The sequence below is a fragment of the Robertmurraya dakarensis genome (assembly GCF_900156875.1).
In the GTDB taxonomy this organism is placed as follows: Bacteria; Bacillota; Bacilli; order Bacillales; family Cytobacillaceae; genus Robertmurraya; species Robertmurraya dakarensis.
This window is the reverse complement of the sequence record NZ_LT707408.1, coordinates 132,939-180,267: the sequence shown is the minus strand read 5'-3', so window position 1 is coordinate 180,267 and position 47,329 is coordinate 132,939. Positions and strand designations below refer to the sequence as shown.

General features: G+C 39.9%; 45 protein-coding genes, 11 tRNA genes, 1 rRNA gene and 1 riboswitch (2 of these 58 only partly in view). Of the genes, 8 read left to right on the top strand and 49 right to left on the bottom strand.

Translation table 11 applies throughout. From position 1 onward, the window contains the following. The 13 genes from CZ487_RS01915 to CZ487_RS01855 form a co-directional block, all read right to left on the bottom strand. Positions 1 to 712, bottom strand: a 16S ribosomal RNA gene (locus tag CZ487_RS01915) (it extends 838 nt beyond the left edge of the window). A gap of 84 nt (positions 713 to 796) precedes the next feature. Then, positions 797 to 870: transfer RNA gene (locus CZ487_RS01910), tRNA-Gly, on the bottom strand. Positions 871 to 890: 20 nt separating this feature from the next. Next, positions 891 to 967, bottom strand: a tRNA-Pro gene (locus tag CZ487_RS01905). 11 nt (positions 968 to 978) lie between these two features. Further along, positions 979 to 1,055: transfer RNA gene (locus CZ487_RS01900), tRNA-Arg, on the bottom strand. Positions 1,056 to 1,089: 34 nt separating this feature from the next. Then, positions 1,090 to 1,175, bottom strand: a tRNA-Leu gene (locus CZ487_RS01895). Positions 1,176 to 1,232: 57 nt separating this feature from the next. Beyond that, positions 1,233 to 1,317, bottom strand: a tRNA-Leu gene (locus CZ487_RS01890). Between the two features lie 25 nt (positions 1,318 to 1,342). Next, a tRNA-Lys gene (locus CZ487_RS01885) sits at positions 1,343 to 1,418 on the bottom strand. Between the two features lie 22 nt (positions 1,419 to 1,440). Next, a tRNA-Gln gene (locus tag CZ487_RS01880) sits at positions 1,441 to 1,515 on the bottom strand. Between the two features lie 51 nt (positions 1,516 to 1,566). Continuing rightward, positions 1,567 to 1,643, bottom strand: a tRNA-Asp gene (locus tag CZ487_RS01875). Between the two features lie 31 nt (positions 1,644 to 1,674). Next, a tRNA-Glu gene (locus tag CZ487_RS01870) sits at positions 1,675 to 1,746 on the bottom strand. A gap of 10 nt (positions 1,747 to 1,756) precedes the next feature. Further along, positions 1,757 to 1,847, bottom strand: a tRNA-Ser gene (locus CZ487_RS01865). Between the two features lie 4 nt (positions 1,848 to 1,851). Continuing rightward, a tRNA-Asn gene (locus tag CZ487_RS01860) sits at positions 1,852 to 1,926 on the bottom strand. Positions 1,927 to 2,230: 304 nt separating this feature from the next. Next, a complete protein-coding gene (locus CZ487_RS01855) occupies positions 2,231 to 2,692 on the bottom strand; it encodes a SprT family protein (protein ID WP_077210601.1) in 462 nt (153 codons plus the stop codon). Between the two features lie 102 nt (positions 2,693 to 2,794). Here CZ487_RS01855 and cmpA point away from each other — a divergent pair, with 102 nt between their 5' ends. Further along, complete coding sequence (gene cmpA / locus CZ487_RS26270) at positions 2,795 to 2,908, top strand: cortex morphogenetic protein CmpA (RefSeq protein WP_139339513.1); 114 nt, start codon at positions 2,795 to 2,797, stop codon at positions 2,906 to 2,908. A gap of 247 nt (positions 2,909 to 3,155) precedes the next feature. On the opposite strand, the gene CZ487_RS01850 is transcribed toward cmpA, so the two are convergent. The 14 genes from CZ487_RS01850 to acpS form a co-directional block, all read right to left on the bottom strand. Continuing rightward, a complete protein-coding gene (locus CZ487_RS01850; RefSeq protein ID WP_077210600.1) occupies positions 3,156 to 5,333 on the bottom strand; it encodes a Tex family protein in 2,178 nt (725 codons plus the stop codon). A gap of 227 nt (positions 5,334 to 5,560) precedes the next feature. After that, positions 5,561 to 6,157 carry a PP2C family serine/threonine-protein phosphatase gene (locus CZ487_RS01845; protein ID WP_077210599.1) on the bottom strand — a complete coding sequence of 199 codons (597 nt, stop codon included), beginning with the start codon at positions 6,155 to 6,157 and terminating at the stop codon, positions 5,561 to 5,563. Next, complete coding sequence (sigB, locus tag CZ487_RS01840) at positions 6,154 to 6,948, bottom strand: RNA polymerase sigma factor SigB (protein WP_077210598.1); 795 nt, start codon at positions 6,946 to 6,948, stop codon at positions 6,154 to 6,156. The genes CZ487_RS01845 and sigB overlap by 4 nt, the downstream gene beginning before the upstream one ends. After that, a complete protein-coding gene (gene rsbW / locus CZ487_RS01835) occupies positions 6,926 to 7,399 on the bottom strand; it encodes an anti-sigma B factor RsbW (protein WP_077210597.1) in 474 nt (157 codons plus the stop codon). Before rsbW ends, sigB begins: the two co-directional genes overlap by 23 nt. Next, positions 7,396 to 7,728, bottom strand: coding sequence for an anti-sigma factor antagonist (locus CZ487_RS01830; protein ID WP_077210596.1), 333 nt, complete (start codon positions 7,726 to 7,728; stop codon positions 7,396 to 7,398). The genes rsbW and CZ487_RS01830 overlap by 4 nt, the downstream gene beginning before the upstream one ends. Positions 7,729 to 7,783: 55 nt before the next feature. Beyond that, on the bottom strand, positions 7,784 to 8,794 hold the full coding sequence (locus tag CZ487_RS01825; protein ID WP_077210595.1) for a PP2C family protein-serine/threonine phosphatase: 1,011 nt from the start codon (positions 8,792 to 8,794) through the stop codon (positions 7,784 to 7,786). A gap of 12 nt (positions 8,795 to 8,806) precedes the next feature. Then, positions 8,807 to 9,208 (bottom strand): anti-sigma regulatory factor, encoded by a 402-nt coding sequence (locus tag CZ487_RS01820; RefSeq protein ID WP_077210594.1) that lies wholly within the window; start codon positions 9,206 to 9,208, stop codon positions 8,807 to 8,809. 4 nt (positions 9,209 to 9,212) lie between these two features. Continuing rightward, positions 9,213 to 9,569, bottom strand: coding sequence for an STAS domain-containing protein (locus tag CZ487_RS01815; protein WP_077210593.1), 357 nt, complete (start codon positions 9,567 to 9,569; stop codon positions 9,213 to 9,215). Next, positions 9,566 to 10,399 (bottom strand): RsbT co-antagonist protein RsbRA, encoded by an 834-nt coding sequence (locus CZ487_RS01810; protein WP_077210592.1) that lies wholly within the window; start codon positions 10,397 to 10,399, stop codon positions 9,566 to 9,568. Before CZ487_RS01810 ends, CZ487_RS01815 begins: the two co-directional genes overlap by 4 nt. Positions 10,400 to 10,837: 438 nt before the next feature. Continuing rightward, the gene (ndoA, locus tag CZ487_RS01805) at positions 10,838 to 11,188 is read right to left on the bottom strand and encodes a type II toxin-antitoxin system endoribonuclease NdoA (RefSeq protein WP_019156408.1); all 351 of its coding nucleotides are present in this window, start codon (positions 11,186 to 11,188) and stop codon (positions 10,838 to 10,840) included. 4 nt (positions 11,189 to 11,192) lie between these two features. Beyond that, the gene (locus CZ487_RS01800) at positions 11,193 to 11,474 is read right to left on the bottom strand and encodes a CopG family ribbon-helix-helix protein (protein WP_077211822.1); all 282 of its coding nucleotides are present in this window, start codon (positions 11,472 to 11,474) and stop codon (positions 11,193 to 11,195) included. A gap of 247 nt (positions 11,475 to 11,721) precedes the next feature. Further along, positions 11,722 to 12,900 carry an alanine racemase gene (alr, locus tag CZ487_RS01795; RefSeq protein ID WP_077210591.1) on the bottom strand — a complete coding sequence of 393 codons (1,179 nt, stop codon included), beginning with the start codon at positions 12,898 to 12,900 and terminating at the stop codon, positions 11,722 to 11,724. A 127-nt stretch (positions 12,901 to 13,027) separates the two neighbouring features. Then, a complete protein-coding gene (locus CZ487_RS01790) occupies positions 13,028 to 14,047 on the bottom strand; it encodes a LolA family protein (RefSeq protein ID WP_077210590.1) in 1,020 nt (339 codons plus the stop codon). A gap of 187 nt (positions 14,048 to 14,234) precedes the next feature. Continuing rightward, on the bottom strand, positions 14,235 to 14,612 hold the full coding sequence (acpS, locus tag CZ487_RS01785; protein WP_077210589.1) for a holo-ACP synthase: 378 nt from the start codon (positions 14,610 to 14,612) through the stop codon (positions 14,235 to 14,237). A 162-nt stretch (positions 14,613 to 14,774) separates the two neighbouring features. Between acpS and CZ487_RS01780 the strand changes: the two genes are divergently transcribed. After that, positions 14,775 to 15,485, top strand: coding sequence for a rhomboid family intramembrane serine protease (locus CZ487_RS01780; protein ID WP_077210588.1), 711 nt, complete (start codon positions 14,775 to 14,777; stop codon positions 15,483 to 15,485). A gap of 35 nt (positions 15,486 to 15,520) precedes the next feature. Here CZ487_RS01780 and CZ487_RS01775 read toward each other — a convergent pair whose 3' ends face one another. The 7 genes from CZ487_RS01775 to CZ487_RS01745 form a co-directional block, all read right to left on the bottom strand. After that, positions 15,521 to 16,996 carry a PH domain-containing protein gene (locus CZ487_RS01775; RefSeq protein ID WP_077210587.1) on the bottom strand — a complete coding sequence of 492 codons (1,476 nt, stop codon included), beginning with the start codon at positions 16,994 to 16,996 and terminating at the stop codon, positions 15,521 to 15,523. Further along, positions 16,989 to 17,468, bottom strand: a complete 480-nt coding sequence (locus tag CZ487_RS01770) for a PH domain-containing protein (RefSeq protein WP_077210586.1) — start codon at positions 17,466 to 17,468, stop codon at positions 16,989 to 16,991. Before CZ487_RS01770 ends, CZ487_RS01775 begins: the two co-directional genes overlap by 8 nt. Positions 17,469 to 17,567: 99 nt before the next feature. Then, positions 17,568 to 18,530: a UV DNA damage repair endonuclease UvsE gene (gene uvsE, locus CZ487_RS01765; protein WP_077210585.1), complete on the bottom strand. Its 963-nt coding sequence runs from the start codon at positions 18,528 to 18,530 to the stop codon at positions 17,568 to 17,570. Between the two features lie 134 nt (positions 18,531 to 18,664). Beyond that, positions 18,665 to 20,110: a degradosome RNA helicase CshA gene (gene cshA / locus CZ487_RS01760; RefSeq protein WP_474091043.1), complete on the bottom strand. Its 1,446-nt coding sequence runs from the start codon at positions 20,108 to 20,110 to the stop codon at positions 18,665 to 18,667. A gap of 602 nt (positions 20,111 to 20,712) precedes the next feature. Further along, positions 20,713 to 21,411, bottom strand: a complete 699-nt coding sequence (locus CZ487_RS01755; protein ID WP_202617774.1) for an alpha/beta hydrolase — start codon at positions 21,409 to 21,411, stop codon at positions 20,713 to 20,715. Positions 21,412 to 21,533: 122 nt separating this feature from the next. Continuing rightward, a complete protein-coding gene (locus CZ487_RS01750; protein WP_077210582.1) occupies positions 21,534 to 22,916 on the bottom strand; it encodes a UDP-N-acetylmuramoyl-tripeptide--D-alanyl-D-alanine ligase in 1,383 nt (460 codons plus the stop codon). A gap of 63 nt (positions 22,917 to 22,979) precedes the next feature. After that, on the bottom strand, positions 22,980 to 24,056 hold the full coding sequence (locus tag CZ487_RS01745) for a D-alanine--D-alanine ligase (RefSeq protein ID WP_077210581.1): 1,077 nt from the start codon (positions 24,054 to 24,056) through the stop codon (positions 22,980 to 22,982). A gap of 396 nt (positions 24,057 to 24,452) precedes the next feature. Between CZ487_RS01745 and CZ487_RS01740 the strand changes: the two genes are divergently transcribed. Further along, entirely contained in the window at positions 24,453 to 25,010 is a 558-nt protein-coding gene (locus CZ487_RS01740) for a tyrosine-type recombinase/integrase (RefSeq protein ID WP_077210580.1), read from the top strand. Positions 25,011 to 25,025: 15 nt separating this feature from the next. Then, a complete protein-coding gene (locus CZ487_RS01735; protein WP_077210579.1) occupies positions 25,026 to 26,516 on the top strand; it encodes a potassium/proton antiporter in 1,491 nt (496 codons plus the stop codon). A 688-nt stretch (positions 26,517 to 27,204) separates the two neighbouring features. On the opposite strand, the gene CZ487_RS01730 is transcribed toward CZ487_RS01735, so the two are convergent. Beyond that, positions 27,205 to 28,671, bottom strand: a complete 1,467-nt coding sequence (locus CZ487_RS01730) for a SulP family inorganic anion transporter (RefSeq protein WP_077210578.1) — start codon at positions 28,669 to 28,671, stop codon at positions 27,205 to 27,207. Between the two features lie 576 nt (positions 28,672 to 29,247). On the opposite strand from CZ487_RS01730, the gene CZ487_RS01725 reads away from it, so the two are divergent. Together CZ487_RS01725 and CZ487_RS01720 are read left to right on the top strand one after the other, a co-directional pair. Beyond that, a complete protein-coding gene (locus CZ487_RS01725; protein ID WP_077210577.1) occupies positions 29,248 to 30,882 on the top strand; it encodes an acetate--CoA ligase in 1,635 nt (544 codons plus the stop codon). A 58-nt stretch (positions 30,883 to 30,940) separates the two neighbouring features. Beyond that, the gene (locus CZ487_RS01720) at positions 30,941 to 32,584 is read left to right on the top strand and encodes an acetate--CoA ligase (protein WP_077210576.1); all 1,644 of its coding nucleotides are present in this window, start codon (positions 30,941 to 30,943) and stop codon (positions 32,582 to 32,584) included. Between the two features lie 101 nt (positions 32,585 to 32,685). Here the strand turns inward: CZ487_RS01720 and CZ487_RS01715 are convergent, their stop codons facing one another. The 13 genes from CZ487_RS01715 to CZ487_RS01655 all read right to left on the bottom strand — a co-directional run bounded on the left by CZ487_RS01715 (position 32,686) and on the right by CZ487_RS01655 (position 44,441). Further along, entirely contained in the window at positions 32,686 to 33,306 is a 621-nt protein-coding gene (locus CZ487_RS01715) for a histidine phosphatase family protein (RefSeq protein WP_077210575.1), read from the bottom strand. A 19-nt stretch (positions 33,307 to 33,325) separates the two neighbouring features. Continuing rightward, complete coding sequence (locus CZ487_RS01710; RefSeq protein WP_077210574.1) at positions 33,326 to 33,919, bottom strand: cob(I)yrinic acid a,c-diamide adenosyltransferase; 594 nt, start codon at positions 33,917 to 33,919, stop codon at positions 33,326 to 33,328. Next, positions 33,916 to 34,353: a bifunctional adenosylcobinamide kinase/adenosylcobinamide-phosphate guanylyltransferase gene (locus tag CZ487_RS01705; RefSeq protein ID WP_077210573.1), complete on the bottom strand. Its 438-nt coding sequence runs from the start codon at positions 34,351 to 34,353 to the stop codon at positions 33,916 to 33,918. Before CZ487_RS01705 ends, CZ487_RS01710 begins: the two co-directional genes overlap by 4 nt. Beyond that, the gene (locus CZ487_RS01700) at positions 34,305 to 34,931 is read right to left on the bottom strand and encodes a histidine phosphatase family protein (RefSeq protein WP_077210572.1); all 627 of its coding nucleotides are present in this window, start codon (positions 34,929 to 34,931) and stop codon (positions 34,305 to 34,307) included. The genes CZ487_RS01705 and CZ487_RS01700 overlap by 49 nt, the downstream gene beginning before the upstream one ends. Next, positions 34,889 to 35,680 (bottom strand): adenosylcobinamide-GDP ribazoletransferase, encoded by a 792-nt coding sequence (gene cobS / locus CZ487_RS01695; RefSeq protein WP_077211821.1) that lies wholly within the window; start codon positions 35,678 to 35,680, stop codon positions 34,889 to 34,891. Before cobS ends, CZ487_RS01700 begins: the two co-directional genes overlap by 43 nt. Further along, on the bottom strand, positions 35,677 to 37,185 hold the full coding sequence (locus tag CZ487_RS01690) for a cobyric acid synthase (protein WP_077210571.1): 1,509 nt from the start codon (positions 37,183 to 37,185) through the stop codon (positions 35,677 to 35,679). Before CZ487_RS01690 ends, cobS begins: the two co-directional genes overlap by 4 nt. After that, positions 37,182 to 37,754, bottom strand: coding sequence for a bifunctional adenosylcobinamide kinase/adenosylcobinamide-phosphate guanylyltransferase (locus CZ487_RS01685; RefSeq protein WP_077210570.1), 573 nt, complete (start codon positions 37,752 to 37,754; stop codon positions 37,182 to 37,184). The genes CZ487_RS01690 and CZ487_RS01685 overlap by 4 nt, the downstream gene beginning before the upstream one ends. After that, positions 37,736 to 38,812: a threonine-phosphate decarboxylase CobD gene (gene cobD / locus CZ487_RS01680; RefSeq protein WP_077210569.1), complete on the bottom strand. Its 1,077-nt coding sequence runs from the start codon at positions 38,810 to 38,812 to the stop codon at positions 37,736 to 37,738. Before cobD ends, CZ487_RS01685 begins: the two co-directional genes overlap by 19 nt. Then, positions 38,787 to 39,752, bottom strand: a complete 966-nt coding sequence (gene cbiB, locus CZ487_RS01675; protein ID WP_077210568.1) for an adenosylcobinamide-phosphate synthase CbiB — start codon at positions 39,750 to 39,752, stop codon at positions 38,787 to 38,789. Before cbiB ends, cobD begins: the two co-directional genes overlap by 26 nt. Continuing rightward, positions 39,749 to 41,227, bottom strand: a complete 1,479-nt coding sequence (locus CZ487_RS01670; RefSeq protein WP_077211820.1) for an adenosylcobinamide amidohydrolase — start codon at positions 41,225 to 41,227, stop codon at positions 39,749 to 39,751. The genes cbiB and CZ487_RS01670 overlap by 4 nt, the downstream gene beginning before the upstream one ends. 1 nt (position 41,228) lies before the next feature. Further along, complete coding sequence (locus CZ487_RS01665) at positions 41,229 to 42,290, bottom strand: FecCD family ABC transporter permease (protein WP_077210567.1); 1,062 nt, start codon at positions 42,288 to 42,290, stop codon at positions 41,229 to 41,231. Further along, entirely contained in the window at positions 42,256 to 43,236 is a 981-nt protein-coding gene (locus CZ487_RS01660; RefSeq protein WP_077210566.1) for an ABC transporter substrate-binding protein, read from the bottom strand. The genes CZ487_RS01665 and CZ487_RS01660 overlap by 35 nt, the downstream gene beginning before the upstream one ends. Positions 43,237 to 43,379: 143 nt before the next feature. Next, a riboswitch (cobalamin riboswitch) is annotated at positions 43,380 to 43,559 on the bottom strand. Positions 43,560 to 43,658: 99 nt separating this feature from the next. After that, entirely contained in the window at positions 43,659 to 44,441 is a 783-nt protein-coding gene (locus tag CZ487_RS01655; protein WP_337189721.1) for a hypothetical protein, read from the bottom strand. A gap of 328 nt (positions 44,442 to 44,769) precedes the next feature. Between CZ487_RS01655 and CZ487_RS01645 the strand changes: the two genes are divergently transcribed. Beyond that, complete coding sequence (locus tag CZ487_RS01645) at positions 44,770 to 45,942, top strand: FtsW/RodA/SpoVE family cell cycle protein (protein ID WP_077210563.1); 1,173 nt, start codon at positions 44,770 to 44,772, stop codon at positions 45,940 to 45,942. Positions 45,943 to 46,096: 154 nt separating this feature from the next. Further along, a complete protein-coding gene (locus tag CZ487_RS01640; protein WP_077210562.1) occupies positions 46,097 to 46,531 on the top strand; it encodes a Dps family protein in 435 nt (144 codons plus the stop codon). 46 nt (positions 46,532 to 46,577) lie between these two features. On the opposite strand, the gene CZ487_RS01635 is transcribed toward CZ487_RS01640, so the two are convergent. Further along, positions 46,578 to 47,329, bottom strand: partial view of a hypothetical protein gene (locus CZ487_RS01635; protein ID WP_077210561.1) — the 3' portion only. 97 nt of this gene lie beyond the right edge of the window; 752 of the gene's 849 nt are visible here — the last part of the coding sequence; its start codon lies beyond the right edge, outside the window; its stop codon occupies positions 46,578 to 46,580.

Below are 47,329 nucleotides of genomic sequence, written 5' to 3'. Positions count from 1 at the left end.
TCTCTACGCATTTCACCGCTACACGTGGAATTCCACTCTTCTCTTCTGCACTCAAGTCTCCCAGTTTCCAATGACCCTCCCCGGTTGAGCCGGGGGCTTTCACATCAGACTTAAGAGACCGCCTGCGCGCGCTTTACGCCCAATAATTCCGGACAACGCTTGCCACCTACGTATTACCGCGGCTGCTGGCACGTAGTTAGCCGTGGCTTTCTGGTTAGGTACCGTCAAGGTACCGGCAGTTACTCCGATACTTGTTCTTCCCTAACAACAGAGTTTTACGATCCGAAAACCTTCATCACTCACGCGGCGTTGCTCCGTCAGACTTTCGTCCATTGCGGAAGATTCCCTACTGCTGCCTCCCGTAGGAGTCTGGGCCGTGTCTCAGTCCCAGTGTGGCCGATCACCCTCTCAGGTCGGCTACGCATCGTCGCCTTGGTGAGCCGTTACCTCACCAACTAGCTAATGCGCCGCGGGCCCATCTGTAAGTGATAGCGTAAACCATCTTTCAGTTTCTCCTCATGAGAGGAGAAACATTATCCGGTATTAGCTCCGGTTTCCCGAAGTTATCCCAGTCTTACAGGCAGGTTGCCCACGTGTTACTCACCCGTCCGCCGCTAACTTTTAAAAGCAAGCTTTTAAAAGTCCGCTCGACTTGCATGTATTAGGCACGCCGCCAGCGTTCGTCCTGAGCCAGGATCAAACTCTCCAAAAAAGAGTAAGATTAGCTCTTAAATAAATCTAAAATTAAAACGTTGACGTTTCTGCTTTGTTTAGTTTTCAAAGAACTAATTGTTTATGGAGCGGGTGATGGGAATCGAACCCACGACAACAGCTTGGAAGGCTGTGGTTTTACCATTAAACTACACCCGCGAATTGTATTTTCAAATGAATGGTCGGGAAGACAGGATTCGAACCTGCGACCCCTTGGTCCCAAACCAAGTGCTCTACCAAGCTGAGCTACTTCCCGAAATACTATAATGGCGCGCCCGACAGGAGTCGAACCCATAACCTTCTGATCCGTAGTCAGACGCTCTATCCAATTGAGCTACGGGCGCATCTGTCAAGTGCATCTATTCATATATTGCATTTTGGTGCGGCCGAGAGGACTTGAACCTCCACGGGGTTGCCCCCACTAGGCCCTCAACCTAGCGCGTCTGCCATTCCGCCACGACCGCAATTTAAGCGATATAAGTAATTATAGTAGATATCAAGAAGTATTCAATGGTAAATAATGGTGCGGGTGAAGGGAGTCGAACCCCCACGCCTTGCGGCGCTAGATCCTAAGTCTAGTGCGTCTGCCAATTCCGCCACACCCGCATATAGGTTTTTGTCACCTTTAGATTGGTGAGCCATGAAGGACTCGAACCTTCGACCCTCTGATTAAAAGTCAGATGCTCTACCGACTGAGCTAATGGCTCAAACTCTTAAATAAAATAAAAATGGCTGGGCTAGCAGGATTCGAACCTACGAATGACGGAGTCAAAGTCCGTTGCCTTACCACTTGGCTATAGCCCAATAATTTAAATCATTCCCCAATTATTAAGGTTTAAAACGCATATTTTAAAATGGCGGTCCGGACGGGACTCGAACCCGCGACCTCCTGCGTGACAGGCAGGCATTCTAACCAACTGAACTACCGGACCATACTATTAAGAAATAAAATAAAAATCAAAGTGACCCGTACGGGATTCGAACCCGTGTTACCGCCGTGAAAGGGCGGTGTCTTAACCGCTTGACCAACGGGCCATAAAATATATGGCGGAGAAGGAGGGATTTGAACCCTCGCGCCGGTTGCCCGACCTACACCCTTAGCAGGGGCGCCTCTTCAGCCACTTGAGTACTTCCCCTAAATGGCTCCGCAGGTAGGATTCGAACCTACGACCGTTCGGTTAACAGCCGAATGCTCTACCACTGAGCTACTGCGGAATAGATATTATTAATCCTAAATTTTTATATCCTTGCCGAATGTCCTCATCTCAGAAAGCAAAATCAAGAAGCAGCTCGATGAGTACAACTCGCAGATAATTCATAGCAGTTATGCTCGTTGCTCTACCACTGAGCTACTGCGGAATAATTGTTATTTAAACATTTTTATTAATCTGTCTTATCGACTCTTCATATTATAATGACTTGTCCAGTTCTAGTCAAGGACCTTTTTGAATTTTTTTTGGCGGCTATTTTACTGCTCTCAGTCGCGGAATATAAAGATAACATCAACCCTAATAAGATGTCAACTGTTTTTCTTGACTAATTTACCTTGGCATTTTCCGCAAACATATTTAGTTACATTAATAGACCTTCTTCTCTTGTAGACTTGTTGGCAGCTTGAGCAAGTATAAATATGAATTTTCCCGGAAGTTTTTCTAACCGGTCGATTCGGCAGCGTATTACAGAAGCGCGGAGCATCTACTTCTTTTAAAAGTTTTTTAAATTCAGGATCACGATGCTTATAGCCTCTACCTTCTAAATGCAAATGGTAATGACAGAGTTCATGTTTAATGATGCCACGCAGTTCTTCCTCACCCAGTTGTTCTAAATATTTTTTGTTGATCTCAATATTATGTGTATCTAATAAATATCTCCCACCGGTTGTTTGCAGACGGTTATTAAAAAGTGCTTTATGACGGAATGGTTTTTTGAAGTATTGCACTGATAACGTTTCAACTAGCGCTTGTAATTGTTGATTATCCATCAAATTTACATTCCTTTCTAAATTTCAGGTAAACATGACAACCTATTATAGCATACATTGTATATACCATTTGAATATATAAGTGGAATTGGGGGTATATAAATGCCTACTTGGTTTCAAAATCAAATGCAAAAAGCATTTTTAGAGAAAAACCGCTACCAAATTAAGCTCCTTAATCAATGCTGGTTTTTTTACAGAAAGAAACACTGCTCCTAACATACACAAAAAAAGAAAATTTCCCTCAAACAAATACACGTTAGGAGGAATTCTCTTTAATAACTTTCTTTCCATTAGCTAGTAATACATTTCAATAAAACTACACATACCATTGATCGTCCTTCATAGATTTACTGAAGGACATTTTTCTTGTCCCTCAAGTAACACTTAAAGCTGCAAATACAAAAAAACGCACAAGAGATTGATCTCCAAATCTCTTGTGCATTCCAACGGGACGCTACTTTTCTTATTCCTGCGGTGATAGCATCGTTAACGCTACTCTGCCTTTTTTCACATCGACAGAGTCAACCCATACCGTCACAACATCTCCTACTGCTACTACGTCTAGTGGATGCTTAACGAAGCCTTTCTTTAGCTTGGAAATATGAACTAGCCCATCTTGTTTTACACCGATATCAACAAAGGCCCCAAAGTCTACTACATTTCGTACTGTTCCCTGAAGTTCCATCCCTGATTTCAGGTCCTCGAGCTTTAAAACGTCTTTTTTCAATAAAGGTTTTGGAAGCTCATCTCGAGGGTCCCTCTCAGGTCTCATTAACGCATCGATAATATCCTGCAGCGTCAATTCCCCAATTTCTAGTTGTTCAGCAGTCTCTTTCACATCTAGTTTTGTCAGTGCCGCTCTTAGTGGTTCTGTACCTAGATCACTTGTTGTAAACCCTAAATTACTTAGTAATTTTTTTACCTCAGAGTAATTTTCAGGGTGGATTCCAGTGCGATCAAGCGGCTCTGTCCCATCAATGACGCGTAGAAATCCGATCGCCTGTTCATAGGTTTTTGCCCCAAGACGCGGGATCTTTTTCAATTGATCTCTTTTAATAAACTTCCCTTCTTCTTCCCGCTTCTTAACGATATTGTTGGCTACAGCTTTAGAAAGACCGGCAACATATTGTAGCAAGGATGGTGAAGCAGTATTCACATTTACCCCAACCTGGTTAACGGTTGTTTCAACAACAAATGACAGAGACTCATTTAGTCTTTTTTGCGTAACATCATGCTGATATTGACCAACACCAACTGATTTAGGGTCAATTTTTACAAGCTCAGCTAGCGGATCTTGAAGCCTGCGTGCAATCGAGACAGCGCTCCTTTCTTCCACCTGAAATTCCGGGAATTCTTCTCTTGCAATGTCAGAAGCGGAATAAACACTTGCTCCTGCCTCATTGACAATTAAATAAAAGATTTCATCACTTTGTTCCTTAAGGATATCCGCTACAAATTGTTCTGTTTCCCTAGATGCCGTTCCATTCCCGATTGCTACCATCTCAACCTTGTAGTCTTTTAAAATCGCTTCAAATTTTTCCTTTGCATCTTGTGGTTTGGCTTTTGGCGGATGCGGGTAAATCACATCAATTTTCAAAACCTTCCCCGTCTCGTCTACAACAGCCAACTTACAGCCCGTCCGATAAGCAGGGTCAACACCTAGCACCACTTTTCCTTTTAACGGCGGCTGAAGCAAGAGATTTCGGAGGTTTTCTGAGAAGATATGAATCGCTTGCTCCTCCGCTTTTTCTGTTAACTCATTTCGGATTTCTCTTTCAATTGATGGTTGAATTAATCTTTTATAGCCGTCTTCTATCGCTTCAATTACAGCAGCTGCAGTGATAGAGTTCGGGTTTTTTACCCATTTTTTCTTTAAATAACGTACCATTGATTCAACATCTGGCTTAATAGCTGTTTTTAAAATATCTTCTTTTTCACCGCGATTTAAAGCGAGTATTCTGTGAGGGACAATTTTACTAACCGGTTCTGAGTATTCATAGTACATCTCATAAACATCTTTTTCGTCCTTATCTGCATCTTTTACAGCAGACTCCAATACACCCGTTCTAAACGTTTCTCTGCGGATCCACTTTCTGCCTTCAGCATCATCTGATACCCATTCTGCAATAATATCTTTTGCCCCGGCAATTGCTTCCTCTGTTGAGGCAACTTCTTTTTCCTCTGACAGGAATTCAGTAGCTTTGTCATCAAGAGATCCCGAGACAGGGAACGTCATCAGCCACTCAGCTAATGGTTCTAACCCTTTTTCCTTTGCTGCTGTTGCTTTCGTCCTTCTTTTTTGCTTGTATGGGCGATACAGATCCTCTATTTCCTGCAGTTTTAACGAAGCTTCAATCTTCTGTTTTAATTCGGGTGTTAATTTCCCCTGTTCCTCAATTAACCGAATAACCTCTAGTTTTCTATTCTCAAGCTGCTGTATGTAATTCCATCTTTCCATGATGCTGCGAATTTGAACTTCATCAAGCGCCCCCGTCTGCTCCTTGCGGTAACGGGCGATGAACGGTACTGTATTCCCATCATTTAATAAAGCAATGACGTTTTTTACTGATTTTAATGGCAATGTTTGTTCAGTAGAAATCAATTTTAGTATTTGATCTTGCTTCTCAAGTGTTTGCTCCAATAGAATATCCTCCAATAGTATGTAATGCTGCTTCCACCCTGAAACTAGCGGCCTTTACTATTTATCTTAACAAAAATCAAAACGGGTTTGCACATGAGTATCTCCTCATATTTTCTATAACCTGAAAAGAGCTGCCATATACCGACAACTCTTTCAGTCATTCTATCGTCCACTCCACACGGACAAAATATTACACTTTGTCCACGGACGGTACCTGGTACCTGTTTTTATTGGAGGTTACCGATGATGAAGGTGGCGTCGTCCGTTGTGTTTGGGTTTGTTCTTTTTATGTCTTCTGCGATTTGTTCTAATGGCCTTAAGGTACTTAGTATTGATTTAAGGCGCTGATAACGAAAGCCGTCTGAGTATACCAGAAATTTGGAATCTGTTTCGTATGAATAACGTTGAGTATGGAATTTTTGCGGTTTCCCTGACAAATATCCTGTTACAGGTAAAGGATAGGTAAGCTTTCCAGAAGAAGAATAGAGGAAAAAACGAATGTTTCCAACACAGCTGTATTCGAATTCTTGTATCCTATAAAAAACTTTAAAGATTGCCACAGCAGCGCCTCTTTTTAGCATTAAGGCGTTATTACAGCGGTTCATTAATACCTCCACGTCTTCATGATGGAATTGCTCAACAATGTTGACAACCGTAGCAGCAGAATCAAATGCATACTCTCCACTTCCAAGACCATCAGCTAATACACAAATAAAATAGTCGTCTGTTGTTGTAAAAAAATAACAGTCCCCGCACTGTAAATTTCCTTCCTTTGTTCTTTGATGGGCAATGACTTCAATCTTTTGAGCTTGGAAATGCTTCATAAATGACACTCCGTGTTAGTTTCATCAGCTTCTATTGCCTCTTTCAGTTTTTTGATTGCCCTTCGTTGTAAACGAGAGACATGCATCTGCGAGATTCCCAATTTTTCACCTGTCTCCTTTTGACTTAAATTATCTAAATAGGTGCACTGGATAATTTCTCTTTCTCGGTCTGATAATACATGGATAACCTTTTCCAAAACTAACTTTTGGTTCACTTTTTCAAAACCTTGATCGACACTCCCAACAATATCAAGGAGCGTAACCGTTCCCCCTTCCGAATCTGCATCTATCGAATGATCTACCGATAAAGCTTGGTAACTTTTCCCCATTTCCATCGCTTCAAGCACTTCTTCCTCCGTTACCTGAAGCGCTTCAGCTATTTCACATACCTTTGGGGACCGATGCAGAACCGTTGTCAATTCTTCAACTGTCTTATTGATCTTCGGACCTAACTCTTTTATTCTTCTAGGAACATGCACACTCCAAGTTTTATCCCTAAGAAATCTCTTAATCTCACCTATGATCGTTGGTACGGCAAAGGCTTCAAAGCTTTTGCCGACATTTGGATCATAACGGCGGATCGCCCCTAAGAGACCAATATGCCCCACTTGCACAATGTCTTCATGAAAGGATCTTCCCTTTGAATATTTTCTTGAAATATTCTCAACCAACATTTTATAGTGCAATACGATTTTTGCTTGAGCTTCTTCATCTTGATGCTGCTGGAAGGCTCTGATGTAGTCATGAATTTCTTGATTAGTCAGCCCATTAGGTTGAGATTGTCTCTGCATCAGTCTCCACCTTCTCTCCCTCCAGGTATTTGGTCATAAAGACCTTCACACCATCATTTTGATGAATTCTTACTTCATCCATCAATGTTTCGATTAAGTAGAGACCTAAGCCCCCCTCACGCATATATTCAACCGAGTCATTCTTGTTGTATGGTCCTATTTTTTGGCGTTCTTGCTTAAAATTAAAACTTTGTCCTTTGTCGGCTACAACAATCTCAAGCCGATCTCTATAAAGGGCAAATCCAACCACTACCTCGCCAGCCTCTTTTGCATGGTATGCATGCTGAACAGCATTTGTACAAGCTTCACTAACAGCAATTTTTAAATCTTCAATTTCATCGTAGGTAAATCCGATGCGATTGGCGATTCCTGAAAGCGTTAGTCTGATCACTCCTACAAACTCCGGCTTGGCAGGGATTTTCATTTCCACGTAATCAAATGGCTGGTTCATAGGCTCTCACCTTCCATCCGGCTATTAATATCCATAATCTCCGCTAACCCTGTGATTTCAAAAAGTCTCTTGATCCGACCAGATAAACCCACAAGCTGAAATTTTCCATTATTAGAACGTACACTCTTAAAGACACCGACAAATACTCCTAAACCAGTGCTGTCCATATATATAACGTCAGAAAGATTGACGATTATGTTCGCATTTTCCTTTTCTGCCAGCGGAAAGAGAATTTCCCGAAGCTTAGGGGCAGTATAAACATCGATCTCACCACGGACACTCACTTTAATCACACTGTTATGTTCAACGATCTCTATATCTATATTCATAACTGACCCACCTCTCCCCGTTTATCTTTTATTCCATACCCTTACTTGCAATGGATTAAACATCTCTCTTTAATATTATTAAGGTAAAATCATCACGAAGTTGAAAATTTTGTCTTCTTTCAAATTCTTTGAAGATATTTGTGACAATCTCCTGCGATGAAAGATCAGCATACTTTTTTATGTAGGTCATTAATACTTCTTTTTCAATAAAACCTTCATCTGTCCTGCATTCAGTAACACCGTCGGATAATAAAATAATCATATCTCCTTGATTTATCTGTTTCTCATACTGAATGTACTTCGTTTTTTTATCGATCCCAAGAAGCAGTCCCTTGGCATGAATCTCTTGAAACTCATCCTTTTTTCCATCATAAAAAAAACCTGGTTCGTGCCCTGCGGATGCATAGGAGAAAATATGGCGGTCGTGGTTATACATTCCGTAGAACATCGAAATAAACATGCTAGGGTCCACGTTCTGCTCAACAACCCGATTCAAGTTCTCTAATACAGAACTTGGCTCTGGACGATTCTCAAGCGGACTATCCATCGCATATTTGATCATAGACATGCAAAGGGCAGCTGGAATACCTTTGCCAATGACATCTGCTATTGCAATACTTATGCTATTATTTTCATCCTGAACAAAATGATAGTAATCCCCGTTCATATGTTTGGCAGGGACACTGATGGCCCCAATATCAAGACCATCAACAACAGGAACTTTTGTTTCTAGGAGGGTTTGTTGAACGTTGGCTGCGATCTCAATTTCCGACCTGAGCTCTCTTTTTTGATCACGAAGGCTTTGATTTTCACGATAGGCAACACCGTATGGCAAAATGACTTCTAATAAAATATCAAAGGAATGCACGACATACTTGGGCAGGTCAGGATACATATCTTCTAACAATTGCTTATGGAGGCTGATAATTTCTTCCGGGGTTACCTGGTTTTCAATGGACTTCCTGCTAAACTTTTGTCCTTGGTATAAAGCCGTTTCTGATTGGTCTTTTATATAATTCTTTAAAATCTCTTGGTACTTTAATTCCATCGTCTCACGGAAAGCCATTATATGCCCCTCCTATCTAATCCATTTCGATGCTTTAATTTCAGTCCCGCTTCCTAGGGATGAGTCAATTTCAAAATCATCCATTAACCGTTTAACTCCCGGCAGACCCGCACCAAGTCCCCCTGAGGTTGAATAGCCATCTTCCATTGCTAAACGTATATCCGGAATCCCTGGACCTTTGTCTACTGCAACAATCCGTAATCCCGCTTGACCATTTTTAATTATTTTTTCGATACAGACTTGTCCTTCACCAGCATAAATATAAATGTTCCTTGCCAATTCACTAATTGCTGTAGTAATTCTCGCTTGGTCGACAGTACCAAATCCGACCTCTTTCGCAACATTCCGGCCTAATTGCCGAGCCGCGACGATGTCCCATTCCGTTTGGATTAATACACAGGATTGGTTTTCCATTCACCTATTCCCCCAATTCCTGTTGTAATTTCTCCAAACCTTTTTCCAAATCTAATGCAGTGTAGACATCATTAAGACTGATCCCAAGTTCGATCAGTGTTATGGCTACGGCAGGTTGGATCCCAGTAATCATAACTTTTGCTCCCATTAATTTTGACATGCTGATGACATCACCGAGAACTTTAGCTATAAAAGAATCAATGAAATCAATAGAAGTAAGATCAATAACAACACCACTAGCATTTGTTTCATGTATCTTATGCAGTAAATCTTCTTGGAATTGCAGAGCTGTCTGGTCATCCAATTCCCACTGAATCGAAACTAATAAACAATTGTATAACTTTAAGATCGGTATCCTCATTCAGTCTCCTCCACGGTGATGATTTTCTTTTTCATGATTTCAAGTGCCGCTTCCATTCCTTTTTTCAGCGTGTTTTTCGTTGTGAATTGATTTAAGTTGATTCCTAGATTTACAATCGTTTGAGCTATTTCAGGACGGATCCCTACAAGCATGCACTTTGCCCCAACCAAACGCACTGCATCTGCTGCTTGTATAATATGATGCGCGACCATCGTGTCCACTACCGGTACTCCTGTAATGTCTATTAAAACTACTTCCGATCTATTCTTCACAACGCCATTCAATAAATTTTCCATAATTTGCTTCGCTCTTTCCGTATCGATCGCACCAATTAAAGGCATAACAGATACACCATCGAATACAGGAATTAGCGGTGCCGATAATTCTTGAAGAGCAATTTTTTGAAGAGAGACTGTACGTTCCCATGTTGTCGAATAAATATTCACAATCTCAGTGGTCATTGGAATAATCCAGTGATCTAGACTATAAAAAGCATCGAGATGATTCTCCTCTGTGATGATGTTATCAGCTTTCATTCCTTCAAATACAATTCTTGAAAAAACATGAATGCCTTCGGTTACAAAACTAAGCGGCCAAGCTAGTTTCACTATTTTTTCAGCAAATTCATGCAGTCTCTCATTGTATTTTTCATTAGAATCTTTCAAGTTCGAAATAATCAAATCCATAAACTCTCTACTTGTGCTAATAAAGACTTGATCCGAGACTACTTTGAGAACTCTCTCATCGGACTTGCCCTTCATCTTCTCTATCCACTTTTTTAAAATTTCTTCCCTTTGTGTTTGTATGTAGTTATCTATAGTCTTGTTCATTTCTTCCTCCCGGTCTTTCTATTATTTTTACTGTGTAAAATAAGTATAATTTTATGATAACAATTGTATGCTATTAATTAAACTAAATATTCTTAACCTGCAGATTATTCTCCCCCTATCTAACCTTAAATGACAAGAGGACGCAAGCGCCTTCAGAACTAGCAAATACGTTTTGATCATTGTATTCTTTTTCATTAAACAACCTCCCTTAATCGGGATCCCTGAAGTTTTTACTCTTTTCATTTATATATTCTGAGAACACAAAAAAAAGACAAGTTTTTCAACTCGCCCTCGCAGAACACATTTTTTGTTATGTAAGAAGGAGAAAAAAAATTCTCCTTTTTTTATCAGAACTAATATTTTAAAGATAATTGCTTACACTTATATAACAAGTTCTGATGTGATAAAAAAACGCCCTTTTTACAAGAGCGTGCTTAGTTAAAATTCAATAAGACCTAAGCTTATTTGTAAAGCTTCATCCACTTTTTCCATCATTTCGTCATCGAGATGGGTAATCTTATCGGTTAAGCGCTGTTTATCAATTGTACGAATTTGTTCCAACAAAATAACTGAATCTCTCTCGAAACCATATCGCTTCGCATCAATTTCAACATGAGTAGGCAGCTTTGCTTTTTGGATCTGTGCGGTAATTGCTGCAATAATAACTGTGGGACTAAACCGATTCCCGATGTCGTTTTGGATGACAAGAACTGGACGCACACCACCTTGTTCTGAGCCAACAACTGGGGATAGGTCTGCAAAATAAACGTCACCACGTTTGACAATCAAAGGATTATCCCCCGCTAACTAAACGTTCGACTGTGTGTTCTGCCTCATATTCTGCTTGAAAGCTTTCCGAAGCAATCGTTAGATTAATTTTCGCCATCTCCATATAGCCTCTTCTCATGGATTCGCGAATTTGTCTCTTTTTACGTTCACGTAAATACATTTTTGTTGCCTGATAAATGAAATCATTTCTGTTAACATTCTCTTGTTTTACGTAACCATCTAATTCGGTTAAAAGATGTTGCGGTAATTTCACCATAATTTCTGTTGTTGCGCTGGACTCAGACACAAACATACACCTCCACCATCACTACACACCATTTTTTATAACGTTTAACGAATTGTAACACCGATTATTCTAACGTGTAATTGCGCAGTTTTTTCTGCATTTATATCTCTACCATCTTTTATAATACCATCAAACGATCATCATGCAAAGTCTATTCGTGAATTCTTCTGTATTATCAGCCAAAAAAATACTCTTTTATTCATAACAGCTATATATTTTTTCCCACGAGCATTGACATAACAATCGTTTAAGCTTGCCCATCATGTTGGAGAATTGAATTAATAACCATTATTTCATTTCCAGATTCCAAATATACCCTTGGTACTCTGTTCGAGATCATGCAGGGAATTTCATAATTTATAGTTTCAAGGCGATCCGCTATTTCATCAATAGGTATATATTCCTTGCCATCTCCTCCTATCAACGTGACAATTGTGCCAACTTCTTTTCTACATGGGAGTTTTATCATACATTGATCCATGCATATTCTCCCCACAATCGGCACCCTTATACCATCCAATAACACTTCTTGTCCCTGGAGTCTGCGGATCCACCCGTCAGCATATCCAATCGGAAGAGTACCAATCCATTCTTCCCCTTTCGCTTCATAAGTTCCACCATAGCTGATTCTATCGCCTGCTGAGACTTTTTTAACGTGAATAAGTTTCGTTCTTAACGAAAATGCCTCCCGTAAGGTAAAAGGGAGTTCTTCTTTCATCTCCTGCGAAGGGGTTAAACCGTACATCGATATTCCAAATCGAATAGCATTAAAAGAAGCTGGGAGCCGTTTTAAGGAGGCTGCACTGTTGCTGGCATGTACCATTCTTGGCTTATTACTTAACGCAGAAAGCATTTCCTCGAAACGGTGCAGCTGTTCATTAAAATAACTTAAGTCCCCCTCATCGGCTGTCGCAAAATGAGTGAAGACTCCGTCTAGAATCATTTTATCATCTTGATTGATCAAATTCTCAAGCTTTCTTAGCTCACCAATATCACGGACACCAATTCTCCCCATTCCTGTATCCAGTTTTATATGAACACGTATCGAGGTATTATCCTTTATGAAGCCTTTAGCTGTGTGTATCCACTCTTCATGGAAAATGGTTAAGATAAGATCATTTTTAACAGCTAGGTTTACATCTTCAGGGCGTGTTGCTCCTAAAACAAGTATGGGAGCCGTGATCCCTTTTTTTCTTAGGTTTATCGCTTCATCCATAAATGCAACAGCTAAAGACGAGGCACCAGATTCAAGTGCTTTAAGCGCTACTTGAACATCTCCATGTCCATAACCATTCGCTTTTACAACTGCCATCATTTCAACATCTTTCTCCAGAAGACGCTTCATGTTGCCAACATTTTCCGCTATGCAGTCTAAATCAACTTCTGCCCATGTATCTCGATAATAGCCTTTTTGATGATGATTCACTCTGTCCACTTCCTAATCAAAACATTGATTTATATTTCGATTATCAGTTTGTTATGAAGTGATGTCAAACCCTTTTAAACAACGGAAGAAAAAAACCCTTCCAAAAGAAGGGCATTGTTCCAGTCTTCTATTTCACCATATCCCCTTGGACCTCAACAGAACGGGCTAACATCATCATTTCTTCTTCTGTTAGGTCATTGGATGCAAGTGTATAATCGACTCCTTGATAAGTCCAAGTCAACATATTGGATTCTTGAGCACCTATTGTAAATCCTAGGTCTGCCGGCTCACCGTTAACAGTTGTTGCTGCAACTGTAACTGGTGCGACCTGCGCTTTTTCTTGAATTAATGTGAAGGATTTTTCACCATCATAAGTTAAAATCACACGTTTCCCATCTTCTGTTTCAAGAGACTTTTCTTCAATTAACTCTACATCTGGAATTTCAGCACTTGGGTACTTAACTGTGAATTCTTCATCACCTAAGTCCGCCATTACAGGTACCTCTAATTGAACTCTCGTCATATTTTTCGCCATATCAAAATCTTTCTTATCTAGCGCCGCATTAAACTCCGCATCTGAAAATTCTACGGTAACCAAAGCTTTTCTATCTGGATCCATTACTTTAACACTTGCAGGTGTTAAATCCTTTTTATTTAAAGTAATTTCTTGAATCGGCAGCATTTTATTATTTTGATAGCGGGTTTTCGTTTCGAACACATACTGATCTTTTGTAGCCGAGAACTTCGCTTCCTTATCCTCGATAATGTCTTGAATCAGCGACTCATATAAATAGGCCTGGCTGCTGTTTTCTGGCCAATCACTCTGGAAACGGAAACTCTTATTAAGCGCCGGAGTCAAAACAAATACCCCTTCATCATTGCGAAGGATCATTTGACTTTGATCCTTTTGAGCATTTTTCAGGTTAACTCGATAGTAGCTTGGCTCCAAATGCCAAATCTCTACATCATACGTCTGTGGGTCAGTTCCCATCTGTAACGTCATTTTCGCATTCACCTTATAGCTCTTTAAATCCTCAACCTTTCCGGTCAAATCTTTCACGACATCTTCCTGCGATTTCGATCCACAAGCTGCCAACACGAACATAACCATCAGCCCGGCGAGAAGCAGTAACAATCTTTTCCTCATTTCTTCAACCCCTTTAGTCTCATTTCATCGGAGAGAAAGGCAGGAATTAGACATTGGCTTATGATTACTTTACGAGAGCAAAGTATCTCGCGGATCCAATGTTCCCGCCGCCTAGCCTTGTCTCCTCTTTCGCACTATGAATATATGAGACAACCTAAAGGAATATGACCAAGCTCATGACATGCTGTTAATTTTTTTCGATCACTTTTTCGATCACTTTTTCGATCACAACCTGCGCAACGGCATAGTCGGCACTATGCGATATCGATAAATGAACACCTTCCTTAAAAGGGCTCCAAATAGAAGGCTTTCCGTTTTTATCTGCTGCAATTTCAATATCTAAAAAAGAAACTTCTTCCCCGATGCCAGTTCCATATGCTTTAGAAAAAGCCTCTTTCGCTGCATATCTTCCTGCTAAAAACTCAATCTTTCTTTTATCCGAGAGCTCATTGTATATTTCTTTTTCTTTAGATGTTAAGATCCTATCAACAAAACGCTTCTGCCGTTCGGCGATGTTCTTAATTCTTTTAAGCTCTACTATATCAATGCCAATACCAGATATCATCCAACATCTTCCTTCTAATTTTTTCTCATATTGCATAAACAATATAGACAAGTTTGTTATTAAATCATATGTAATGCTTTCATCTACTTTTAGAGGTATGATGAAATTAAGTATAGTTACATTAGTTTGCGTAATCAGTGCATCAAAAAAGGAGGATAAACATTGTTCGTAAGGACGGAAAGCTTTAAAGACTTTATTCGCTTTTACCCTGTCATTACCATAATTATTGCAATTCATATAATACTCTACTTAATAACCGTTCTGCCATTTTTCCCAGGTTCCTTTATTTTCGAAAAACTGATGGGAGTAAATTTATATATTGCTCAAGGTGAATACTGGCGCTTAGTTACTCCGATATTTCTACACAGCGGTTTTCCGCATATGTTATTTAACAGCTTTTCGCTTGTACTATTTGGGCCATCATTGGAACGCTTGCTTGGAAAAACAAGATTTATTGCCCTTTATATAGCAACTGGTATCATAGCAAATCTGGCAACACTTCTTCTTAAGCCAATGACCTATACGCATGTCGGTTCAAGCGGAGCCATATTTGGGTTATTCGGCATTTATATTGCCATGATTTTATTCAGGAGAGACTTAATGTCACGGGCAAATACCCAACTAATTTTGACCATCGCTGTGATTAGTTTAATCATGACCTTCCTTCAGCCTAACATCAATATAACCGCTCATCTTTTCGGGTTTATATCCGGTATCATCCTAGGCAGCGTCGGAATTGGAAGGGGAAGAGAATTAGCCCATACGGTTAAATCAATCTCAAATCGCACAAGAGAGCGTACATCATTCACACCCAAGTCACTCATTTTGATAGGAATCATCATATTGGCACTAATCGGCCTGTTAAGCAGATAAAAAGTTCGTTGAAGAAATGACACCAGAGATGTTTTTTACATCTCTGGTTTTTCTATTGCGGGCGATTCTTCAACGGCAGGAACAGACTTTGAATACCAGCTGTAGATTTTGATGACATCAGCCTTCTCCAAATCCACAACTTCTCCGCCTGTACCACCTAACCCAGATTTAACGGTTGCCTCAATGGTCGATAAATTCTTTTTCCGTTGAAAATAACTTTCTTTCATATCGATGGATTGGATCTTATTTTTACTCATAAAAACTGTATGCTTAACAATTGAACGATAAGTTAAAATAAGTTGACTGCCATCAACTCTCCAGCCAGCATCCCTGTAAACCAAATAGGACCAGAATGCAGAAAGAGGAAGAAGCAATAAAAACAGTAATCCCCAAATCTTTAATAGGAAAAGCATCGCAATAATTACTGGAACAACCATCATCCAGCCCCTGATACAATAGCGAATGAAGGCCCTTTTAGGAGCTGGTTCAACCTCACCAGAAATGAACCCTTCAAGATGGCTTTGCAAAATATCATGTATCTTATTCTTCTTAATGAAAGGAAGTATTGTTACTCTTGCACTCTCATCCTTATTCCCTGAACCTCCTGCACTTTCAATATAAACACTTGCATAGCGCAGCGGCTGCCGGATAAGATTTTCAGTTATTCTCACTGCCTGAACTCTTTTTAAGGGAATCGTAGTCTGCCGCTTCTCCAGCAAACCTCTTGAGATAATGAAATCATCATCAACTCTTTTTAGAGTAAAATTAGCATATTTTAACATTGTGCTAATCACGGCAATCACCCATGCAAGGAAGAAACCAATAAATACAAGCAACGATATAAAAAGGATCCCGCCAGAGACATAAAAGGACTCGATATTCTTAAATAATTTTTCATATGGAATAAGCTCATCAAATTGAGAGATAAACGCAATGACCGCGGATAGAACGACACCAACCCCACCTGAAGTGGAAGCGAGCATTAAAAGCTCTTTGCCTGAGATCTTATATAATATTTCTTCGTGTTTTGGGGGAATTTCTTCGTTTTCAAAATGCCCAGCATGGATGTTTTTTACATCCTGCAAAATGTTATTAATCGCTATTGCTTCTTCCTTTAGAACCGCCGTTAGCACAGCTTCAGCTTCTCCTCCGGACCCAGCAGTTTCCACTCTTACCTTCACAAGACCAAAAGGCCTGTGTAGGATGCCTTCAGATAAGTCTAAGCTTTGAATTCTCTCAAGAGGTATGTACCGTTTTTTCCGAACAATAATTCCATATTCTATGCGAAGTTCATTTTCTTCAATGCGATATGTATAACGAAACCATGAAATCACACCATACGCCAGTACTAATATAATTGAAGCAATACCTGCAAACAGAATGATATTACCGCCAATGGACCCTCTACTCCCAAACACAACAAAGGCGACTAACGGAATAATCATTTCTTTAAGCTGTTTCAATGCATTTAGGACCGCTGAAATAGGATGCAGCTTCTTCGGTTCAGACATCCTCATCCGCCACCCTCGCCAGCCTGGAAATGAATACTCTTAGCTCCTCTGCTTCTTCCAGTTGCAGCGCCGGAATTTCATGAATAGTTGCTGCAGTAGAAACCGTTACTGTTGCAAGTTCGTATTTTCTTAAAATCGGCCCCTGCTGCGTATCTACATGCTGGACACGGATCATAGGTACCAATGTCCTTTTTACAATGAATACTCCGTGCTGAAGTTCAATCTCCTGTTCCCTTACTTCATAACGCCAGCGCTTCCACCTCATTAACGGAAATAGATAAATAAACAGAAATCCATATATCAGCAGAAAAACCAGGATTGCCCCGATGATCCAAACAGGCCATTTAAAAATGATAGAAAGTGCTATAAATCCTCCTGCAATTAAAAACACAATCAAAAAATTAATACAACCTGAAATCCTCCAAACCGTAAGCGCCCGTTCAGAAATTCTTTTCTCAGGCAAAAAGATCATTTTTCTCCCCCCAAAGCGCCAGTCAGCTAGTTCTTATTCTCTTTATACGTTTATGCAATATATATGGTTTCAGAAATCCTTCTTATAAAAAAGGACATTTTAAATTTCAAAGGTAGACTGATCAATAAAATTAATCCCTTCTCTTTCTTTTAAAGCCTTTGAAAGCATAAACAGTGCATCATCCTTCTTTTTTGCTTCTATCATACAGTGAATTTCCGGCACAGATCCTTTGATTTTATTTAGAAATTCAAGAAACATGTCAGGGTCGATATAATCAGCATGCGCCCGAAAATCTTTTTCTGACTTTGGACTAGATATATGCATTTTTATTGGGAGCTTCGAATAATGCCAAGTGGATACAACCCTTTCCCAATTAGTTGTCCAGTCTTCATATTGATAGTTAACCAGGTGATGGTGATAATCAAAGACAAGCGGAATCCCCAGTTTTTCACATAAATATAATGTATCATCCAGAGAAAATGTTTTATCGTCATTTTCAAGCATAATCATTCTTTGGATAGAATTTGGAATGTGTCCCCAATTATGGATAAACTGTTCTAGAGCCTTCTCCTTGTCATCATACGCCCCGCCCACATGTAAAACACAACGGTGTTCCTGATCAACTTCCATCCCCTTCAGTAACGCTTCATGCATAGCAAGTGTTTTGATCGACATATTTAATGTGTCAGTATCCTTTGTGTTTAAAAGCACAAAATGGTCAGGATGAAAATCGACTCTCATAGGATGCTCTTTTAAGTATTCAGCAATCTTTTTTAAGTTCTCCTTTAGCGGCCGCATGTATTTCCAATCTGACAGCTCTTCGTGGTTTGCTAAAGGAATAAGCTTGGAGCTAAAACGAAAAAAATGGATATCGTTAGCAGCGTTATGTATCAATAGTCTTAGACAATTTTCTAGATTCGAATTAGCGATCCTCTCGAGCTTCCTTATTGCCGCTTCCCGATCTTTCAGACCAGAAAATTGCCGGAATGTCATCGTTTGTGATGGAGAGCAATTTTGGAGATGAACACTCATTGCTACATAACCTAATTTTACAATTGTCATGATGTATCTCCCCCCTAGAATATCCATCTTAGTATGCGCGAAAAACCTTTCACATAACGCAATCCTGATATTTTAGGTAAAAAAGAAGCCGCGATTTTAAAAAAGAGAGCACAGAAATCTGTGCTCTCGAATGCTTAACGGTAACTATTTGATCTTGATTTACTATTATTATTGTTCCGCTTGTTCCCTTGACCTTGGCCTTGCCCTTGTCTTGGCTTGTAAGGACCTTTTTTACGGTCTCTAGAATCAAACTTCCCTCTGCGGTCACCTGATCCATGTGGACGTCTATCACGTTTGGATGGCAAAGGTTTTTCTTCTGTCAGTTTTACTGGAGTGGTATCCGGTTCTTTTGTCAGCATCTTTAACACCGCTGCCACAACAGTAGTCGCATCTTGCTGTTCTAACAGCTCTTCAGCAGCTTGTTTGTAAAACTGAAGATTATTCGATTCGATTGACTGAAGAATCTTTTCTAAAACTGCCTTCTGTTGACCTTCTAATGCTTCGTCTAGAGTAGGCGGCTTCATTTTCTCCATTTTACTCTTCGTTGTTCTTTCAACAACGGATAGGTACGATTTCTCACGAGGCGTGATGAAAGTAATCGCCATACCTTCTTTACCGGCACGTCCTGTACGTCCAATACGGTGTACATAGCTCTCAGGATCCTGTGGAATGTCAAAGTTATAGACATGCGTCACTCCAGAAATATCAAGCCCACGTGCAGCTACATCTGTTGCTACAAGAACATCGATAGATCCTTCTTTAAACTTCCTCAATACAGAAAGTCGCTTTGCCTGACTTAAATCCCCATGGATCCCTTCGGCCATATAACCTCTTAAGTTTAAAGCTTCCGATAGTTCATCTACCCTTCTCTTCGTACGGCCAAATACAATCGCTAATTCAGGCGTTTGAATATCAAGAAGTCTTGTTAAAACATCAAACTTGCTCTTCTCTTGGACCTCAACATAATACTGTTCAATCAAAGGAACCGTCATTTCCTTCGTTTTAACACGTACGATTTGCGGGTCCTTCATAAACTTTTCAGCCATTCTTTGAATAGGTCCAGGCATTGTCGCTGAGAACAACAATGTTTGACGTTCAGTTGGAGTCTGAGCAAGAATGGATTCAATATCATCAATGAATCCCATGTTCAGCATTTCATCCGCTTCATCAAGTACAACCGTATGAATATTCTCTAAACGTATTGTTTTACGGTTAATATGGTCTAAAATCCGTCCAGGTGTTCCTACAATAATATGCGGGTGGTTCTTTAGTGCTCTAATTTGACGGTTAATATCCTGACCGCCATAAATCGCAAGCACTCTTGCTCTTTTTCCATACCCAATCTTATAAAGCTCTTCTGATACTTGAACAGCGAGCTCACGAGTTGGCGCAATGACAATTCCTTGAATCAAGTTTGATTCGATATCAATTTTATCAATTAAAGGAATTCCAAATGCGGCCGTTTTTCCGGTTCCAGTTTGAGCCTGACCAATTAAATCTTTGTTTTCTAAGCTAAGAGGAATCGTTTCTGCTTGTACAGGAGTAGCCTCCTCAAAACCCATTCTTTTTAAAGATCTCATCGTCGCAGGGCTAATCCCCAAATCTTGAAACTTTGTCGTCAATGTTTTCATTCTCCTTCTTCTTTAGAAAACTGCAAGCGCCCTTTTGAACAAACAGCTGCTTGTTCAAGCAAATATTATTTCCTCATACCTAATTAAGTACTAGAGGGAATATACTAAAAACGCTGACAGAGGCAATCCTTTCACGTCTTAGATTTGATTGAAAGAAAAGACGAGGTACTTGCCAAGGAATGATAAAAATAAAAGATATCCTAAGAAGGACCTTATTTTAACGTTTCTTAGGTCATTAGTTCATTCAATCGTCTTAGGGTCTTATTCATATGACCCCAAATAGAGCTCCCAGGCGCTCCTCAAAAGATCTATCGTAATCATGCAATCTAATACTTACAAGATACATATTTGGAGCTGACAGTTTTCTTCTTCAAATTTTTTAATTTGTTTTGTTGCCATAACCATTATATTTCTTTTAAAGTGAAAAAAGACATTCTCCTCTGGAGTATGTCCCGAATGTAGTTTCTCGTTGACACTTTGTATCAATTTTAACACTTTAAAGAATTGAATGCAATTAGGGCGACTCTCAATACGAGGAAAACAATCGCTTTTTATGATTGACCGTCTTGACTTAAAAAATTTACTACCTCATGAAATAGTTTTTCCCTTTCATTGCAATGGCATATAAGATGCTTAGAGTCTTTTAGAAAAACAAGCTTTTTATGAGGAGTACCAATGTGTTCATATAAGTATTTCGCGCTTTTCGGCGGAACTACTCCATCGCTTTCGCCTTGAGCAATCAGCGTAGGGATATTCACTTTATTTAGAAGCGGTCTTACACTTGAAACAAGCCGTTGAAACTGAAGTGTAGCAGCAATAGGTGTTTCGATAATTTTTCTTTTGTACCTAACAAACAGTTCATTTTCTGCCAGTCTGCCTTTAAATGAATCCCTCACCATATCTGCGACATCTAAAGCTAGCTGCTTTGGATTTACATAGTAGGCCGCTGCACTTAACAGTATCAATTTCTTGATCGGATAATGTACAGCCAAATAGCTCGCAATAATCCCTCCCATTGAAAAACCGATCACATATACCTGTTCACAAGTTTCTAGAAGTTTTTCAAGCTCCTGTTCTGCATGCTTGACCCATTGCTGATAACGAACTCCCTTCAGCTGCAAAGAATCTCCATGCCCCGGCAAAGTCGGAACAGCAATACGCCACTGTGTATGCTCCTTTAAATACTTTACCAATGGCTCCACTTCAAACGGAGCGCCGGTAAACCCGTGAATACATAAGCAACCAATCAAGAAAAACACCACCTTATCTTTACTACACTACCAGTTTTATTTTACACCTTTTGAGACAACCGATACTAGCAGGTAACCTTCACTCACATAAAAAATGAAACCAATAAAGGTTTCACTTTTCATTACTGTTTACTTTGCAATGCCCGAACCACTTCTTCTAACTTCATCCCTCGAGATGCCTTTACCAAAACAAGTGTGCTCTCATCAGTATAGTTTTGCAGTGATTTTATTAAGTCTTCTTTATGTAAAAAGGCAAACACTCTTTCTTTGGAGAAGTTCTCTAGGGCACCTTTCGCAATATATTCACCCAAATTCCCATAAGTGAATACAAAATTTACTTTACTGCTGTCAATTCCTCTTCCAATTTCCGTATGAAAATTTTGCTCTTCTTCACCTAGTTCTAGCATATCACCAAGTACGACGATCTTTTTTTGATAACCGCTTAGGTCTGTGACTAAGTCAATCGCGGCTTTCATGGAAGTAGGACTAGCATTGTAAGCATCATTGATAATTTTTTCTCCCTTTTCCCCTTCAACAAGCTCCATGCGCATATTTGTTACTTTAAGGTTGGAGAAGCCTTCATTCATGCTCTCAAATGGAATACCAAAATACCGGCTTACCAGCATCGCTGCCAACGCATTTAGGACATTATGGACACCTAAAACCGGCAGAATAAATTGTAAATCAATACCATTAATCTTAAACTGGCTTCCTTTTTGGTGCTGCTGTACGTCTACTGGATAAACTGTGTTATGGTTAAAGCGGCCGAATGTTTGCAGCTTGGCATCACCGTGAAATTCTCTCATTGGGCCCTGAAGCAGAGGCTCATCGCCGTGATAAACCACTAATCCATTCGCTTGAAGTCCTCTTAAGATCTCTAGCTTAGCTTCTGCAATACCCTCTCTAGAACCTAGATCCTGAAGATGAGACTCACCAATATTCGTAATTACGACAGCTTCCGGACGAGCAAGCTTTGTTAAAAAGTCAATTTCACCTTTTCCGCTCATCCCCATTTCCAAAACAGCAATCTCCGTATCTTCGTTCAGCCCTAAAATGGTTAATGGCAATCCAAGGTGATTATTAAAGTTCCCTTCTGTTTTCTGCACTTTGTATTGCAGGGATAACAGAGCTGCTGTCATATCTTTCGTTGTCGTTTTACCGTTACTTCCTGTAATTCCTACAACCTTTACAGATAGTTGTGAACGATAGCTCCGAGCCAGCTCTTGAAGTGCAGCTTCCGTGTCTTCTACGATTAAAATTGGCAAATCCTTCGGCGGATTCGGAACATCGCTTTGCCATAAAGAAGCTGCTGCTCCATTTTTTAATGCAGCTTCCACAAAACGATGGCCGTCAGCATTTTCTCCTTTTAATGGTACAAACAAATTTCCTGCTTGTATTTTTCTCGAATCAATCGTTACTCCATTAATGACGGTTTCCTCAAAAGATGTAAGGTTATTTTCAACTTTAATCATTGATTGCAATTGCTTTAAGGTTCTCTTAATCACATGATTACCCCTTTTTCTAGTTAAAATGAAGGACACGGCGGTGAGCCGTGCCACTGATGTACATTAGAATGTGTAACGAATTCTTTGCTTCTCATCATGCCTTTCCATTCCTAAGTTGACCAGTCTTTCAATCAAGTCAGGATAATCCACCCCGCTATGTTTCCATAACAATGGGAACATACTAACTGGCGTGAACCCAGGCATTGTGTTTACCTCATTGATATATGCATTTCCTTCTTTTGTCAAGAAAAAGTCGGCTCTGACTAATCCCGAACCATCCAGGGCTTTAAATGCCTTGATTGCCATATCGTGTAGAATCTTGTACTCCTCTTCCTTGATATCTGCTGGAATAATTAAGGCTGTATTTCCATCTTCATACTTTGCCTTATAGTCATAGAATTCAACCTTCGGAACAATTTCACCAGCAACCGAACATTCTGGAGAATCATTTCCTAATACACCTAATTCAATCTCTCTTGCAGCGACACCCTCCTCAATAATCACCTTACGATCAAATTGGAACGCCTCTTGAAATGCTTCTGTCAGCTGCTCACGATTCATACATTTACTAATCCCAACGCTTGAGCCCAAATTAGCAGGTTTGACGAAACACGGATAACCTATTTCTTTCTCTACTTTAACATATGCTTCTTCCTGTTGCGCTTCCCATTCACTGCGGATAAACCATACATATTTCACCTGCGGAAGACCCGCTTGGGCGAAGATATTTTTCATAACTACCTTATCCATACCAGCTGACGACGCAAGCACTCCGTTTCCTACATAAGGAAGATTAAGAAGTTCTAATAAGCCCTGAACAGTTCCATCCTCTCCGTTTGGTCCATGAAGGAGCGGAAAAATCACATCAAGTGCACTCTCATTATTTGTTGTCATAAATAATGTTGGGGCTAATGCCGCAGAAGATATGCTTTCAGTATGTGAAAACTGCAGTGCTTTCACATTTTCTACAGAACCATTTAGAATAGGTCCCTTAATCCATTCTCCTTCTACTGTAATATATATGGGATGAATTTGAAATTTTTCATGATTTAGAGCATTTATTACTGCAAGGGCGGTCCGCAATGACACCTGATGTTCAGCAGATTTCCCTCCATATAATAAGCCAAGTCTAATTTTCATGTTGAAACCTCCATTTTCTAAAAACACACCATTTTATTTTAACATTTTCCAAAAAAGAAAAGGAAAAAATAAAGTGGATTTAGTAATGATTTTTGTTAATACTTTATGCATCTATCTAATATATGTTAGGCACTACTTGATTAACAACTCTTCAATTTAAAAAATAAAGAGATATTGGTACTTCGCCTTCTACTTTTGAAACGTAGTTTATCCTCTTCAGTAATTCCTTCATTTTCCTCTTTTTAAACAGCTGAATCATCAACAGAAAAAGTTCTTTAGATAATTAATATCAGTACTATAAAGCGAACGTTTCTGTCCAAATTGATGAATAATTCTTGCTATTAATGTTACATAATTATATAATAATACTATGTTATGTAACATTGGAGTGGTTAAATGAAAACCGTCGACGCCATCAAAGACGTTAAAAAGATCAATGAGATGAAACATTTTTTAATGTCAAAATCAGACCGGGATTATTGTTTATTCTTATTTGGAATTAATACCGGAATACGTATACAGGAACTGCTTAATCTTAGGGTCCACAACGTAAAAACTGAAAAAGAAGAAATTTCCTATTTCCTCTCACCCCTTAAAGAACTAAATCCTCCTGTATATTTAAATACTCAAGTGCGGGAAGCTATTCAAAGGTGTATAGACGAAGGCAGACTGCATTCTGAAGATTTTCTATTCAAATCAAAAAAAACGTCAGAGGCCATATCAAGGCAGCAGGCGTATCGGATTATAAACGAGGCAGCTAAGCAGGCTGGCATCGAAGGATCTGTAGGAACTCACACCCTCCGTAAAACATTTGGCTATCATGCTTATCGCAAAGGAATTGCCATCTCTCTTATCCAAAAGAGATTACAGCAATCATCATCATCGGAAACAATTCAATATTTAGGACTAGAACACAGACTGTCCATCCCCATTATTCTTGATGTGAATTTATAAAAAGGAGTTGATGTTATGTCACATACGGATGCTTTTATATTTCTTGCGGCAACCTTCCTCATTGTTGGTGTATTAACCACTAAATTCTCCTCCCGTCTCGGTGTACCTGCCCTCGTTCTCTTCATTGCAGTCGGAATGATCATGGGAAGTGATGTTCTTGGAATTATTTATTTTGATAATGCACAATTAGCCCAAATGATTGGGATATTAGCTTTAATTATTATTTTATTTGAAGGCGGTCTGCAGACAGATTGGAAAAATGTCAGACCTGTCATTACACCAGCTCTATCGCTGGCTACTTTTGGTGTTTTATTAACATCAGGTATCGTTGCTGTTGCTGCAAAGTTTATTCTCGGAATCGGCTGGCTCGAGGCCGTTCTCTTTGGAGCGATTGTCGGATCAACTGATGCTGCTGCGGTATTTGCGGTCTTAAAAGGACAAAATATTAAGCCGCGCATTGCATCCACACTAGAGGCAGAATCTGGATCCAACGATCCTATGGCCGTGCTGTTAACGGTTGCGACTATTGAGTTAATTATGAATCCAAGCGCCAGTATTTTAAGTATGATTGGAACGTTTTTCGTTCAAATGATTGTCGGACTGGTGTTAGGGGTAGCGTTTGGAAAGCTTGCTGTCTTCTCGTTAAACCGAATTAATCTGGACTCCAGTGGGTTGTATCCTGTATTCGCAACAGCCTTTGCTCTGCTTACCTATGGACTTACGGCATTTTTAAACGGAAGCGGACTTTTAGCGGTATATATCGCTGCGATTATCATCGGAAATGCAGAGGATATCGCTTATCGACAATCCATTTTCCGTTTTTCCGAAGGATTTGCATGGATGATGCAAATTGCGATGTTTATCATCTTAGGTCTTCTCGTCTTTCCATCGGAGCTCTTCTCTTGGGATATCCTTTTAAAAGGGATGTTAATGTCATTTATCTTGATGGTTGTAGCTAGACCGGTCGCTGTTTATTTGTCAACAATCAGGATGAACTATAGTAATAAAGAGAAAATATTCCTTTCCTGGGCCGGCTTAAAAGGGGCTGTTCCCATTGTTCTAGCAACCTATCCGTTACTAGCAAATGTTGAAGGAAGCAGTCTTATCTTTAACGTAGTCTTCTTCGTTGTCTTAACAAGCTGTTTGGTTCACGGGTCAACGATTACCATTTTGGCACAAAAGCTTGGCTTGACCGGGCCTCAAAAAGCAACCCCTATTCACTCATTGGAGTTAGTTTCCCTGGGGAAAGCTGACGCAGAAATGATTGAATATGAAATGAAAGAAGACGCAGCTATAATCGGGAAAACATTATTAGAAATTCCTTTCCCTGAAGGAGCCCTTGTAAATGCCATTATTAGAAATGACAAACTCATAACCCCTACAGGTAATACCGTTATACAAGCTGGAGATTTTCTATATATCCTCGTTTCGAGGAAGAAGAAACTGCACTTAAAGAAATTATTACAGGAGAAATCCCATATTCATGTGAATCAAGTCTCATCTTGATATAAAGCCAAGTCACCTTTTAGGGACTCGGCTTTTTTATTTGTGGGGTTATACTACTAAGGGCAGGGCAAAATTTGATGGAAGCTCATGATAAATATGAAAACCATCTCTGAATTAGCGGGAACTCTAAACGGTCTTCATCCTGCCGATGATAACCATTTCTGGTGCGGAGCGATCCTTAAACGGTCTTCATCTTACCTATGAGAACCATTTCCAGCTCGGAGGCAATCCTAAACGGTCTTCATCTTACCTATGAGAACCATTTCCAGCTCGGAGCTAACCTTAAACGGTCTTCATCTCTCCCATGATAACCTTTTCTGGCAAGGAGGCGATCCTAAACGGTCTTCATCTCTCCCATGATAACCTTTTCTGGCAAGGAGGGATCCTTAAACGGTCTTCATCTCCCCCATGATAACCTTTTCTAGCACGGTGGCGATCCTTAACGGTCTTCATCTCTCCCATGATAACCTTTTCTGGTGCGGAGCGATCCTTAAACGGTCTTCATCTCTCCCATGATAACCATATCCGACTCAGAGGAAACTCAAAACGGTCTTCATCCTTCGCCTCTCATAGGATAACCAAATCTTATTCCGTATAAAGCAAAATGTCCTTCATAGAATCTATGAAGGACAAACTCAATTGAGGCGAAGCAATTCCTTAACCAACTAAAGGAATCTACTCTTCTATATTAATGTCCAGAAGCCTTAGCTCCCGGCTTATGATGAACAGCCAGTCGATCAACAAGACTCGAACTCGGTGCATTCAAACCAACTAAACGGACAGCCGTCCCATTATCTCGTAATTTAATGACAATTTTATCAATAGCAGCAACAGCTGAATCGTCCCAAACATGAGCATGGGTAAAGTCAATTTCAACTTGTTTAACATCTTCATAGTAGTCAAAAGACGCCACGATGTCTTCTACAGAAGCAAAAAACACTTGCCCCTCGACCATATAAATTCTTTTTCCATCTTCCAATCTGGAAGAAACTTTCACTTTTGAAATTTTAGCAACAAAGAAAATTGCACTTAGGATAATTCCCGCAAATACACCAATGGCAAGATTATGAGTTGCTACAACTGTAACAACGGTTGTAACCATTACAATTGAGTCAGTTAGAGGCGCCTTAGCTAATCCTTTAATCGAACCCCAATCAAAAGTACCAATCGATACCATAATCATAACTCCTACTAATGCAGCCATTGGAATTTGAACAACGATATTTCCTAATACTAAAATTAAGAACATCAGGAATGTCCCTGCCACTAACGCAGATAATCGACCGCGACCGCCTGATTTAACATTAATAACCGATTGGCCAATCATGGCACATCCGGCCATTCCACCAAATAATCCAGCAACAATATTGGCGATTCCTTGACCGCGGCTTTCTTTATTTTTATCGCTGGCAGTATCGGTCATATCATCAACAATAGACGCTGTTAATAAAGATTCTAGCAAACCTACAATGGCTAAGGCGATCGAATATGGAAAAATGATTTTAAGAGTTTCAAAGTTTAATGGAACATCAGGGATAAAAAATGCTGGCAAAGCAGATGTTAATGCTCCCATATCCCCTACTGTCTTCACATCACTTTTCGTCATAATCGCAATAATCGTAATCACAATAATGGCAACTAATGGTGACGGCACCGCTCTCGTAATTCTAGGAAAAAGATAAATAATCGCCAGTGCGCAAGCAACCATCACATACATGACCCATGTCGCATCAACAAATTGTTCAAGCTGCGCCATGAAAATTAAAATCGCGAGCGCATTTACAAACCCAATCATCACCGAACGAGGAATAAACTTCATAAACCTCGCTAATTTAAGCACACCAAAAAGAATTTGCAAAAGTCCCGTTAAAATTGTTGCTGCAAATAGATATTGAAGTCCGTGGTCCGCTACCAAGGTAACCATCAACAACGCCATGGCACCTGTTGCAGCAGAGATCATTCCCGGTCTGCCACCAACAATAGCAATTGTTACGGCAATACAGAAAGAAGCATATAGACCAACCATCGGGTCTACGCCAGCAATGATAGAAAAGGCAATTGCTTCAGGAATAAGTGCCAGCGCTACGACGATTCCCGCCAGAACATCTCCCTTAACATTACCAAACCACTGTTCTTTAATTGTCAAATCCTTCAAATAAACACCTCTTTTTATTATTTTTTGACTTTGAACTCTCATCAAAGTCGAGCCGACAAAAACCTAGGAGAATAATATCACATTTTACAAGTTTTACAACTATATATGAAAACGTTTAGATAAGCCGTTTTCTTTCATTATCTTTTAAAATCTCGTAATTACTGTACTAATAGTTAAAACCAGCAATATTAATATTCTTATAGTTGGTTGTTCTGTTAACAATATCCACATGATAAATGTACTTTTGGAAAAAGACTGCCAGCTAACACGTTTTTATAATTTTCTAAACATTCTTTACATTTTTCAAACAACCATTTAGAATGTTAATTAACGGAGAAAATGAACCCTCTTTCAACATGGACAAACCAAGCTTCCGTAGAAAAGACTTCTTGTTAAACACATATCAGTAATCAAACCCTCACTAACGATGCACCAGTTCCCAGCATAACAATCTAGACTATTCATACCTTTAAAAAATGTAAGCGCTATACTCATTGTTCGTTATATGTATGCTTTCTCTATTTCAAAAGATTGCTATACATAAATTAATAGAAAAATATTATAGAGGTGATAAAAATGAAATACGAAGAATTGATTGAAAACTTTTCTTGGGAAGAAGTAAAGAAAAAATATGAAGGTGATCCGGATGGCAAAATCAACTTCGCTCATGAAGTATGTGACCGCTGGGCGAAAGACCCTAACCGTGTCGCTATTTATTGGGAAGATTCGTTAGGCAATACAGAAACATGGACATACAGAAAGCTTCAAGAAAAATCAAATCAAATGGCCAATGCACTAAAGTCAATCGGGATTAAGAAAGGCGACCGAGTTGCGGGGCTTCTAGGAAAAGATATGGAATTAGTGGTAGCCATTCTCGGTACATGGAAAATTGGCGCCATCTATGTTCCACTATTCACTGCATTCGGACCAGATGCTCTCATGCACCGCAGCCAAGATAGCGGCGTCAGCCTCATTGTTACGAATAAAGAGCAAGCAAGCAAATTGGAAGGAAGAGATGTATCTTTCCAATTGCTTTTAACGGATAGCGTTAACAACGAAGGCAAAACTTTCTGGGAATTTGTTGACTCATTTTCTACAGAGCATGAGACAGTACTTATGGATGCTCTTGATCCAGCTGTTATCCAATATACTTCCGGTACAACTGGGTTACCAAAAGGGGCTATGAATGCCCACAAAGGTGTCTATAGTTTATATCCATACTTAACATTCGCCCTTAACGTTGAGGAAGATGATGTCTTTTTTGGCGGCGCAGACTTAGGCTGGTCTTATGGATTAATGGCTTGTACGTTTGGACCATTAAGTCTTGGTGCAAAGATCGTCATGTATAAAGGACCATTCGAGGCAGAAAAGGTCTTTCAAATTTTAGAAAAATACGAAGTAACGAATTTCACCTATGCACCTACAGCCTACAGAATGATGATGGCTGCTGGAACAGAGGTATTGAAAAAATATAAGATTAAAGCTCGTAAATTCAGCAGTGCCGGTGAACCATTGGACGGCGAAGTTGTACGCTTCTTCCAAGAGAATTTCGGAAGAGCGATTTATGACCATTATGGAGCAACGGAAATGGGAATGGTTGTGAACAACTACAATATTACGGATATGGCTGTTAAGCCAGGTTCAATGGGCTTCCCGATCCCTGGATTTAAAATGGCACTTGTCGATGAAAATGGCGAAGTTGTCAAGCAAGGAGACGTTGGTCAAATTGCGCTTGATACAACGGATGAAAACTTTAAATTCTTAGGATATTGGAATAACCCTAAGAAATCCAGCGAAAAGTTCCTTGGAAAGTGGTTCTTATCTGGTGACTTAGCAAAGCAGGATGAAGATGGATATTATTGGTTCCAAGGCCGTGCAGATGACGTCATTTCTAGTGCCGGCTATCGAATTGGACCTACTGAAGTTGAGGCTTGTTTGATGGAACACACTGCTGTTTTAGAAGCTGCTGTCGTAGGTAAGCCGGATAAAACAAAAGGCGAAATTGTTAAAGCCTTTATCGTACTTAATAACGGCTTCTCCCCTTCTGATGCACTAGCAGATGAACTTAGTCTTTATGTAAAAAATAAATTATCTAAACATCAATATCCTCGGGAAATTGAATTTATCACTGAATTACCGAAGACACAAAGTGGTAAAACACAGCGTTATCTGCTGAAGAAAAGAGAATACGAAAAACAAGTTAACAGCTGAATCTCAAATGACTGATAACTATGGATGAACCGTAGAATTTTAAATAGAGGTGACGGGAATGGCAGTGAAATACGAAGAACTTGTTAAGAACTTCTCTTGGGATGAAGTAAAGACGTTCTATGCAGGCAGCCCTGACGGCATCATGAACATGGCTCAAGAAGCTTGTGATCGATGGGCTGATGACCCTGACCGCATCGCCATCTACTGGGAAGATTCTTTAGGGAACACAGAAACATGGACGTACCAAAAGCTTAAGGAAAAATCAGATAAAATGGCTAATGGCTTATGCTCTTTAGGAATCAAAAAAGGTGACCGTGTAGCTGGAATGCTTGGGAAAGATATGGAACTCGTCATTACCATTCTAGCTGTTTGGAAAATCGGCGCCATCTACGTCCCTTTATTTACGGCATTTGGCCCTGATGCCATCATGCACCGTGCAACGGATTCGGAAATCAGCTTATTAGTGACGAATCGAGAGCAAATCAGCAAGGTAGAGGATCGAAATCCTTCCTTCCAGGTTCTTTTAACAGATGGAATTACGAAAGACGGCAAAAGCTTCTGGGAATTTGTTGAGTCTTTCCCAGATCAGTTTGAGATGGAACCAACCAATGGATTAGATCCTAGTGTAATCCAGTATACATCTGGTTCGACAGGATTGCCGAAAGGTTCCATTGCTGCCCATAAAGGGATTTACAATCTCTATCCATACTTAAAGTATGCCCTGCATATGGAGGATGACGATGTGTTTTTTGGGGCAGCTGACTTAGGCTGGTCTAATGGCCTGTTAGTTTGTACATTTGGACCGTTGAGCCTTGGTATTAAAACAGTTGTCTATAAAGGGCCATTTCAGGCTGAAAAGGTTTTTCAAATCATGGAGAAGTACGGAGTGACTAATTTTTCCTATATCCCGACTGCATACAGAATGATGATGGCCGCTGGAACAGACGTGTTGAAGAAATATAATATCAAAGTGAGGAAATTCAGCAGTGCTGGGGAACCATTAGATGCTGAAGTGACACGCTTCTTCCAAGACAATTTCGGAAGAGCCATCTATGACCATTACGGTGCCACTGAAATAGGCATGATTGTCAATAACTATAATATTACTGACATGCCAATCAAGCCGGGTTCCATGGGATTGCCACTACCAGGATATAAAGTGGGTCTCATTGACGAACAAGGTAATGAAGTGAAGCAAGGCCAAGTCGGTCAAATAGCCCTTGATACGACAATGGGCGAAGGTCTTAAATTTAGAGGATATTGGAATAATCCGGAAAAATCCAGCGAAAAGATTCGCGGAAAATGGTTATTGTCAGGCGACCTTGCCAAGCAAGATGAAGATGGGTACTTTTGGTTTCAGGGCCGCGCTGATGATGTTATCTCAAGTGCTGGCTATCGGATTGGACCTACCGAAGTCGAAGCAAGCTTAATGGAACACCCTGCTGTTTTAGAAGCTGCCGTGGTAGGCAAACCTGATAAAACAAAAGGTGAAATTGTCAAGGCATACATTGTGTTAAACCAAGGCTATGAGCCGTCTGATGAATTATCAGAAACCCTAAGCCTTTTTGTAAAAAATAAGCTATCAAAACATCAATATCCTAAAGAAATTGAATTTATTGACTCATTGCCGAAGACACAAAGCGGCAAGACACAGCGTTTCCTTTTGAAAAAAAGAGAATACGAAAAACAGGCAAACCGTTAAAGATAGATTTAACGTTCCACCTGAAAGAAAAAAGATGATACATAGCAATCATCTTTTTTTAATAAAAAAACTCCCCTTTCAGCGGAGAGTCTCTACAATTTTTAGTGTGGAGCATGATGAACATGTGACATATCGCCTTCTAGCAGCATTTCTTTTTTTCCATCTTCTAATGTGACGACCGTTAAGCTCGTTCCATCTACAACAGGAAAATCCTTGATAGCATCCAGCGATTGCTTTTTACAAAGCACTTGCAAGACTTTTATGACCATGCCATGTGTAACCACTAAAACATTTCCGGAGGGATATGTTTTTTCTAAGTCACTTAAAACAGCTTCTAATCTTTCCTTTACATCATGCAAGTTCTCCCCTTCTTCATTTTGAAAAAGGCTCGGAGTATTCACATAACATTGAAACCGTTCAGGGTCATCTGCTTTAATTTCGTCTACTGTTTTTCCTTGCCAATTTCCGAGATGAATTTCCTTTAGCCGCACATCCGTCTTAAACGGTAAAGTGCGTTCCCCCATGATGAGTTTTGCTGTTTCTACCGTTCTTTCACTCGGGCTTGCTACGACTGCTTCAAAGTCTATCTCGGCCAGCCTTTCTCCTTGCAGCCGGGCATGGCGTACCCCCTCCTCCGTCAGTTTGGAATCGAGGTGGCCCTGAATTCTTTTTTCTTTATTCCATTCAGTCTGCCCATGTCTAATTACATATAATTTCAACACAGTGAACTCTCCCTAGAAATTAATTTTCTTTTGAATCTTCCTTGCGCTTGCCTTCTCTAAAAACCTTTGCACTGCGAACATACTCAACGTCCTTTACATTCAAACGGAAATTTATCACTCTAGCAAGAGCAAAGAAGTAATCTGATAGACGGTTTAAATACTGAAGACACACAATTGGTGCTGATGGATCTGCTTTCAGTAAACTAACGACAAGACGTTCTGCTCTTCGCGTCACCGTTCTAGCAATATGAATCGAAGCAGCTGCCGGTGAACCTCCAGGTAAAATAAATCTTTCCAGTTCAGGAGCTTCCTTAATAAACTCATCGATTTTACTCTCTAAATACGTAATACTATCTTCTGTCAGCTTTGCTTCTCTTTTCTTAGAAACACTTGCTAAGTCACCGCCGCAATCAAACAGTTCATGCTGTACCTTCTCAAGGTCATCAAGAATATCTTTAAAAAGCTTTTCATCGAGCTGTGTGATCGCTTGGCCAACAAAACAATTCACTTCATCAACGGTTCCATACGCCTCTACACGAATATCATCCTTATCGACTCTTCCCCCGATAATGCTCGTTTGCCCTTTATCACCAGTTCTTGTATAAATTCTCATCCTTTTTCCCCCTTAATGGTTTGATTGATTCCATACCAAATGATATCCACCTTATTGCAATGTGCTGCCAAATCCTGATAAGCCCAGCCAGTCAAATCCCGCCAGTTTCGGTTTTCTTTTTCGATTGGGACAATCCCCTTCGTCAAATCCGTTCCGATAATAACAAGCCTGCGGCCCTCGGCACTGCTTTCCCAGTCAAGCCATTTCAACACAATGCTTTTCCAGTAGTTCCTCGCTTCATTAATATCCATTTCTAAAGATAATTTTCTCAGCCACTCTTCCACACCTTCTAAAACAACACAAGAAGCGTTTAGTGGTGATAAATGTTCAATCAGCACTTCTCCTTGAAAAGCAGAAATCCACTTTGTCTCTCCGTAGGTTTTACTTACCCATTTTCTTTTTCCATTAAAGGCACCGCCTGTAACAAAGTGCAACGGTTTCCCCTCCTTAAGTCATCTCGTTGAAAGGTCAATTGATAGCCGCTGCCATGAGGCACGTTCCAGTCCCAAAAATCTTTTTTATCGTCCACAAAACGAGTTAACAAAGTGCGGATCACGCCGCCGTGTGTCGTAATGAACGGCTTTCTGGCATTTTGCTCCTCCATGAGTTTGAGAAGTTTGTTCCACCCTTTCTGAACCCGATTGGTAAACTGCAGAAATGATTCACCGTTAGGAATGGGGAGGGAAGTCCAGTCACTCATCCATTGCTGATACTCTTTCCATTCCTTCATTTCCTCATTGGTTTTCCCCTCAAAATCACCAAAACACATTTCCCTAAACTCTTGTAATGTTATTGGTTCTACTTTTGGAAAGAGCAAATTCATCGTTGCCAGACATCTCTGTAAATCACTTGAAACAAAGAGATCGTAAGACAAGGGGCTAAACTGATAAGCAGCAAGCGCCTTTTCAGCATCTTGGGTTAATGGAGAATCGTTCCATCCCAAAAAAGCCCTTCGCACATTGTCCTCTGTTACACCATGGCGGAATAATGTAATAACCACAGTATCATCCATAACAACACCTCAGTCCCCTCTACAGAGGCCCCGAGAACATCCCCGGTAATTCCTCCATACCATTTAATTGCCTTACGCCGTATTAACAGAAAACAGCCAAATCCCGCCAAAATCAAGATCATAAACGGGTATAATGCTTCACGAAAAAGGACGAAGCAGACAACCGCCATCCCCGCTGCATAGAAAGGATAAATCGATAGAGAGCGCGGCCCCGCTGCTGATTGAAATAACGCAGCCAATCCATCCTTTTTCGCTGATGGGACAGTTATAAGCACTAATCCCATAACCGTCTTACTAATCAAAGGGATTGAAAGAATTAACAGATAAGAGGCCGCTGTTAATGAAATCGTAATCTCATAGATAAATAAAAACCGGCATGATAGCAAAACAATAACAGATAGTACTCCAAACGCACCTGTTCTAGGGTCCTTCATGATGTCTAATCGCTTTTCTTTGTCCTGATAGGAAAAGTAAGCGTCACTGGCATCCATCCAACCGTCGAGATGGATCCCTCCTGTTACGATAATCGTCAATAGCCAAATCACAAACGCAATCGCTAATGGCGTTAAAGGTGTCCACTGAACAAGAAGATATAGAAAACTAATATAAATCAAACCTTGAAACAGACCAACTAGCGGAAATGACTTGATGCTGCTATTAAGATGCTCTTTATCCATCGGGAGAGCACTTTTAATGGGAATGGCTGTGAAGAATTGCAGATTAATTAAAAATCCCTTCAAAAATTTCATTTTTGATATTCCCATTCATACACAATCTCTTTCAGCTTTTCCCAATCAAGATGTTTTTTAAAGTTTTGAGCAAGTAGATCATATCTTTCTTCTTTCAAATCCTGCGCATATACTACATCTCTGATAGGCAGATTTTTTGACCTGCGAATGGAATTCAGCCACAGATTTCTCCACTCATCATTATGAAAAAGATGATGCATATACGTGCCGACAATCTTGCCGTCGCTGCGATAATAACCTTCTTCTCTACCATTCTCCAATTTTAGAAAAAACCCTTCCTTCTCAAGCATTTCTGTCTGCCCCAAATGTATTTCATATCCTTCAAGTTCACGTTTTCCTTTTAGCTCTGTGTTCGGATGATAGTATCCCTTCACTCTAATTGTATCCTTTTGCTCCATAAAGGTAGTTTCGGCAGGAATTAAATCTAAACCATCTATTCTCATGCCTGGTATACCGGTGTCTGAACCGGCACCATCGATAATGCTTTTTCCCAGCATTTGATAGCCGCCGCAAATGCCAACAACATACCCGCCATGATGAACATAATCTATCAAATACTCATCCAGTTTCATTTCCTTTATGTACTGCAGATCACTGATGGTGCTCTTCGTACCTGGGATAATTACTGCATCAGGCTTACCGAACTGAGAAGGATGCTTCACAAAACGAATCGACGCATCGTCTTCATAGAAAAACGGTTCAATGTCACTGTAATTCGAAATATAAGGCAAGTGAATTACAGCAATGTCAATGGGAGCTTCTCCCCTTTGTTTAATAGCATTTCCTATCGACAAAGAGTCTTCTCCATCAATCATATGATTTTCAACATGCGGCAGAACACCTAAAATCGGGACACCTGTTCTTTCCTCAAGCCACTTCATTCCATCTTGGAATAAACTCAAATCTCCTCTGAATTTATTAATTAAAATTCCTTTTACTCTTTTTCTTTCCTCTGGTGTAAATAACTCTAATGTCCCTACAATACTGGCAAAGACTCCACCTCTATCGATATCCGCCACTAAAACAACCGGCACATCAGCAAGTTCTGCTACTTTCATATTAACGAGCTCTTTATCCTTCAAGTTGATTTCAACCGGACTGCCTGCTCCTTCCATGACGACCACATCATACTCTTTTTCGAGATAAGCTAGTGCTGTTACAATCGTCTCGATCCCTTTTTCATAAAAAGAATCGCGGTAGCCTCTGCCCGATAGGGTTTTCACCCCTTTTCCAAGAAGTACAACTTCTGATTGCTGGTCGGAACGCGGCTTTAAAAGAATAGGGTTCATCCATACTGATGCCTCTGTTTTTGCCGCTTCTGCTTGAATGCCCTGAGCTCTGCCAATCTCTCTTCCATCAAAGGTAACATAGGAATTATTGGACATATTTTGAGATTTGAAAGGCGCTGTCTTTACCCCTTCATTTATAAATAGCCGGCATAGGGCTGTAACAATTAAGCTTTTCCCCACATCAGATGCCGTTCCTTGAATCATAATGCCCTTCACTCTTTATCCCCCTTCATCATCATCGGTACACCACATTCTACTAAATATGCCTGTTCAGCAAGATTCACTATATCCTGGTGCAGCTGTCCTATGATACGACTGTACTCCCATACCAACTCATTGCCTTGAGAAAAATCCTGAAGAACTTCATTGCTGACGATAATCAGCTGCTGACTTTGTGCTAACAAGCTAGTGATTCCTGTAAGGATCATATTATGTATTTCACGCAGAAAAACCCTATCCCATTTTTCTTCATTAAAAAATAGTTCATTATTTAATAAGGTGGTTAAACAGTCCAGCACAAGAATATCATTACTATTAAAACAGCCTGAGAGCTCTCCAATATCACGGGGCTGCTCCCATGTTGTCCATTCCACTTTACTCTGCTGCCTTTCCCGCTTATGCTTTTCAATCCGCTTCTTCATTTCAGGATCAGATGCTACCCCAGGGGCGAGATAATGAAGATTCCCGCCCGTTAAGGCTGCATTTTGAATGGCAAGATCCTCAGCAAAGCGGCTTTTCCCGCTTCTAACACCGCCTGTAATAAAGATCAATGAAGCTTTTTCCATTGAAGCAATGCCTCCATCAGTACATCATTCTCCTCATTACTTTTAATGGCAAACCTCAGCCACTTTCCTTCAAGCACAGGGAAGTTCATCGTATGCCTCGGTACCAATCCCTTTTTCAATAGGAATTCAAAAAGCTCGAACTGATTGTCCAACTCAGGATCACGTAATAAATAAAAATTAACTTGAGAGGGAGATACTTGATAGCCGCTGGCCATCAAAGCAGGAATGATCTTTTCACGTTCATTCCTGATATAATCTACACTCTTTCTTAAAAACACTTCATCCTTATAACATTCTTCACCTGCCATCATGGCCAATCCATTTACACTCCAGTGCGGCTGAAACGCAGTGATTTTTTCTAGCAAACTTGTGTTTCCTAAGGCGTATCCGAGTCTAATGCCAGGAATTCCAAACATTTTCGTCATCGAACGCAGGATTAACAGGTTGGAATATTCTTTTAATAAAGGAACCGTTTTTTCATAGTCTACTAAGAAATCATAAAATGCTTCATCAATAATCAAATATACATTGTGCTCGCGACAAACTTCCGCTAGTTTCCGAACCGTCGAAAGACGATAATAAACACCGGTAGGATTATTAGGATTGCATAAAAAAACAGCTTGCACATTCGATAATTTTTCAACCAATGAATCCATCGATAAATCCCAAGTATCTTCATTCACGAGGTGATAGGAAATCACACACCCATTCGACTGGCAGACTTGTTCATACTCGGAAAACGCTGGCTCCACAATCAACACCTGTTTGCCAGCCAGCAATCTGCCAACTAAGGCAATAAGTTCTGCACCACCGTTACCAAGGATCACATTTTGGGTGGATACTTCTTCTCTCTCTGCAATGATATTCCGTAGTTTCAAACCATAAGGATCTGGATATTGATTTATAACATCATAGAATTCCAGCCATTTCTCTTTTAAAAAAGCCGGAGGTCCTAATGGATTGATATTGGCACTAAAATCAATCAAGTTTTCTGGTTTCTTTATCCCCACTTGCTCATATAGATACTGGGGATTAGCTCCATGTGAAGGCCAATTCAACTAGTATTCCTCCCATCCATAACATCAATAAAAATAACAACACGGTTTTTGTTAAAATAGTATTCGCTTTCAAAATATGTTCTTTAGACAAAGGAATAAGAGGATCACCCATTTTGGCACGATTAGAGACTACCCCTTTGTAGTAATTAACACCGCCAAGCTGGACACCAAGAAGAGCTGCCACGGCCGCTTCTCCCCAGCCGCTGTTTGGGCTGGGATGCCGTTTTGCATCGCGCAGTAAAGTGCTCCAAGCCTGTTTTACACTTCCAGACTCTGGTCTGTTTCCGAGCAGCATCAAAAATCCTGTCAGCCGGCTTGGAATCAGGTTAACGAGATCATCCATTTTCGCAGAGGCCCAGCCAAAGTCTTGATATCTGTCATTCTTATAACCAACCATCGAATCACAAGTATTGATCGTCCGGTATACAAAGGCCAAAGGAGCTCCGCCAATCAGCCCCCAAAATAAAGGAGCTGTTACCCCATCACTTGTATTCTCTGCAACCGTTTCTACTGTTCCTCTGACAATTTCACCTTCATCAAGCTGGTCCGTATCCCTGCCGACAATGTAGGATAATCTCACTCTAGACTCCATCAAATCTCCATTCTTTAACGGTTCATAGACCGCCAGTGAATGCTCCTTTAAATTTCTTTGAGCAATGGTGGCCGAAACCAGCACAGATTCCACTACAATCCCAATTAGAAAATGAATTTGATAACTTGCCCATATGATAAAAGCAGTAATCATAAAAACAGCTGCTAACATGATTAGGAGCATGACGATGCCTTTCCCTTTTCGGTATGCTCCTTTGTTTAATACTTTTTCCAATCGTGATATTCCGGTTCCGATCCATTTAACGGGGTGAGGCAGGTGGGGAGGATCGCCAATAAGGATATCGATCAGAACGGCTAAGGTGATGGCAATTAAGTGTGCTAACATCAGCTTTTAAACCTTTTTCGGCTTTTTTGAACCGACTCTCTTGTACATTCGTATACCCCTTTGCTGATACTTTTTCCTAAAGGAGTAATTGAACCGGCAAACTCAAGCTTTTCCCCTTTTTGAGTAGAGGCAACTAGGATGCTGTCAGTAGAAGTACCCGTTGCAACCGTTCCCGTCACAGGATCCATTACTTGCTCATGCTCCATCACCTTCACCTTTGCTTCTGTAGCGATCATAATACTTTGAATAAAAGCCTCCTCTGTTAATTCCCCGTTTACAAAAATCCAAGTATTAATGGTACCTGGTACCAATTCAAACTTATGGCTGTCACTCATCGAAGCGTCTACGGCATTTCCAACTCCAGCCGTCACCACCACCAGCACAGAATATCCATCGTCTTCAATGAACCGATATGACACATCCTCCAAAATAACCGCTGTCATCATTCCCACTGTAGTGGAAGGATCAAATTGATGGTTTTTTAAGAAATCGAGCATATCACTGCGGAAGTCATCACAGTGGTAATCTTTATCGACATGACGATTGACAAAAGTTTGATGCCACCCAGTTCCTGCCCCTACTACCCCAGATGACATCGTCCTAAGCGGTAGCGGTGCTTGAAGCGCAATATGACTTTTAGTAAATTGCAACATAGAAGGATGGATATCAATCGAATGTACTTCTGTTGTGACAGGCATTTTCCATCCAGGCAGAAGCACCATTTGCGGCACCGGCTCTTTTGGATGGTATTGCCTCTCAACATCTGTACCAAAAACCTCTTTAATTTTTTCTTTTCTCAATACATCGTTTGGTACTTCATTAATATTGATGCTCCCATTATCAAGTAAGAGCAAGCGGTCACAATAAAGACTTGCAAGGTTCAAATCATGAAAAATCGATATAACCGTTAATCCTTTTTCCTTTGTCCATTGTTTGAGAAGATCCAAAAGCTCTTTTTGGTAGGAGAGGTCAAGGTGGTTTGTCGGCTCATCTAAAAGTAAAACCGCAGGCTCTTGCGCAAGTGCCTGCGCTAGAAATACCCGCTGACGTTCACCGCCTGAAAGTTCTTGAATAGGCTTTTTCTCAAAAGATGCAACACCCGTCTGAAACATCACTCTTTGAACGATTTCTTCATCTTCTTCGATCCACGATTGAAACCAGCCATTTTGATGTGCATACCGGCCGAGTGAAACCGTTTCCTTCACGGTATAGGAAAAGGCCTGTGAAGAATGCTGGGAAAGAACCGCAACCATCTTCGCCAATTCCTTTGTGCTATATTGAGATAGGGGGCTTTTATTTAGTAAGATGGAGCCTTCCTTTATAGGCAGGATTCCGCTTATCATCTTTAATAGTGTCGTTTTTCCGCTTCCATTTGGACCAAGTATTCCGAATAACTCACCTTCTCCAACTTGAAATGAGATATCTTTTAGAATGGGGTCCCCGGAATATCCACCTGTAAGCCGTTTACACTCAAGCATCTTATCCACTTCTTTCACTTCTTCTCTTCATTAAAATGACCGCAAAAACAGGAGCTCCAATTAAAGCTGTAATCACGCCTATTGGCAGTTCAACTGGAGAAATAATCGTCCTTGCGACCAAATCAGCCAGAATTAAAAAACCACTGCCTGTTAAAATCGATAGCGGCAGTAAATGAGTATGGTCTGGCCCCCAAATAAGTCTTGTTAAATGGGGAATGACAAGCCCAACAAACCCAATTGTTCCAGAAACTGCAACCGCTGCTCCCGTTAGTATGGAACCAGCCAATAAAACAATCATTTTTCTTTTAGCCACGTTTACACCTAAATGCTGGGCACGTTCCTCACCAAATGACATAGCATTTAACTCTTTCCCATTAAAAGCAAGAATCGCAGCACCAAGCACAAAAAATGGCAGGAAAATCTTTATATAATCCCATCCACGCATGGATACACTTCCAAGAAGCCAGCCAATGATTTGCCTCAATTCTTCTCCCGTTAACGCAATCATTAGCGAAATGACAGCACCCAGGAATGAACTAAAGATAATTCCGGTTAAAATAATCGTTTCCACCCTCATGGATCGATCAATTTTCCGGGCGAACGCAAGAACAATCATAATGGTGATAAATGCACAAAAAACGCTTAGGAGCGGCAATGTAAAAGAACCAATAAAAGGGATCGATATATGAAAAAACAGCGTCATCACTGCACCTACAGAAGCACCTGATGATACTCCCAATGTATAGGGATCTGCTAATGGATTCCGCAAAAGCCCTTGAAAGGCCGCTCCGGCTATTGCAAGAGCGGCACCAACAAGTCCAGCCAAGATTACCCGCGGCAATCTAATACTGATTACAATCGTTTCATGCATGGCATCCATTTCACCAATGGATAAAAACGGAAAAAGGTTAGAACCGATAATGTGAATGATACTTAACACTGGAACAGAAACCGTTCCGATTGAAATTCCTAAAAGAATCGTCACAATTAAAAAACAGACTGCCAGCGCATAGGCAATGAATTTATTTTTAGTTAAAAACTTCTGGATAAACTGCCTTGGCAACTTCCTCTACCCCTTCAGCAAGCCTTGGGCCTGAACGAGCTATATGATCTGAAACGACATCATATACTTGTTTGTTTTTAACAGCGTTAACATCCTGCCATCCATCTCGCTTTAGGACAAGTTCTACCGGATTCTCTGTATAGTGGCCGTATGTCGTAATAATAATGTCCGGATTTCTTTCTATCATCGTTTCTTCATTTATCTTTGGCCAGCCCTCAAGATCTCCTACGGCATTTTCAGCATTAATTATTGTTAAAATCTCATCCATAAATGTGTTGCTTCCTGCAACATAAATATCCGGAGCAGGCATAATTTCGAAAACAACTGATTTCTTTTCCGTTATTTCCGCAGCTTTCGTTCTAACATTTTCAACTCTTTCTTTCATAGTCGTTACGATTTCTTCTGCTTCTTCCGGCTTACCTGTAGCTTTCCCAATCATATAAATAGAATCGTACACGGTCTCAAAGTTTACTGCCTCATTGACCACGAGGACCGTAATGCCTGCATCTCTTAATTGCTGAAGCCCTGCTTCTGAGCTATGTAATGCAGACTCATGTGCTAGTACAAGATCAGGCTGTAACGAAATGATTTTTTCAATATTCATGTCCATTCCGCCGATTTTCTCTTTTTCTGCGGTTTCTTCCGGATAATTATCATGATCAGAAACACCTACGATTTCATCACCTAATCCTAGGGCAAAAGCTATTTCTGTATTACTTGGAACAAGTGAGACGATTCTTTCAGGTTCTGCCTCAATCGTAACCTCTTGATCATTTGCATCCTTAATCGTTACTGGAAATGCTGTCTCTTCTGTTTGATCAGCTTTTTCCTCCTTTTGTTCACCTGTTTGTTCGTCCTGGACCGGCGTTTCTCCCCCGCCACAGCCAGATAGGACCACGGCAGTTAGTAAAAACAAGATTAAAAACGAAAACCATTTTTTCTTCATTTAAATTCCTCCTCAATTATGTAAAAACTTCATGAAGCAATAAAAAACATCCCCACATAAAGTATGGAGATGTTGGTTTAATCACAATAGTATGCAATTAGGCATAAAGCCTGCCAAGCACCTCTCCTATCCTCGTAGGTTATCGGGTGAACGTATATGAGGCAGGTCTCCTGGCTTATGGTCATCGCATCGCTTGTACCTTCCCGTTTTTCAACAGTGGTTACTTTCAGCATGCTCCCAAATTACAGTGGCGGGACCGCGTTGGATTTTCACCAACTTCCCTATTAAGTCTTAAAAAAGACACCTTATACTTATAAATTTTATGAAGTTTTAGTTAACTTTGATTATACACTAAAATTCTTTTAAAAAAATAAAGTTTTTACAATAAGGTGCAAAATTCGCCATAACTACTGAAGATCATTTTATATTGAATAGATTTTCCACTCTTTTGTCTTCTTATCAAATACTAGTTTTGCGTCTGCCTTATCCTGCCCTACTTTTTCATATTCCTCGTACATATCATCCATATTGCTGAAATCTCCGATAACCCAGATTGGAATCTCCACCCTAAGCCTGCTTTGTGCAGCATCTTTGACTGAAATTAAAATCCCTTCCTTCATCATCGTCTTTATATTTAACAGAATATCAATCGGGATATTAGGAAAGGTTCGTCTTTTTTTAATACCTAACAGATTTTTTTCCAGCTTTTTATCGGTTAATTTCTCTGATAAAGCACCCCCGAGCATACGGTAAAAATCCTTCATATTTCGGTAATATACTTTATTCCACCAGCCGTCATCATGAGCTAAGTAGACAAAACGATTTCTTAACTTTTGATAAAAAGGAGTCTTTAAATGTTCCTTTCTGTGACCTAAATAAAGAAGCTCTGCCAGTTCTTGATTGGTTAATTCATCAAGACCTTCCACTTCTTCAAAGTCAATCCAGCAAAAATCACCATATGTATCGACATTTTCCTTCGCCAGCTTTCCTATTCTTTCATTTGGGACGTACTCCAACAGAGTATGCATGTTAAAATCGCCGTCATCAAACTGGTGTTTTAATAACAGCACCTGATTCATCAGACCAGAAAGTGATTGGGCAAACTCTGAAAATTCAATTCCACATGTTAGAACATACTGATTGCTTTCATTCAAGTGAACATATACAAGGTTCCGCATATTACTGTTGCTCTTTTTCACTACCATCACCTCCGAGCCGTTATAAGCTATATAAAAGAAACAGCTTCTTCGGAAACTGTTTCTCGCATTCCATATCTAATTCTTATATTAACAAAATTCTTCAACAAAATCTTATTCCCCACGAAAATGTAAACAAATTTTAACGGTTGTAAATCGAAACTATCTTCCCATTTTAAACGTCTATTATTATGGTGTTTTAATATAATTAAGTAGAAGAAAAGATATCTAGTTTGATTGTAAGCCAATTTCTTCTTTGATAGGATAAAGAAAGCCCTTCCACCAATGAAATTCTTCATTCAAAAAAAAGAGATAATAAGAGAATAGGTGTTCATCCATGGGAAAAAAGCAAATAGTAGCGGAAAAATTTGATTGGACTTTATGTTTTATTTTATTTTTGTTTTTTCTAATTAGTTGCAGTGCTATTTACAGTGCCCAAACAACTGAGCAATATAATGAAAATTACTTTCTGCGCCAGATTCTTTATTACTTTATCGGATCCGTCATCGTTGCATTTGTTATGCTATTTGATAGCTATCAATACCGTAAATTAAGCTGGTATTTATATGGATTCGGAATCCTCCTGCTAGCCGCATTAATTGTTGCACCTGAATCTATTGCACCCATTCGAAATGGGGCAAAGAGCTGGTTCGTTCTTCCAGGTATTGGTTCCATCCAGCCATCCGAGTTTATGAAGGTTTTTTTAATCATACTGCTCAGTAAGCTCATCTGTGATCACCAAGAGAAAAACACAGCAAAAACCATACATACTGATTTTTACTTATTCTTAAAGCTCCTCGTTGTCACCCTTGTACCTCTCGGTCTGATTGTTGTACAGGATTTAGGAACGGCGTTAGTGATTATAGCTATTTTTATTGGCATGCTCCTAGTGTCCGGAATCACTTGGAAGCTAATGCTGCCTGTTTTTGCTTTAGGCACAACCTTTGCTGGAACCATTCTTTACTTTGTCATATGGGCTCCGGAAATTCTTGAGAAGTACTTAGGAGTAGAAACTTACCAGTTTAATCGTATTTATTCCTGGCTTGATCCGGAAAGCTTCCAAAGCGGGGCCGGTTATCATTTGTATAAATCCCTGCAGGCAATTGGATCCGGGTTATTAACAGGGAGAGGTTTTGGTGAACGTGTCGTCTACATTCCCGAAAGCCATACCGACTTTATTTTTAGTGTAATTGGAGAAGAATATGGTTTTGCTGGAGCCAGCTTTGTCATCGGGTTATTCTTTATTTTAATCTACCATTTAACAAAGACAGCCTTAGACACAGGAGACCCATTCAACTCGTATATTTGTGTGGGCATCATCAGTATGATTACATTCCATGTTTTCCAAAATGTCGGAATGACGATTCAAATACTTCCAATTACCGGAATTCCCCTGCCTTTTATCAGCTATGGTGGAAGTTCATTGATGGGCAATATGTTTGCCATGGGCCTTATTTTTAGCATGAGGTATCATCATAAGACATATATGTTTGGTTCGGAGCCAAAGTAACACCGCACTAAAGCACAGTAAACCCCTAAGTTTGAATCTTAGGGGTTGTTTTATTTATAATAATTATTAATAAAAAATAATTATAATTTAATATTGATTTTTATTTAATCTTTGTTATAATTAAATCATAGACATACAGAGGAGGAATTTTATTATGAAATTACAAACAGAATTGAACGTACAAATCTCAAACTGGAATATTCTTTATACGAAGCTTCACCGCTTTCACTGGTATGTAAAAGGACCTTTATTCTTTACCCTTCATGAAAAATTTGAAGAGTTATATAACGAAGCCGGACTTGTCGTTGATGAGCTTGCTGAACGTTTGCTGGCAATCGGCGGTGAACCAGTAGCAACAATGAAAGAATACTTAGAAACTGCTACATTAACTGAAACAAATAATGAAACGAAAGCTAGTGAAATGGTTGCTGCACTTGTGACAGATTACAAAGCCATCAAGGAACAACTTGTCCAATTAGCAGAACTTGCTGAAGAAAATAATGATGTTATTACAAATGACCTTGCTGTTGGCCTTATTGAAAAAATCGATACACATGTATGGATGTTAACAGCCTACTTAGGAGAATAAACGAACCAATAAAAAAAGTCAGTGACTATTATCACTGGCTTTTTTATTAAGCCCTTCCTTCATTCTTTCCTACCCTATTGAGCATTTTCTTAAACCACGCCGTGCCAAAACTTAGAAATGCATGTAGATATAGGTTCAAACCGGGAATGATAAAGCTATGTTTCACGACTCTTTTCTTATAAAGCACCCAATCCATTCCAGCAGCTACTAGGATGGACAGCATTAACCCGAAATACCCCTTTCTCCATACACACCAAGTAGAGATAGCCGAATGACCAATCGCGTATAGAGGAGCAATCTTAAAATGCTCTTTTAATGAATGATACCTCCCTCTTCCAAATCGTAATTGGCGGGTCAACACCAATACAAATAACAGATTTGTTACTATTACTAAATTTGCAAGCCAATGGGACATCATCTTAATAAGACTCGACCCTTCCTTTAGCAATTCATACCATTTATCACTTATATAGAAATAAATTGGAAGTAATGATGATGTTAGAAAGGGACTCCACCAGTTGGTTCTGTAGACCTTTATTTTTACAAAAAGTTGTTCAATAATGTGAAAATAGAAAATAAAAGCTGCCTTCCCTCTCCACTTGAGACGAAAAGCTGAAATGAAAACGGCTGTAAAAGGGATAAATATTGCTTGGGATAAAATTGCACCGAAGATGTTATTAAAGTAGGGTTCATTAAAAACTTTTATTTTGTATCGGTAAGCTTGTAATAGATTAAGAATTATATACTCGAATACATAAGCAAGCCCTATGTTTGAGAACAATAAACTTATCAGTGTTC

What these genes read in the sequence shown, in the direction of transcription:
- CZ487_RS01855 (WP_077210601.1), bottom strand. Translation starts at nt 2,692, where the DNA reads ATGGATAATCAACAATTACAAGCGCTAGTTGAAACGTTATCAGTGCAA.
- cmpA (WP_139339513.1), top strand. Translation starts at nt 2,795, where the DNA reads ATGCCTACTTGGTTTCAAAATCAAATGCAAAAAGCATTTTTAGAGAAA.
- CZ487_RS01845 (WP_077210599.1), bottom strand. Translation starts at nt 6,157, where the DNA reads ATGAAGCATTTCCAAGCTCAAAAGATTGAAGTCATTGCCCATCAAAGA.
- sigB (WP_077210598.1), bottom strand. Translation starts at nt 6,948, where the DNA reads ATGCAGAGACAATCTCAACCTAATGGGCTGACTAATCAAGAAATTCAT.
- rsbW (WP_077210597.1), bottom strand. Translation starts at nt 7,399, where the DNA reads ATGAACCAGCCATTTGATTACGTGGAAATGAAAATCCCTGCCAAGCCG.
- CZ487_RS01830 (WP_077210596.1), bottom strand. Translation starts at nt 7,728, where the DNA reads ATGAATATAGATATAGAGATCGTTGAACATAACAGTGTGATTAAAGTG.
- CZ487_RS01825 (WP_077210595.1), bottom strand. Translation starts at nt 8,794, where the DNA reads ATGGCTTTCCGTGAGACGATGGAATTAAAGTACCAAGAGATTTTAAAG.
- CZ487_RS01820 (WP_077210594.1), bottom strand. Translation starts at nt 9,208, where the DNA reads ATGGAAAACCAATCCTGTGTATTAATCCAAACGGAATGGGACATCGTC.
- CZ487_RS01815 (WP_077210593.1), bottom strand. Translation starts at nt 9,569, where the DNA reads ATGAGGATACCGATCTTAAAGTTATACAATTGTTTATTAGTTTCGATT.
- CZ487_RS01810 (WP_077210592.1), bottom strand. Translation starts at nt 10,399, where the DNA reads ATGAACAAGACTATAGATAACTACATACAAACACAAAGGGAAGAAATT.
- CZ487_RS01790 (WP_077210590.1), bottom strand. Translation starts at nt 14,047, where the DNA reads ATGAGGAAAAGATTGTTACTGCTTCTCGCCGGGCTGATGGTTATGTTC.
- acpS (WP_077210589.1), bottom strand. Translation starts at nt 14,612, where the DNA reads ATGATATCTGGTATTGGCATTGATATAGTAGAGCTTAAAAGAATTAAG.
- CZ487_RS01775 (WP_077210587.1), bottom strand. Translation starts at nt 16,996, where the DNA reads ATGTCTGAACCGAAGAAGCTGCATCCTATTTCAGCGGTCCTAAATGCA.
- CZ487_RS01770 (WP_077210586.1), bottom strand. Translation starts at nt 17,468, where the DNA reads ATGATCTTTTTGCCTGAGAAAAGAATTTCTGAACGGGCGCTTACGGTT.
- uvsE (WP_077210585.1), bottom strand. Translation starts at nt 18,530, where the DNA reads ATGACAATTGTAAAATTAGGTTATGTAGCAATGAGTGTTCATCTCCAA.
- cshA (WP_474091043.1), bottom strand. Translation starts at nt 20,110, where the DNA reads ATGAGATCTTTAAAAAGAATGGGTTTTGAGGAGGCTACTCCTGTACAA.
- CZ487_RS01745 (WP_077210581.1), bottom strand. Translation starts at nt 24,056, where the DNA reads ATGAAAATTAGACTTGGCTTATTATATGGAGGGAAATCTGCTGAACAT.
- CZ487_RS01740 (WP_077210580.1), top strand. Translation starts at nt 24,453, where the DNA reads ATGAAAACCGTCGACGCCATCAAAGACGTTAAAAAGATCAATGAGATG.
- CZ487_RS01735 (WP_077210579.1), top strand. Translation starts at nt 25,026, where the DNA reads ATGTCACATACGGATGCTTTTATATTTCTTGCGGCAACCTTCCTCATT.
- CZ487_RS01725 (WP_077210577.1), top strand. Translation starts at nt 29,248, where the DNA reads ATGAAATACGAAGAATTGATTGAAAACTTTTCTTGGGAAGAAGTAAAG.
- CZ487_RS01720 (WP_077210576.1), top strand. Translation starts at nt 30,941, where the DNA reads ATGGCAGTGAAATACGAAGAACTTGTTAAGAACTTCTCTTGGGATGAA.
- CZ487_RS01710 (WP_077210574.1), bottom strand. Translation starts at nt 33,919, where the DNA reads ATGAGAATTTATACAAGAACTGGTGATAAAGGGCAAACGAGCATTATC.
- CZ487_RS01700 (WP_077210572.1), bottom strand. Translation starts at nt 34,931, where the DNA reads ATGGATGATACTGTGGTTATTACATTATTCCGCCATGGTGTAACAGAG.
- cobS (WP_077211821.1), bottom strand. Translation starts at nt 35,680, where the DNA reads ATGAAATTTTTGAAGGGATTTTTAATTAATCTGCAATTCTTCACAGCC.
- CZ487_RS01685 (WP_077210570.1), bottom strand. Translation starts at nt 37,754, where the DNA reads ATGGAAAAAGCTTCATTGATCTTTATTACAGGCGGTGTTAGAAGCGGG.
- CZ487_RS01670 (WP_077211820.1), bottom strand. Translation starts at nt 41,227, where the DNA reads ATGCTTGAGTGTAAACGGCTTACAGGTGGATATTCCGGGGACCCCATT.
- CZ487_RS01660 (WP_077210566.1), bottom strand. Translation starts at nt 43,236, where the DNA reads ATGAAGAAAAAATGGTTTTCGTTTTTAATCTTGTTTTTACTAACTGCC.
- CZ487_RS01655 (WP_337189721.1), bottom strand. Translation starts at nt 44,441, where the DNA reads ATGGTAGTGAAAAAGAGCAACAGTAATATGCGGAACCTTGTATATGTT.
- CZ487_RS01645 (WP_077210563.1), top strand. Translation starts at nt 44,770, where the DNA reads ATGGGAAAAAAGCAAATAGTAGCGGAAAAATTTGATTGGACTTTATGT.
- CZ487_RS01640 (WP_077210562.1), top strand. Translation starts at nt 46,097, where the DNA reads ATGAAATTACAAACAGAATTGAACGTACAAATCTCAAACTGGAATATT.